Origin of the sequence: Mycolicibacterium iranicum, assembly GCF_002101705.1 — a bacterium.
Taxonomy (GTDB): Bacteria; Actinomycetota; Actinomycetes; order Mycobacteriales; family Mycobacteriaceae; genus Mycobacterium; species Mycobacterium iranicum.
Genome location: NZ_LQPC01000082.1, coordinates 1 through 41,385, shown reverse-complemented (window position 1 = coordinate 41,385; position 41,385 = coordinate 1). Strand labels below are relative to the sequence as shown.

Annotated in this window: 43 protein-coding genes, 1 pseudogene and 1 riboswitch; of the genes and pseudogenes, 19 read left to right on the top strand and 25 right to left on the bottom strand. The window is 67.1% G+C overall.

Annotated elements, in window-relative coordinates; genetic code table 11:
- The first annotated feature begins 126 nt into the window (after positions 1-126).
- A complete protein-coding gene (locus AWC12_RS30455; RefSeq protein ID WP_024445491.1) occupies positions 127-507 on the top strand; it encodes a DUF7715 family protein in 381 nt (126 codons plus the stop codon).
- Here the strand turns inward: AWC12_RS30455 and AWC12_RS30450 are convergent.
- Complete coding sequence (locus tag AWC12_RS30450) at positions 504-2,204, bottom strand: MFS transporter (protein WP_085178536.1); 1,701 nt, start codon at positions 2,202-2,204, stop codon at positions 504-506. The genes AWC12_RS30455 and AWC12_RS30450 overlap by 4 nt on opposite strands.
- A gap of 185 nt (positions 2,205-2,389) precedes the next feature.
- Here AWC12_RS30450 and thiC point away from each other — a divergent pair, with 185 nt between their 5' ends.
- From thiC to AWC12_RS30410, 8 genes are read left to right on the top strand one after another with little or no spacing between them, the layout of a single operon-like run.
- On the top strand, positions 2,390-3,919 hold the full coding sequence (gene thiC, locus AWC12_RS30445) for a phosphomethylpyrimidine synthase ThiC (protein ID WP_085178534.1): 1,530 nt from the start codon (positions 2,390-2,392) through the stop codon (positions 3,917-3,919).
- The gene (gene thiD, locus AWC12_RS30440) at positions 3,916-4,752 is read left to right on the top strand and encodes a bifunctional hydroxymethylpyrimidine kinase/phosphomethylpyrimidine kinase (protein WP_085178532.1); all 837 of its coding nucleotides are present in this window, start codon (positions 3,916-3,918) and stop codon (positions 4,750-4,752) included. Before thiC ends, thiD begins: the two co-directional genes overlap by 4 nt.
- Positions 4,749-5,363, top strand: a complete 615-nt coding sequence (locus tag AWC12_RS30435) for an alpha/beta hydrolase family protein (protein ID WP_085178531.1) — start codon at positions 4,749-4,751, stop codon at positions 5,361-5,363. The genes thiD and AWC12_RS30435 overlap by 4 nt, the downstream gene beginning before the upstream one ends.
- 14 nt (positions 5,364-5,377) lie before the next feature.
- Positions 5,378-6,103 carry a DUF4190 domain-containing protein gene (locus AWC12_RS30430; RefSeq protein ID WP_085178529.1) on the top strand — a complete coding sequence of 242 codons (726 nt, stop codon included), beginning with the start codon at positions 5,378-5,380 and terminating at the stop codon, positions 6,101-6,103.
- Between the two features lie 36 nt (positions 6,104-6,139).
- Positions 6,140-7,627, top strand: coding sequence for a flavin-containing monooxygenase (locus AWC12_RS30425; RefSeq protein WP_085178527.1), 1,488 nt, complete (start codon positions 6,140-6,142; stop codon positions 7,625-7,627).
- Positions 7,628-7,636: 9 nt separating this feature from the next.
- Complete coding sequence (locus AWC12_RS30420; protein ID WP_024445497.1) at positions 7,637-7,903, top strand: DoxX-related protein; 267 nt, start codon at positions 7,637-7,639, stop codon at positions 7,901-7,903.
- 36 nt (positions 7,904-7,939) lie between these two features.
- Positions 7,940-9,166 (top strand): APC family permease, encoded by a 1,227-nt coding sequence (locus tag AWC12_RS30415; RefSeq protein ID WP_085178538.1) that lies wholly within the window; start codon positions 7,940-7,942, stop codon positions 9,164-9,166.
- Between the two features lie 7 nt (positions 9,167-9,173).
- The gene (locus AWC12_RS30410; protein ID WP_110808790.1) at positions 9,174-10,451 is read left to right on the top strand and encodes a uracil-xanthine permease family protein; all 1,278 of its coding nucleotides are present in this window, start codon (positions 9,174-9,176) and stop codon (positions 10,449-10,451) included.
- Here AWC12_RS30410 and AWC12_RS30405 read toward each other — a convergent pair.
- The 9 genes and pseudogenes from AWC12_RS30405 to thiO form a co-directional block, all read right to left on the bottom strand.
- Positions 10,405-11,871 (bottom strand): M28 family metallopeptidase, encoded by a 1,467-nt coding sequence (locus AWC12_RS30405; RefSeq protein WP_085178524.1) that lies wholly within the window; start codon positions 11,869-11,871, stop codon positions 10,405-10,407. The two genes, AWC12_RS30410 and AWC12_RS30405, sit on opposite strands and share 47 nt — an antisense overlap.
- The gene (locus AWC12_RS30400) at positions 11,868-13,373 is read right to left on the bottom strand and encodes a M28 family metallopeptidase (protein ID WP_085178522.1); all 1,506 of its coding nucleotides are present in this window, start codon (positions 13,371-13,373) and stop codon (positions 11,868-11,870) included. Before AWC12_RS30400 ends, AWC12_RS30405 begins: the two co-directional genes overlap by 4 nt.
- 1 nt (position 13,374) lies before the next feature.
- Positions 13,375-14,286, bottom strand: a pseudogene (locus tag AWC12_RS30395) (alpha/beta fold hydrolase).
- Between the two features lie 10 nt (positions 14,287-14,296).
- Positions 14,297-15,046, bottom strand: a complete 750-nt coding sequence (locus AWC12_RS30390; RefSeq protein ID WP_085178521.1) for an ABC transporter permease — start codon at positions 15,044-15,046, stop codon at positions 14,297-14,299.
- The gene (locus AWC12_RS30385; RefSeq protein WP_085178519.1) at positions 15,043-15,960 is read right to left on the bottom strand and encodes an ABC transporter ATP-binding protein; all 918 of its coding nucleotides are present in this window, start codon (positions 15,958-15,960) and stop codon (positions 15,043-15,045) included. Before AWC12_RS30385 ends, AWC12_RS30390 begins: the two co-directional genes overlap by 4 nt.
- Positions 15,957-16,715 (bottom strand): SGNH/GDSL hydrolase family protein, encoded by a 759-nt coding sequence (locus AWC12_RS30380; RefSeq protein WP_085178517.1) that lies wholly within the window; start codon positions 16,713-16,715, stop codon positions 15,957-15,959. Before AWC12_RS30380 ends, AWC12_RS30385 begins: the two co-directional genes overlap by 4 nt.
- A gap of 4 nt (positions 16,716-16,719) precedes the next feature.
- Complete coding sequence (gene thiG, locus AWC12_RS30375) at positions 16,720-17,487, bottom strand: thiazole synthase (RefSeq protein WP_110808791.1); 768 nt, start codon at positions 17,485-17,487, stop codon at positions 16,720-16,722.
- Between the two features lie 7 nt (positions 17,488-17,494).
- Positions 17,495-17,692: a sulfur carrier protein ThiS gene (gene thiS, locus AWC12_RS30370; RefSeq protein WP_085178512.1), complete on the bottom strand. Its 198-nt coding sequence runs from the start codon at positions 17,690-17,692 to the stop codon at positions 17,495-17,497.
- Positions 17,689-18,705: a glycine oxidase ThiO gene (gene thiO, locus AWC12_RS30365; protein ID WP_081659959.1), complete on the bottom strand. Its 1,017-nt coding sequence runs from the start codon at positions 18,703-18,705 to the stop codon at positions 17,689-17,691. The genes thiS and thiO overlap by 4 nt, the downstream gene beginning before the upstream one ends.
- Positions 18,698-18,806: riboswitch (TPP riboswitch) on the bottom strand. It overlaps the preceding gene by 8 nt.
- 35 nt (positions 18,807-18,841) lie before the next feature.
- Here thiO and thiE point away from each other — a divergent pair.
- Entirely contained in the window at positions 18,842-19,489 is a 648-nt protein-coding gene (gene thiE, locus AWC12_RS30360) for a thiamine phosphate synthase (RefSeq protein ID WP_036464565.1), read from the top strand.
- On the opposite strand, the gene AWC12_RS30355 is transcribed toward thiE, so the two are convergent.
- On the bottom strand, positions 19,473-19,964 hold the full coding sequence (locus tag AWC12_RS30355; RefSeq protein WP_024445509.1) for an NUDIX hydrolase: 492 nt from the start codon (positions 19,962-19,964) through the stop codon (positions 19,473-19,475). The two genes, thiE and AWC12_RS30355, sit on opposite strands and share 17 nt — an antisense overlap.
- Positions 19,965-20,100: 136 nt before the next feature.
- Here AWC12_RS30355 and glnX point away from each other — a divergent pair, with 136 nt between their 5' ends.
- From glnX to AWC12_RS30340, 3 genes are read left to right on the top strand one after another with little or no spacing between them, the layout of a single operon-like run.
- Positions 20,101-21,420, top strand: a complete 1,320-nt coding sequence (gene glnX, locus AWC12_RS30350; RefSeq protein ID WP_024445510.1) for a protein kinase G-activating protein GlnX — start codon at positions 20,101-20,103, stop codon at positions 21,418-21,420.
- A 32-nt stretch (positions 21,421-21,452) separates the two neighbouring features.
- Complete coding sequence (locus AWC12_RS30345) at positions 21,453-22,448, top strand: glutamate ABC transporter substrate-binding protein (RefSeq protein WP_085178537.1); 996 nt, start codon at positions 21,453-21,455, stop codon at positions 22,446-22,448.
- Positions 22,448-24,766, top strand: a complete 2,319-nt coding sequence (locus AWC12_RS30340; RefSeq protein ID WP_085178510.1) for a serine/threonine-protein kinase PknG — start codon at positions 22,448-22,450, stop codon at positions 24,764-24,766. Before AWC12_RS30345 ends, AWC12_RS30340 begins: the two co-directional genes overlap by 1 nt.
- Here the strand turns inward: AWC12_RS30340 and AWC12_RS30335 are convergent.
- From AWC12_RS30335 to AWC12_RS30325, 3 genes are read right to left on the bottom strand one after another with little or no spacing between them, the layout of a single operon-like run.
- Positions 24,756-25,367: a TetR/AcrR family transcriptional regulator gene (locus AWC12_RS30335; RefSeq protein ID WP_024445513.1), complete on the bottom strand. Its 612-nt coding sequence runs from the start codon at positions 25,365-25,367 to the stop codon at positions 24,756-24,758. The two genes, AWC12_RS30340 and AWC12_RS30335, sit on opposite strands and share 11 nt — an antisense overlap.
- Before the next feature lie 9 nt (positions 25,368-25,376).
- A complete protein-coding gene (locus AWC12_RS30330) occupies positions 25,377-26,447 on the bottom strand; it encodes an NAD(P)H-dependent amine dehydrogenase family protein (RefSeq protein WP_085178508.1) in 1,071 nt (356 codons plus the stop codon).
- A 13-nt stretch (positions 26,448-26,460) separates the two neighbouring features.
- Complete coding sequence (locus AWC12_RS30325; protein WP_085178506.1) at positions 26,461-27,327, bottom strand: SDR family NAD(P)-dependent oxidoreductase; 867 nt, start codon at positions 27,325-27,327, stop codon at positions 26,461-26,463.
- Between the two features lie 334 nt (positions 27,328-27,661).
- Here AWC12_RS30325 and AWC12_RS30320 point away from each other — a divergent pair, with 334 nt between their 5' ends.
- Positions 27,662-28,120 (top strand): STAS domain-containing protein, encoded by a 459-nt coding sequence (locus AWC12_RS30320; RefSeq protein ID WP_036464568.1) that lies wholly within the window; start codon positions 27,662-27,664, stop codon positions 28,118-28,120.
- Here AWC12_RS30320 and AWC12_RS30315 read toward each other — a convergent pair.
- The 4 genes from AWC12_RS30315 to fgd are packed head-to-tail and all read right to left on the bottom strand — an operon-like array spanning position 28,058 to position 33,316.
- Positions 28,058-29,212, bottom strand: a complete 1,155-nt coding sequence (locus tag AWC12_RS30315) for an acetate kinase (protein ID WP_085178504.1) — start codon at positions 29,210-29,212, stop codon at positions 28,058-28,060. The two genes, AWC12_RS30320 and AWC12_RS30315, sit on opposite strands and share 63 nt — an antisense overlap.
- The gene (pta, locus tag AWC12_RS30310; protein ID WP_024445518.1) at positions 29,209-31,299 is read right to left on the bottom strand and encodes a phosphate acetyltransferase; all 2,091 of its coding nucleotides are present in this window, start codon (positions 31,297-31,299) and stop codon (positions 29,209-29,211) included. Before pta ends, AWC12_RS30315 begins: the two co-directional genes overlap by 4 nt.
- Before the next feature lie 22 nt (positions 31,300-31,321).
- The gene (locus AWC12_RS30305; RefSeq protein ID WP_085178502.1) at positions 31,322-32,293 is read right to left on the bottom strand and encodes an endonuclease/exonuclease/phosphatase family protein; all 972 of its coding nucleotides are present in this window, start codon (positions 32,291-32,293) and stop codon (positions 31,322-31,324) included.
- 12 nt (positions 32,294-32,305) lie between these two features.
- Positions 32,306-33,316, bottom strand: a complete 1,011-nt coding sequence (gene fgd, locus AWC12_RS30300; RefSeq protein WP_085178500.1) for a glucose-6-phosphate dehydrogenase (coenzyme-F420) — start codon at positions 33,314-33,316, stop codon at positions 32,306-32,308.
- 23 nt (positions 33,317-33,339) lie between these two features.
- On the opposite strand from fgd, the gene AWC12_RS30295 reads away from it, so the two are divergent.
- Complete coding sequence (locus AWC12_RS30295) at positions 33,340-34,074, top strand: MBL fold metallo-hydrolase (protein WP_085178499.1); 735 nt, start codon at positions 33,340-33,342, stop codon at positions 34,072-34,074.
- On the opposite strand, the gene AWC12_RS30290 is transcribed toward AWC12_RS30295, so the two are convergent.
- From AWC12_RS30290 to AWC12_RS30260, 7 genes are read right to left on the bottom strand one after another with little or no spacing between them, the layout of a single operon-like run.
- Positions 34,066-34,356 carry a hypothetical protein gene (locus tag AWC12_RS30290; protein WP_024445522.1) on the bottom strand — a complete coding sequence of 97 codons (291 nt, stop codon included), beginning with the start codon at positions 34,354-34,356 and terminating at the stop codon, positions 34,066-34,068. The genes AWC12_RS30295 and AWC12_RS30290 overlap by 9 nt on opposite strands.
- A 10-nt stretch (positions 34,357-34,366) precedes the next feature.
- Positions 34,367-34,999 (bottom strand): LLM class flavin-dependent oxidoreductase, encoded by a 633-nt coding sequence (locus AWC12_RS30285; RefSeq protein WP_081659966.1) that lies wholly within the window; start codon positions 34,997-34,999, stop codon positions 34,367-34,369.
- A complete protein-coding gene (locus tag AWC12_RS30280) occupies positions 34,996-36,117 on the bottom strand; it encodes an LLM class flavin-dependent oxidoreductase (protein ID WP_085178497.1) in 1,122 nt (373 codons plus the stop codon). Before AWC12_RS30280 ends, AWC12_RS30285 begins: the two co-directional genes overlap by 4 nt.
- Positions 36,114-37,034, bottom strand: coding sequence for an LLM class flavin-dependent oxidoreductase (locus AWC12_RS30275; RefSeq protein ID WP_085178495.1), 921 nt, complete (start codon positions 37,032-37,034; stop codon positions 36,114-36,116). The genes AWC12_RS30280 and AWC12_RS30275 overlap by 4 nt, the downstream gene beginning before the upstream one ends.
- Complete coding sequence (locus AWC12_RS30270; RefSeq protein WP_085178493.1) at positions 37,031-37,510, bottom strand: GNAT family N-acetyltransferase; 480 nt, start codon at positions 37,508-37,510, stop codon at positions 37,031-37,033. Before AWC12_RS30270 ends, AWC12_RS30275 begins: the two co-directional genes overlap by 4 nt.
- Entirely contained in the window at positions 37,507-37,944 is a 438-nt protein-coding gene (locus AWC12_RS30265) for an SRPBCC family protein (RefSeq protein WP_085178491.1), read from the bottom strand. The genes AWC12_RS30270 and AWC12_RS30265 overlap by 4 nt, the downstream gene beginning before the upstream one ends.
- Positions 37,941-38,273, bottom strand: coding sequence for an ArsR/SmtB family transcription factor (locus AWC12_RS30260; RefSeq protein WP_024445528.1), 333 nt, complete (start codon positions 38,271-38,273; stop codon positions 37,941-37,943). The genes AWC12_RS30265 and AWC12_RS30260 overlap by 4 nt, the downstream gene beginning before the upstream one ends.
- 77 nt (positions 38,274-38,350) lie before the next feature.
- Between AWC12_RS30260 and AWC12_RS30255 the strand changes: the two genes are divergently transcribed.
- The 4 genes from AWC12_RS30255 to AWC12_RS30240 are packed head-to-tail and all read left to right on the top strand — an operon-like array spanning position 38,351 to position 41,307.
- Complete coding sequence (locus AWC12_RS30255) at positions 38,351-39,058, top strand: DUF899 domain-containing protein (RefSeq protein WP_085178489.1); 708 nt, start codon at positions 38,351-38,353, stop codon at positions 39,056-39,058.
- Complete coding sequence (locus AWC12_RS30250; RefSeq protein ID WP_085178488.1) at positions 39,045-39,689, top strand: maleylpyruvate isomerase N-terminal domain-containing protein; 645 nt, start codon at positions 39,045-39,047, stop codon at positions 39,687-39,689. Before AWC12_RS30255 ends, AWC12_RS30250 begins: the two co-directional genes overlap by 14 nt.
- A complete protein-coding gene (locus AWC12_RS30245) occupies positions 39,686-40,423 on the top strand; it encodes a DUF899 family protein (RefSeq protein WP_085178487.1) in 738 nt (245 codons plus the stop codon). The genes AWC12_RS30250 and AWC12_RS30245 overlap by 4 nt, the downstream gene beginning before the upstream one ends.
- 20 nt (positions 40,424-40,443) lie before the next feature.
- Entirely contained in the window at positions 40,444-41,307 is an 864-nt protein-coding gene (locus AWC12_RS30240; protein ID WP_085178486.1) for an SDR family oxidoreductase, read from the top strand.
- Positions 41,308-41,385: the final 78 nt, after the last annotated feature.

The following is a 41,385-nucleotide window of genomic DNA, read 5'->3' as shown; positions in this document are numbered from 1 at the left end:
CCGAAGCCCCTTCGCACGCTTCATCGCCGACCCCATCGAACCCGAACCCCTCGAACCCGGCTGGCAACCACCACCACAACACCACACCGACCGCGACGAACCCCCACCCTTCTAGGAGATGACAAGATGAGAATCCTTGTGGCAACCGGCCATACGCAGGGCACACACCCAGACGACTATCACTTCTGCATCGAGCGCGAGCTCGTGTGGATCCAGGAGCCGTGCAACCGCGACCTCCGCGATCCCGACGGTCCGTGCGGATGCGGCCGTGGTTTCGCGGGCGCTGCATCGCATCGAGCCACCACCACCGCGATGGTCGTGGAATCCGAAATAACCCGCGAGGAAATGATTCTCGCGTTCGAAACCAGCCTGGCAGACGGCGGCTGGCCCCCGTCCTGGGCGGAGGACGTTGCAGACGAGAATCTGGAGATCGCCGCCCGGCTGCCAGTCGGAGCGATCGTCACAAGGAAGCTGGAGAACTTCTTCGTCCGCGGGGCGTTCTTCTAGTTCCGCTCCGGGTCCTCGGCATAGCGCCCGGGGTTGAACAGCGAGGCGATCAGCCCGATCACCATCATGGCTGCCGCGGCGACGAACACCACAACCAAGCCGGAGTGGAAGGGCTCGATGATCAAATGGGGAAAAAAGGTCTTGCCGGTCAGCACCTCGGCATTGACACCGGGTTGCTGCAGAGCATGGTAGGGCTCGAGCAGCTCGGCGATCGGGTTGTAGCCGAGGAAGGCCGCGAACAAGCTCCCCACCGGGGGAAGGTCTGCCACCTGCTGTGCAACGTCGGCCGAAACGCCCTGCTGTTGCAGCCCGCTGCTCAGCGCGGCCGGCAGGGTGTTCGCCAGTCCGACGATCATGAGCGAGAAGAAGATTCCGATCGACAGCGACGATCCCGCGTTGAAGAACGTGGCGCGCACACCCGATGCAGCTCCACGTTCCGACGGGGGAACACTGGACATGATGGCAGCGGTGTTGGGCGCGGTGAAGATGCCACCGCCGACGCCGTTGAGGAAGATCAGCAGCGCGAACACCCAGTAGTGGAAGTCCACCGGGATCATCACGAGCGCGATGAAAGACGCCGCCATGAGCGCCATTCCGCCCACGGTCAGCGGTCTCGCCCCGTACCGGTCAGACAGCCAGCCCGCGACGGGCCCGGCGAGCAGGAAGCCGATCGTAATCGGCAGCATGTAGATCGCCGCCCACAGCGGGGTCGACTCGAAGTCGTAGCCGCGCAGCGGGAGCCAGATTCCCTGCAGCCAGATGATCAGCATGAACTGCAGTCCGCCGCGGCCCATCGACGACATCAACCCGGCGACGTTGCCCATTCCGAATGCGGCCGAACGGAACAGCCGGACGTTGACCATCGGCTGCGCGACGCGCAACTCCACGACGCAGAACACCACCAGCAGAAGCAGGCCGGCGGCGATCGCCCCCAGGACGACGGGATTGCTCCAGCCTGTCGTCGAATCCCCGTACGGCTGAATGCCGTAGGTGATCCCGATCAGCAGGACGGTCAGGCCCACACCGAACGTCAGAGTGCCGGCCCAGTCGAGCTTGCGCGGCGTGCGCACACCGATCTCACGCAGCGAGCGCAGGCTCCAGACGGTGCCGGCCAGGCCGATCGGCACGCCGACCCAGAAGATCGCCTGCCAATGCCATTCGGACAGCACGCCGCCGATGAGCAGACCCAGGAAAGAACCGGCGACGGCGGCCACCATGTTGACGCCGAGCGCCATTCCGCGCTGGTTCGCCGGGAAGGCATCGGTGAGAATCGCCGACGACGAGGCCATCAGCATCGCTCCGCCGACCCCCTGGATCACCCGCCACGCGATCAGCCAGATGGCGCCCCCGTCGAGATGGAACGGGTCGAAGGACAGCGCTATCGCCGCGACGGTGAACACCGCGAAACCGATGTTGTAGATCCGCACCCGGCCGAACATGTCGCCGAGACGACCGAAAGGCACCACCAGAACCGCAGTGACCACCAGATAGCCCATCAGCATCCACAGCAGGTAGCTGATATTGGACGGAGCCAGCGGATTGAGACCGATACCGCGGAAGATCGCGGGCAAGGAGATCAGCACAATCGACGCGTTCACCGTCGCGAGCAGGGTGCCCAGCGTCGTGTTGGACAGCGCGATCCACTTGTAGCGGGGATGGTCGGCGTCGATGCGGCCGGCCTGAATCTCTATCGCCATTGCTTCTCACCTCCCACAAAGAACATATATTAGCTATGCAAATCATCCCTAGGCAATTCGGGCGTCGCCCGCTACGGTGGCAACCGTCAACACGCGGGAGCGCGTACCGAGCGCGCTGAGAGGACGGGTAGGCCCGTCGACCGTACGAACCTGACCGGGTAATGCCGGCGTAGGGAGATACGAAGATGACCGATGTTTCCATCGCACCCTCTGTCACGACGGGCCCCATTGCGGGCAGCACGAAGACCTACCGCAACGGGGTACCGTTTCGCCGCGTTCACCTGACCAACGGTGAGCACCTGGACCTCTACGACACCTCGGGGCCGTACACGGACTGCGCCGCCGCCATCGACCTCGACGCCGGCCTACCGCGACGCACTGTCACCCGCTATCGCGGGACCCAACTGCAACGTGCCCGCACCGGCGAGGTCACCGCCGAGATGTCCTTCATCGCCGAACGCGAGGGAGTGCCCCCCGAACTCGTGCGCGACGAAGTCGCCCGCGGCCGCGCCGTGATTCCCGCCAATCACAACCATCCGGAAGCCGAACCGATGGTCATCGGCAAGGCGTTCGCCGTCAAAGTCAATGCCAACATCGGCAATTCGGCCGTGAGCTCTTCCATCGCCGAGGAAGTCGACAAGATGGTGTGGGCCACCCGCTGGGGCGCCGACACCATCATGGACTTGTCCACCGGTAGCGACATCCACCAGACCCGCGAGTGGATCTTGCGCAACTCCCCGGTTCCCGTCGGCACCGTGCCGATGTACCAGGCCCTCGAGAAGGTCAGCGGCGACCCGGTGAAGCTGACCTGGGAGCTCTACCGCGACACCGTGATCGAGCAGTGTGAGCAGGGCGTCGATTACATGACCGTGCATGCAGGCGTGCTGAAGAGCCACATCCCGCTGACGGAGGGGCGGGTGACGGGGATCGTGAGCCGCGGCGGCTCCATCATGGCGGCCTGGTGCCTGGCCCACGATCGTGAATCGTTCCTATACACCAACTTCGACGAGCTCTGCACGATCCTGGCCCGCTACGACGTGACGTTCTCCCTCGGTGACGGACTGCGTCCCGGATCGATCGCCGACGCCAACGACGCCGCCCAGTTCGCCGAGCTGCGGACCCTCGGCGAGCTCACCGCGATCGCCAAATCCCATGGCGTGCAGGTCATGATCGAAGGGCCGGGGCACGTTCCGATGCACAAGATCGTCGAGAACGTCCGCCTCGAGGAAGAGCTCTGCGACGAAGCCCCGTTCTATACTCTGGGCCCTCTGGCCACCGACATCGCCCCGGCCTACGACCACATCACGTCCGCCATAGGCGCCGCAATCATCGCCCAGGCGGGCACCGCGATGCTCTGCTATGTCACCCCGAAGGAACACCTAGGCCTGCCCAACCGCAAGGACGTCAAGGACGGTGTGATCGCCTACAAGATCGCCGCCCACGCCGCCGACCTTGCCAAGGGGCATCCCGGCGCGCAGACCCGAGACGACGCACTGTCCAAGGCGCGCTTCGAATTCCGCTGGGAAGACCAGTTCAACCTGTCGCTGGATCCCGATACCGCCCGCGCGTTTCACGACGAGACGCTGCCCGCCGCACCCGCCAAGTCCGCGCACTTCTGCTCGATGTGCGGCCCGAAATTCTGCTCCATGCGCATCAGCCACGAGGTGCAGCAAGCAATGGCCGACAAATCCCAGCTACCGGTGGTGACGACATGACCTTCCTTCCGCTGACCCCGCCCGGCCAGACGCCGCTGCGCGTGCTGACCATCGCCGGTTCCGATTCCGGCGGTGGCGCCGGGATCCAGGCCGACATGCGCACCTTCGCGCTGCTCGGTCTGCACGGCCTCGTCGCCGTCACCGCTGTGACTGTGCAGAATTCATTAGGAGTCAAGGGATTTCACGAGATCCCCCTCGATGTCGTCGCCGGGCAGATCGAAGCGGTGGCCTCCGACATCGGACTGCAGGCCGCCAAGACCGGCATGCTCGCATCGTCGGCGATCATCGAGACGATTGCCCAAACCTGGGTCGGCCAGGGACTCGACGGCACCATCCCGCTCGTCGTCGACCCGGTCTGCGCCTCCATGCACGGCGACCCGCTGCTCCATCCGAGCGCCCTGAATGCACTGAAAGACAGCCTGTTTCCGCTCGCGACCCTCGTCACGCCGAACCTGGACGAGGTTCGCCTGCTGGTCGACGTGGAGGTCGTCGACGAGAAGACCCAGCGCGAAGCAGCCAGGAAACTCCAAGCGCTCGGTCCGAAATGGGCACTCGTCAAAGGCGGACATCTGCGGTCCTCGGCTCACAGTCCCGACCTGCTCTTCGACGGGAGTGACTTCCACGAGTTCGACACCACCCGCATCGACACCGGCCACGACCACGGCGCGGGCGACACACTGGCCGCCGCCACCGCATCAGCGTTGGCCCACGGCTACTCCGTGCCCGACGCCGTCGCGTTCGGGAAGCGCTGGGTGACCGAATGCCTGCGCGCCGCCTATCCGCTGGGCCACGGCCACGGGCCGGTGAATGCTCTGTTCAGATTGACTACATGACGCTCGAGGACATCGCCGGCACCGCCCACGAACCCGACGGCACGCCCGCGGGCGTCGTCGCGCTCACCCATGGCGCAGGCGGAAGCCGCGAGTCACCGATGCTCAAAGCGTTGTGCGACGAGTGGGCCCGCCGCGGCTGGCTCGCCGTTCGCTACAACCTGCCCTACCGACGCCGTCGACCGAAGGGGCCGCCGTCCGGCTCCTCGGCCACGGACATCGCGGGCATCGTCGAAGCGGTCGCGGTCGTAAGAAGGCTCGCCGACGGTCCCGTGATCGCCGGCGGGCACTCCTACGGCGGGCGGCTGACGTCGATGGCGGTTGCGGACGGTCTCGAACTCGACGTCCTGACGCTGTTCTCCTATCCGTTGCACCCGCCGGGCAAGCCGGAGCGGGCGCGCACCGAGCACCTTCCGCGGATCACGGTGCCCACCGTGTTCACCCACGGCACCGCGGACCCGTTCGGCACTCTGGAAGAAATCCGACCGGCGGCCGCGCTGATCAACGCCGCCACCACCATCGTCGAAGTGACGGGCGCGCGCCACGATCTCGGGTCCAAGAAAATGGACGTTCCCGCGCTCGCTGTCGATGCGGCGCTTCAGCAGCTCGGCTGAGTTATCGTCGCAGCGTGACCGTACCGCCACCGCCGCCCGGGCCGCCGTCTCCGCCGCCCCCACCCCCGTACGGGCAGCCGCAGTACGGCCAACCCCCGTACAGCCAACCCGCCTACGGCTCGCAGCCCTACCCTCCTCCGCCGCCGCAGCCCTACCAGGGCGGCATGGGCGAGCCGTTCCCCGCACCGGCGAAGCGGACCAACTGGTGGGCGATCGTCTCCCTGATCTTCGGCATCATCGGCGGCATTCTGATCAGCCTCGTCTGCGGCGTGGTCGGCCTGATCAAGGCCAAGGACTATCAGAGCGGCCGCGGCATGGCGATAGCCGGCATCGTGCTGTCGGCGCTGTGGATGGTCGGCGTGCTCATTTTCGTCATCGTCGCCGTGAGCAGTGACCGCGTCACCGCGACCGATGTGAAGGTCGGCGACTGCCTGGCCGAGATTCCGGACGGTGAGCGTGTGCTCACCGTCAAGACGATCAGCTGCGACGAACCCCACGCCGGCGAGGTCTTCGCCGTGCTGACCATGCCCGACGGTGATTTCCCGGGGCAGGCAGCGGTGGAGGCCTACCACGAGAAATGCAGCCCCGAGCTGGTCAGCTATTCGCCGCAGTCGATGCTCGACGACTCGGTGCAGCTCTACGTCCTCTACCCCACCGAGGAGACCTGGGCCAACGGCGACCGGCTCGTGACGTGCATCGCCACCCTGGATCCGCCACGTACCGGATCCATCAAGGGCTGACTTCGTCGATAGCGGTACCTCGGGTACCGTTCTCGCATGACTTCGGAGCAATTCGACGCGGTCATCGTGGGAGCCGGGTTCGCCGGAATCGGCGCTGCCATCCAGCTCAAGCGGATGGGCATCGAGAACTTCGTGATCCTCGACCGCGAGGACGACCTGGGCGGCACCTGGTACGTCAATCACTACCCGGGGCTCGCCGTCGACGTCCCCACGACCACGTACTCCTACTTCTTCGAGCCGAACCCCAACTGGTCGCGGCTCTTCTCCACCGGCAGCGAGATCAAGCAGTACGCCGACGACGTCGCGGACAAGTACGACGTGCGCCGCCACATCCGGTTCAGCGTGACGGTCGAGGGCGCACGCTGGGACGAGGACGCCAAGCTGTGGCGGGTGAGCCTCGCCGACGGCACGACGATCGCCGCCCGGTACCTGCTCACCGCCACCGGCTTCCTCTCGCAGCCGCACATGCCCGACATCCCGGGCATCACCGAGTTCGAGGGCCGGGTCATCCACACCACCGCATGGGATAACTCCTACGATCCGACCGGCGAGAAGGTCGGCATCATCGGCACCGGCGCCACCGCCGTGCAGTTGATCCCTGAGCTGGCCAAGAAGGCCGCTGATCTGACGGTCTACCAGCGCACACCGATCTGGGTGGTACCCAAGGTCGACATCCGGTTCTCCGAGCGCGCCAAGCGTCTCTTCGCCCGCATCCCGTTGACGCAGCGCGTCATCCGCGCCATCACCGACACGATCTACGAGCTCATGGTGTCGGTGGCGGTACTGCACAACCGGCAGACCCGCGGTCGGTTCAACATCGCGGCCGGCGATCTGGCCAAGATGTTCCGGTTCGCGACCATCCGCGACAAAGAGCTGCGGGCCAAGCTGACGCCGGATTACGACTTCGGTTGCAAGCGTCCGACGTTCTCCAACAGCTACTACCGCACCTTCACGAAACCTCATGTTCACCTGCAGGACAACGGCATCGCACGCATAGAGTCCGACGGCATCGTGAACAAGGACGGCACCAAGACCACGATCGACACTCTGGTACTGGCGACCGGATTCGACTTGTGGGAGGCCAACTTCCCGGCCATCGAGGTCATCGGACGCGAAGGCCGCAACCTCGGCAAGTGGTGGCGCGAGACCAGATTCCAGGCCTATCAGGGCGTCTCGATGCCCTACTTCCCCAACTATCTGTCTCTGGCCAGCCCCTACGCGTTCCTCGGGTTGAACTTCTTCAACACGATGGAGTACCAGATGCGGCACATGGACCGCCTCTTCGGTGAAGTGAAGCGGCGCGGCGCAACGACTTTCGAGATCACCGAGGACGCCAACACCCGCTACCTGGACCGAATGACCGAGCTTCTCGGTGACTCCCTGTTCATCAACGGCAGCTGCGCCACGGCTCGCTCCTACTACTACAACCCGGCCGGCGAACCGACGCTGCTGCGCCCGATGTCGACGAAGGACGCGATCCGCGAAGCGGAGGACTTTCCGATCTCCGACTACTCGATCGTCTAGTATCCGCCTGTGCCCAAAGAAAATTCGCGTGCCGCCACGGTCGCCGGTCTAGCGCTGGCCGGAACCGGCCTCTCCCACTTCGTCGTCCCGCAGGTGTACGAGGGACTGACGAAGTCCGCCTTCCCGACGAACACCCGGCAGCACATCTACATCGACGGCGCCATCGAGACCGCCGTCGGTCTCGGCATCGCGTCGCCGAAGACGCGCAAGCTCGCCCTCGGCGGGCTCGTGGCGTATGGGCTCTACATGGCAGTCAACGTCGCCCGTAATCGGTAGCGACCCGGCGCCGTGAGCTCGCCCGACGAGCCGGTCCTGCGTCGTCGCCTCGGCCTCTTCGACACCGTCACCCTCGGCCTGGGCTCCATGATCGGGGCCGGCATCTTCGTCGCGATGGCTCCCGCCGCGGCTGCTGCGGGTACCGGGATGCTCATCGGCTTGGCCGGCGCCGCGGTCGTCGCGGTGTGCAACGCGATGTCCTCTGCCCGGCTCGCGGCGCTGTATCCGCAATCGGGCGGGACCTACGTCTACGGCCGTGAGCGGCTCAGCCCGTTCTGGGGTCATACCGCCGGATGGAGTTTCATCGTCGGCAAGACCGCGTCGTGTGCCGCGATGGCGCTGACCGTGGGGTCCTACGTGTGGCCGGCATACGCCAACGCGGTGGCCGTCGCCAGCGTGGTCGCGTTGACGGCCGTCGGTTACGCCGGGATCCAGCGATCGGCGACGCTGACCCGCATCATCGTGGCGCTGGTACTCGCGCTGCTCGCCACCGTCGTGGTCGTGATCCTGGGTTTCGGCAGCGCCGACACGTCCCGACTGGCCCTCGGCGACGACGTCAGCGCCTACGGCGTCCTGCAGGCCGCCGGCCTGCTGTTCTTCGCGTTCGCCGGATACGCGCGCATCGCGACGCTCGGCGAAGAAGTCCGCGATCCCGCAAGGACGATCCCGCGCGCAGTCGGCCTGGCGCTGACCATCGCCCTGGTGGTATACGCCGTGGTCGCTGTCGCAGTGCTCGCACAGCTGGGCAGCGCCGGCCTGGGTTCGGCCGCCGCACCACTGTCGGAGGCCGTGCGGGCAGCCGGATTCCCTGAGTTGAGCCCGGTCGTGAGCGTCGGTGCCGCCGTCGCCGCAATGGGCGCGCTGTTGGCGCTGCTGCTCGGAGTGTCGCGCACGACGCTGGCGATGGCGCGCGACCACTACCTGCCCCACGCGCTGGCCGCCGTCCATCCCCGGCACGGCACCCCGCACCATGCCGAGCTGGCCGTCGGTGCCGTGGTGGCTGTCGTCGCCGCGCTGGTCGACGTGCGCGCCGCGATCGGGTTCTCGTCGTTCGGGGTGCTGCTCTACTACGCGATCGCCAACGCGTCTGCCTGGACGTTGACCGCGTCGCTGGGTGCGCGTGTCGTTCCCGTGATAGGTCTGATCGGCTGTCTCACAATGGCTTTCACGCTGCCACTGACCTCGGTCCTCGCCGGGGCCGCCGTCGTGCTGATCGGGATGATGGCCTACTTGACTAGCGGCCGTCACCGTCATGGTGTGTAGTCGGGCAATGGTGTTCACCTGGAAGTTGGTCGAATCGAAAGCGGAGCCGGGCTTCGTCGTCGCACCCGACGAGCGGCTGAGCTGGCCGCGCACACTGGGGCTGGGCGCCCAGCATGTCGTGGCGATGTTCGGCGCGACGTTCCTGGTGCCTGTGCTGACTGGCTTCCCGCCGGCTACCACGCTGCTGTTCTCCGGCATCGGCACCATCCTGTTCCTGCTGATCACCGGCAACCGGCTACCCAGCTATCTGGGTTCGAGCTTCTCGGTGATCGCGCCGATCACCGCGGCGATCGCGGCGCAGGGCACCGGCAGTGCCCTGGGCGGTGTCGTGGCGGTCGGCGTTCTGCTGATCATCGTCGGCGGCGTCGTGCATGTCGTCGGCACCCACTGGATCGACGTCACGCTGCCGCCGGTGGTGACGGGCGCGATCGTCGCGCTCATCGGGTTCAACCTCGCGCCGGTCGCCAAGCAGAATTTCGAGACCGGTCCGCTGCTCGGCATCGTCACGCTGGTCCTGTTGGTCGGCGTGCTCGCGTTCTTCCGCGGGATGATCGGCAGGCTCGCGATCTTCATCGCCGTGGTCGCAGGTTATGTGCTGGCGCTGTTCCTCGGGGATGTCGACACCTCGGGCATCGCTGCGGCACCGTGGATCGGACTGCCGCAGTTCCAGACCCCGACGTTCTCGCTGTCGGTGCTGCCGCTGTTCCTGCCCGCCGTGATCGCGCTGATCGCCGAGAACATCGGGCACGTCAAGTCTGTCGGCCAGATGACCCGCACCGACGTGGATCCCCTGATGGGTCGCGCGCTGGCCGCCGACGGCGTCGCGACGACGCTGGCAGGAATCGGCGGCGGTTCGGCGACGACGACGTACGCCGAGAACATCGGCGTGATGGCCGCGACGCGCGTGTACTCCACGGCGCCGTACTGGATTGCCGCCGGCGTGGCACTCGCGTTGTCGTTGTGCCCCAAGGTGGGTGCGGCCATCGCCGCGATCCCCGGCGGGGTGCTCGGCGGTGCGACCGTCGTGCTCTACGGCCTGGTCGGCATCCTCGGCGTGCGGATCTGGCTGACCAACCACGTCGATTTCTCCCTACCGATCAACCAGATGACCGCCGCGATTCCTCTGATCATCGGTATCGCCGACTTCACATGGAGTGCAGGCAGTCTCACGTTCACCGGCATCGCGTTGGGCTCGATCGCCGCGCTGGTCATCTATCACGGCATGCGGCTGCTGGGCTTCAGGACGGGCGCCGGTCGCGCTGATCCCGTGCAGGCACCCCATTGACCCCCTCGATCGACTGCGCGTAGGTGCCGACACCGTAGGCGACCGCCGACGCCATGACCGCCAGCGCGTCCCGGTCGATGTTGTCGATGTTGTCGAGCCGCGTGTGGTAGTTCGGGTCGAACGCCACCCCGTCGCGACCACCCCAGAGTCGCGCTTGCACAGGGGTTTTGATCTGTGACGAGCCGGTGGTGAGGCCGCCGACGGGAATGCCCGCGGCCAGGAAGGGCGCGTAGTCGGTAACCCGCTGCAGCGGGATGTCCGCCGGGCGCACCCCTGTCAGCAGGAGCCGTCCGGCCAGGGTGCGCTCGATGCCGGCGCTGCCTTCGGGCGTAGGCGCGAAATCGCCCGTCTGGGTGGACTGGTCGCCGTCGTCGGTGAAGTAGCCCGCGTTGGGCGAGCCAAGCATGTCGAAGTTGAGGTACAGCGCGATGTCGTCGAGCTGGTCCTTGCTCAGGGAGCTGAGGTACTTCTTGGAGCCGTCCATCGAGACTTCCTCGGCTCCCCAGAATGCGAAGCGCACTGCGTTGGCCGTCCCCGGGTCGCCGCCGAGTTGCAGTGCCGTCTCGAGCACGGCGGCCACGCCAGATCCGTTGTCGTTGATGCCGGCTCCCGACTGCACGCTGTCGAGATGTGCGCCCACCATCACGACGTTTTTCGTGTCGCCGGTCTTGGTCTGCGCGATCACGTTTCTCGATGTCGTCATGACGGGTTCGTTGTCCAGGACCAGCGTCACCTCGGAATCGGTACGACGCAGCGCAGCGTCGGCGCTCGGGTCGATGATGCCGACCGGCACCGTCAGATCGCTGTAATACCCCGGGGTGAACAGGGTGGGCGGAGCACCCACGGGCCGCGACGGCGTGGCTTGGCTGACCACCAGCATCCCCACGGCGCCCTCACGCAGGGCGACATTCTGCTTGTCGACGATCGAGCAGCCAGTGTCGTCGACCACCGCGATCGCTTCAGCCACCGAGACGTTGCCGTAGTCGGCGGCCGTGCATCCTGCAGGCCGGCGGGGGCGCAACGTGATCGCCTTCAGCCCACCGGGGGGCGTGGTGATCATCAGCGAAGCCTGCTCGACGCGGAAGTTGCGGCCGGCCACGGTCAGCACCGGCCTACCGCCCCGGGAACCGGACAACCGTTCGAACTCCGGCGTTTCGACCTCGAAACCCTTGTCGCGCAACAGCTGTGCGACGTAATCCACGCTTGCCTGATAGCCGGGTGACCCGTCGGCCCGGTTTCCGTCGTTGGCGTCAGCGATGTCCTGCAGCTTGAGGAGGTGGCCGTAGACACTGTCGATGGTCACCTTCTCGGCAAGGTCGGGACCCCACCGTGCCTCGGGCGGCGGTGCGCTCGGCGACGAGCAGGAGGCGACGAGTGCGCTCATCGCGACGAGCGCTGTAGTCAGCCGGCGAGCCATCATGGCGTGGTCAACTGGTGGCGGGTGCGGTCCTCGCGCAGCGGGATCCCGTTGCGGCCGCGCTGATCCTGTGCGTACAACGCCACCGCGTAGGCGACCCCGCTGCCGTGGATCCGCATGGCCGTCTCGTCGATGTGCTCGAGAGTGTCGGATGCCTTGTGATAGTTCGGGTCGAACGACTCGTCGGCCTGTCCGCCCCAGAGTTCGGCCTGCTCGGCCGACATCTTCTCCTCGGCTCCCGAGAACAGGCCTCCCGCAGGAATACCCGCTCTCGTGAAGCCGTCGTAGTCCGATCTGCCGTCGAACGAGGTGTCCTCACCGGGCTTTCCGGCACGGTCGAGGTAGGCGGTCAGGGTGCGTTCGATGCCGGCCGAGCCCTCAGGAACCCGCGGCACACCCCGGCGGGGGTCGGGCGTGGCCGACTGGTCGCCGTCGTAGGTGAAGTATCCCGGGTTCGGCGAACCCACCATGTCGAAGTTGAGATAGAGCGCGATGTCTCGCAGCGCCTCGATGTCCAGCGACCCCAGGTAGTCGTTCGAACCCAGCAGCCCAGTTTCTTCGGCGCCCCAGAAACCGAAGCGGACCGCATTGTTCACCTGCGGCGAGCTCCCCAGTTGCAGTGCAGTTTCCAGGACCGCGGCCACTCCGGAACCGTTGTCGTTGATGCCCGGCCCCTCCGGAACGCTGTCCAAATGCGCCCCGACCATGACCACATCGGCGGTCGATCCCGTCTTGGTCTGCGCGATGACGTTGCGGGTCCGCTCGATCCGGACACCCGCGTTGAGATTGATCTCCGCGCGTGCGCCCGGCTCTCGGCGCAGTTGCTCACCTGCGGCCTTCGTGACGCTGATGACGGGGATCTTCACATCGGTGGTTTCACCGAGGGTGCCGCCGGGGATCTCCTCACCGTCCTCGTTGTTGGCCACGATCAGCGCGACCGCGCCGCGTTGGGCGGCCACCGCCTGCTTCCCGCCGAACGGGCATGAACCGCGGTCGACGAGCACGATCGCACCGTCGACGGGTAAGCCGTCATAGTCGCTTGCGGTGCATCCGGGGGTGTCCTCGGATCGGGCGACGACGATCGGGCCGGACGTACCGCCCTCGGGGGTACCGATGGTGTACTCCATCGGTTTGGCCTCGACCTTGCTGCCCGCGACGGTCAGCGAGGGTTCGTCGGACCACGGGATCTTGACCTCGAACTCGGGTGTGTCAACGTCGAAACCCTTGTCCCGCAGAGCATTGGCCACATAGTCGACACTGGCGTCGTAGCCGGGCTGACCGAGGGCCCGGTTGCCGCCATGGGCATCGGCGATCTCTTGCAACTTCGTCAGGTGCGCCATCATCGCCTCGACGGTGACCGACTGCGACAACTCGTCGGCGAACTCGGCAGCAGTCGGGTCAGGCGCAGGTTGCGGCGCCGGGCTGGGTTCGCGCCCACAGCCGCCGACCGTCAGCGCAACGACAGCCAGCACGGTCACGAGTTTTCTGCGGGTCACGACCACCACGTTAGCGCGGCCCCTGACGGTCACCGAGGTAGTCGAGGATGGCCTCGGCGGTGACCTGCGGTCGCTCGATCTGGAGGAAATGCCCGGCCGCGGGAATCATGACCACTCGGCTGCCCGGCGGGAGGACCGACAGCATCGACTCGCAATAGCCGGCCTGCATCGCGCCGTCCTGTTCCCCTTGCAGATGCAGAATGGGTAGCTGCGGCAACTCGAAGCACCACTTCTGCAGTTCGGCATACCGATCGGCGGGTCGCGACGGCCGGACCATGGCGCGGTAGTAGCCGACGGCGGCCCGCCGGTGGGCCGGGCTCGGCAGCGCGGCCAGCGCGTCGTCGAGTTCGGTGGCGGTGTCATAGCCGGCCGGTCCCCAGTCACGCCACAGCCGCGGGATCACCCGGGACAGCAGCCGTTCGGGCAACCCGGGCAGCTGAAAGAACAGGATGTACCAGCTGTTACGCAACTGACGCGGCATCATCCGGAGCTGGCGCGCGATCGATCCGCGGCTGCGGTTTATCGCCCCCACCGGCGGCACCGCGATCGAAATATGTTCGGCGAACGGGGTATCCGGAAACGCGGCGATGGCATTCGACGTGAAAGCGCCCCAATCGTGACCGATCAGTACAGCGTCCGGGGGCGACCCGAGCTCCTCGTACACCGCCAGCGCGTCGTACATGAGTGCGCCGATGTGGTAGTCACCGTCGGCGGCGGGCCCGGTGGGCGCATATCCCCGCGCGAACGGCGCGACGACACGAAAACCCTTGTCGGCCAGCAGCGGCGCCAGTTTGCGCCATCCTCACGCACTGTCGGGGAAACCGTGCAGGCACAGCGCAAGTCGGCCGTCGGGAGGACCCCACGACAGTGCGGCGACGTCGAGGTGGGGCGCGCGCAGCGTCAGCACGTGTGGATCGGTCATCGCAGCCATGCTAAGCGTCGCGGCGGTTCACCGTGACGAGTGCCGCGACGAAGATCGCACCGACGATACCGGTGAAGTAGCCGAGCGAACCCCATGCACCCCAGTGCATCGCATATTCAGGGAACAGCCACTGGACCTCGAGAAACCGGAAGACGTTGGCGAACGGCAGGTACGGGCCGATCTCCCAGCCGCGGCCCGGGAGGTTGCCCAGCAACGGCTCGACGAGCAGCGGCCACAGCAGCAGAACCGTCACCGCACCCGCGGTGTGCCGCAGCAGCACCGCGACTCCGACGCCGAGGACGGCCGCCAGCGCCGCATACAACGCCAATCCGGCCGAAAAGCTCACCGTCGCGGCCACCGTCATGCCGTCGGCAACACCGGGCTCGGCGACCAGCCGGGCCACCATGACAGAGCCGAACACCATCACCACGGCCGAGAATGCCGAGAACAACGCGGTCACAAGCGCTTTGGCACATATCACCGACGTCCGGTGCGGGGTGGCCATGAAGGTGGTCGCAATCAGCCCGCTGCGGTACTCGCTCGTCACGGTCATCGCGGCGACGATCATCAATACCGGGACCCCGAAGACGGCGACGCCGAGGCAGGCCGAGGCGACGGTCATGCGCTCGTAGCCGTAGGCGACCGACGCCTGTAGGGCCGCCAGACCGAAGCTGAGCAGCACCGCGGCTCCCGCCGACCACAACGGGGACCGCAGCGTGGTCAGCTTGATGCGCTCGGCATTCACGACGGGGCCGATCACCGGGACCTCCCCCGATACTCCGTGGCGTCGTCGGTGGACGCCAGGTAAGCCTGCTCAAGGGACACCTGCTGCGCACTGAGCTCGTGCAGCGCGATCGAGTTCCGGGCGGCGAGTTCGCCGACCGCCTCCGTCGTGGTGTCGCTGACTGTCAGGCCCGAGTCGTCCTCATGCACGGTGAGACCGGCCGCGGTCAGCGCAACGGAAAGTTCACGTAGCTGCGGGCTGCGCACCCGCACGACGGCACCGCCGGAGCGGCTGACGAACTCCGCCACCGACGTCGCCGCGATCAGCCTGCCCTTGCCGATGACCACCAGACGGTCGGCGGTGTTGGCCATCGCCGAGAGCAGGTGGCTGGACACCAGCACGGTGCGGCCCTCCGCCGCGAGGGTGCGCATCAGCGTCCGCACCCAGTGGATGCCCTCGGGGTCGAGGCCGTTGACCGGTTCGTCGAACAGCAGCACCGGAGGATCGCCGATCAGTGCCGCCGCGATACCGAGGCGCTGGCTCATACCCAGCGACAGGGTGCCGGCGCGGGAGCCGGCGACCGCGGCAAGCCCGACCATGTCGAGGACGTCGTCGACCCTGCCCTTGTCGATGCGGTTGGTCGCGGCGATCCAGCGCAGATGGTCGCGCACGGCACGGTTCGGATGGACCTGCCTGGCGTCCAGAAGCCCACCGACCGCGCGCAGCGGATCGGTCAGCTGCCGATAGGTCTTGCCGCCGATGGTCGCGGTGCCCGAGGTGGGGCGGTCCAAGCCGAGGATCATCCGCATCGTGGTGGTCTTGCCCGCCCCGTTGGGGCCGAGGAATCCCGTCACGACACCGGGCTCGATGGTGCAGGTCAATCCGTCGACAGCGCGGTGCGGTCCGTTGGTCGCCCGGAAAACCTTTGTGAGAGATTCCAGTTCGATCATGTCGCCGCTGCCACAACGAGGTCGGCGACGGCGCGCATCCCCTCGGCGTTGGGATGCAGGGGCGCGGGACGCCGCGGAAGCGGGAATCCGAACTTGGTGGTCCAGGGTGAGGCCGACCAGGCGTGGTGATCGCTGCTGGCCGCGGCGGCTTCCACCAGGCCGCAGCCGCTGACTCGCGCCGCGTCCGCGGTCAGCTGCTGCAGCGTCGTGGCCATGTGCCTGCCGAGGGTGAGCTCAGGCTCGCGCAGCGGCGGCGCGGAACCGGTGGCCGGCAGCAGCGTCAGGTAGTCGACGAACAGCACGGTGGCCCGCGGTGCGCGGAGCCGGATCTCGCGGCCGACGTCGATCAGGGCGCTGCCCGCCTCCGCGAGTGCGACATAGCGGGCGGACGGATCGAGAAGCTCTCGAATCCTGCCGCCCAGCAAGGGGGCCGAGCGCAGCACGCGGGGCAGCCCGGCGGCAAACAACATCGGGACGTAGCCCGCGTCGTTACCGCCGATCGTCACCGTCACCAGCGTCTCGGTGCCGTCGAGTGCATCGATCTGTGGCGGCGCGCCCCGCTGAGCTTCGGACAGCACGTGCGCGGTGGTCGCACCCGAATAGGTGACGTCGACCAGATCGAGGCCGAGCGTGCGCGCTACGAGGTGCGGATAGTTACGTGCGGACCGTCCCGCCGCGCGAGGCGATCCCGGTACCCGCGGCGTGATGCCCGGCCCGGCCGCCATCGAACTGCCCAGCGCCACATACCTCGTCATCGGGTCACAGCGCCGGGCTGCTCGCCTGAGCCCAGAACCTCTTCGGGATACGGCCGGCCCGCCGCGCCAGGTAGCCGGCCCTGACCGCGGCCGACATCGCCGCGGCCATCGCGGGGGGATCCGAGGCGCGGGTGACCGCGGTGGCGAGCAGCACGGCGTCGCACCCCAGTTCCATGGCCAGTGCCGCATCGCTGGCGGTGCCGATGCCGGCGTCGAGGATCACCGGCACCCCCGCCTGATCGACGATCATCTCGATGTTGTGCGGGTTGGCGATGCCAAGACCGGTGCCGATCGGCGATCCGAGGGGCATCACGGCAGCGCAGCCCGTCGCCTCCAGGCGCCGCGCCAGCACCGGGTCGTCGTTGGTGTACGGCAGCACCACGAACCCGTCGTCGACGAGTTGTTCTGCGGCCCTGATCAATTCGACGGCGTCTGGCAGCAGGGTCCGCTCGTCGGCGATGACTTCGAGCTTCACCCAGTTCGTCTGAAGCGCCTCGCGGGCCAGCTGGGCGGTCATGACCGCCTCCGCCGCGCCACGGCATCCCGCGGTGTTGGGCAGCGGGGTGATGCCGAGGCGGGTGAGCAGATCCAGTACGCCCGTGCCGCCGTCGGCGTCGACGCGCCGCATCGCCACGGTCGTCAGCTCGGTCTCGGAGGCCACGAGTGCGGACTCCAGCACCGCGAGGTTGGCGGCGCCGCCGGTGCCGAGAATCAGCCGCGACCCGAACTCCCGTCCCGCGATGCTCAGCTTGCCCGCCGAAAAATCAGGCACCGAGAAATCAGCCACCCTGCACCGCCGTCACCACTTCGATCTTCGCTCCGTCCGTCAACACGGTGTCCCACTGTGAACGGGGTATCACCGACCAGTCCACCGCGACCGCGATTCCATTCTCGGGGATGCCGAGGTGGTCGAGAAGCCCGGACACTGTCGTCCGGTCGTCCACTTCGACTGCTTCGTCGTTCACTATGACGTTCATTCGGCGACCGTCACCTCCCTCATCGCTGCCTGCAGTTCGGCCGCGATCGTCTCCACGGTCCACGGCGCGAGCAGGAAACCCGACCGGCCGTGGCCAACGGCCACCAGTGTGCGCTCGTCGAGTCGCCCGACGAGCGGAAGGTTGTCGGGTGTCATGGGCCGCAAACCCGCCGCGGCCTCGGCGAACTCGTACTCGCCGAGGGCCGGCATCACTGTGCAGGCATCGTCGAGCAGGTCCCGCACGCCGCTGACGGTTGGTGAGGTGTCGCGGCCGTGTTCGTACTGCGTCGCCCCGACCACCACGCCATCGGCGCGCGGCACGACGTACACCTGCCGCCCGCGCACCCGGGCGCGGACCACACGCTGCGGAATCGGCAGGCATCCGCGTCGCCACCGCAACCGCAGCACCTCACCTTTCACCGGACGCACCGGTAGCCCGGGCCACAGCGACGGCGCATCGATGCCGTTGGCCAGCACGACGGTGTCGGAGTCGGCGGTGTCGGCCAGCGAGCCGACCGGCGGTGCCCACTCAACACCGAGGCTTTCGCACTGTGAAGCCAGCGCCTCGACCACGGCGCGATTGTCGACGGCAAGCTCGGTCTCAGCCCGGAATCCGTGCCGGATACCTTGGGCCAGAAGCGGTTCCACATCGCGCGCAGCGGTCGTCATCGTCACCGGGTGCCCCTGGGCCGACAGCCAGGCACCGACGGTCCTCAGATCGGCGGCGTCGGCCGCATCGACGGCGACGACGAGGGACTCGCGGGCGGTGACGACCTCGGGTGGCAAGCTCGCGAGAAACACCTCGTGCCACAGCGTCAGCGACTCGAGACCGATCTTGAGCAGCTGCTCCTCGCCCGGCCAGCCTTCGCTGTGCGGTGCCAGCATGCCGCCGGCGACCCAGGACGCGCCGGGTTCACCCGTGCGGTGCACACGCACCTGCCAGCCGTCGTGGGCGGCGCGGCGGGCCACGGCCAGCCCGATGACGCCACCGCCGATCACGGCCAGTCTGGGCATTTGTGTCGCTCCCTTCGCCGGCATGATCCGGATCAGGTGTGACGGTAAGAGCCGGCGGCTCACTCTCAGTCCCCGTGCCCGGGACTCCCGTGTGGTCGGCTACCAGCCTACGTGGCGGCAACGCTAGCGTTCGAGTGTGTTTGCACCCCGTCTGTACCTGTGCACCGACGCCCGCCGGGAACGCGGAGACCTGGCCGAGTTCGTCGACGCCGCGCTGGCAGGCGGCGTCGACATCATCCAGCTGCGCGACAAGGGGTCGCCCGGGGAGAAGCAGTTCGGCCCGCTGGAAGCCCGCCAGGAGTTGGAGGCGCTGGAGGTCCTGTCCGACGCGGCTCACCGGCACGGCGCATTGGTGGCGGTCAACGACCGTGCGGATATCGCGTTGGCGGCGGCCGCGGACGTGCTGCACCTGGGTCAGGACGACCTGCCGCTCACCGTTGCCCGTGACATCGTGGGTCGCCTCGTGATCGGGCGCTCCACGCACGACCTCGCGCAGGTCGAGGCGGCGGTCGCCGAGGACGTCGACTACTTCTGCGTCGGCCCCTGCTGGCCGACACCGACGAAACCGGGAAGGCCCGCGCCCGGCCTCGACCTGGTTCGCAAGACCGCAGCGCTGCACACCGACAAGCCATGGTTCGCGATCGGCGGCATCGACGCCGAACGGCTGACCGAGGTGATCGAGGCCGGCGCCCGCCGAGTCGTGGTGGTGCGCGCCATCACGGCGGCGGAGGATCCGAAGGCCGCAGCCGAGCAGCTGGCAGGAATGCTCAGGTCTGCGGATTGACCTTCAAGGGCAGCGAGGCGGTGACCTCGCGCAGCCGGTCCCAGCTCGCGGCGAATCCGGGGTGCAGCGGCAGGTCGGCCACCTCGTCCTCAGCGACCCAGCGCAGCTCGGCGCTTTCCCGGTTGGGCACCGTGTCGAGTTGTTCCTCGGCGTCGGCGATCACGGTCGTGTACGTCCAGCCGGAGTTCTCTGCCGTGACGACGGTGGTCCGCACGGTGAGTTGATCCGGCGGCAGGCCTGCCTCCTCGTGGGCCTCGCGCACGGCCGCCTGCTCAGCGGTCTCGTGACTGTCGCGAGCACCGCCAGGCAAACCCCACGTTCCGCCCTGATGGCTCCACGGGGCGCGGTGTTGAAGAAGTACAGCTGCAGATCCGTCGGGGCCGGGAGCCCGCAACAAAAGGCCCGCCGCACCATGCCTGCCCCAGAACGCGGCGCCGGTCGCCGATACAACCCAGCCGTCACCGTCGCCACGCACGCGTTCAGGATACGAAACCGCCGCGAATTCGTGGCACCTGAATTCACACGCGTCGCTCCGGTTGCTCTTAGAATTCTTTTATAGAGTTCGAGACGACCGTCGGAAAGATCGAGACCAGGATGAGGTCCGCGCAGACGTGACTGTGGAGTTGGCGCACCCGTCGACCGAACCGCTCGCGTCGCGATCACCGACAACCCCGTCGCATCCGCGCTGGTGGTTCCTCTGGACTACCCCCGGCCGCATCCTGAGCATCGGCATGGTGCTTGCCGCGCTCGTGATCGCCAGCGCATTCGCCACTTCGACGACGATCAACGACCGTCAGCAGGCGCTGACCACCGTCCTCAATCACACCGAGCCGCTGGCGTTCGCCGCGGGCCAGCTGTACACGACGTTGTCGGTGGCCGACGCCGCCGCGGCCACCGCGTTCATCGCCGGCGCGGAGCCGCGGGCCGTGCGGCAGCGCTACGAACAGGCCATCACCGACGCGTCGGTCGCCGTGACCAGAGCCTCCAGCGGCCTGACCGAGGAGCCCCTGGTTCAGCTGCTCGGCCGGATCAACGCGCGCCTGGCCGTCTACACCGGGCTGGTCGAGACCGCGAGGACGAACAACCGGGCAGGCAATCCGGTCGGTTCGTCGTATTTGTCGGAAGCCTCCGCGCTGATGCAGCAACAGATCCTGCCCGACGCTCAGCGGCTCTATGAGGAGACGTCGGCGCGCGTCGACGCCGAGACGACCGCCTCGACCAGGATCCCGACGCCGGTGATCCTGGTGGTCACCGCGACGCTGCTGTTCGGGGTGTTCGCCAATCGATGGCTGGCCAAGCGGACGCGGCGGCGCGTCAACATCGGCTTCGTGGCGGGCGGCCTCGCGGTACTGATCATGCTGATGTGGGTCGGTACCGCGCTGATCATCTCGACGACCGACAGCCGCAGCGCCAAGGAGACGGCCGCCGAATCACTCAAGACGGTGACGACGCTGGCCATCACCGCGCAGCAGGCCCGGGCCGACGAGACACTGTCCCTGATCCGGCGCGGCGACGAGGATGTGCGTAAGCAGTCCTACTACCAGCGCATCGACGAGATGAAGCAGCAGCTCGCCCGCTACGTCGAACGCGACGACTCCATCGACAAGACCGACCTGTCCAACGCGGCGCAGCTGCTGGACCGGTGGCGCGCCGCCGATGACCGGATCACCGCCTACATCGCGGTCGGCAACTATCAGGCCGCGACGCAGGTGGCGTTGGGCACCGGCGAGGACGACGCCACTCCCGCCTTCGACAAGCTCGACGAGGCACTGACGAAGGGCATCGAACAGAGCCGCACCCAATTGCGCAACGAGATCGTCAACGCCCGGCGGGTGCTCTCCGGGGCGACCGTGGGCGCCGCGGCGTTGTCGGTGGCGGCGGCGATCGCGGTGGCGCTGGGAATCTGGCCGAGATTGAGCGAGTACCGCTGATGAGCGCTTGCGCGAAGAAGAAACAGCCGCTGATGAGCGCTTGCGCGAAGAAGAAACAACCGCTGATGAGAAAGATTTGGGGTGCGTTGATCGCGGCGGGTGTGGTGCTCACCGGCTGCGCGGAGTCGGCACCACCTGTGCCCAATCCCACCGTCACATTGGCGCCGCCGACGCCGGCCGGGATGGAGGAGCTGCCGCCGGAGTCGGCGCGCCCGCCCACCGCGGCCGATGACGACTGCGACCCCCGCGCCAGCCTGCGGCCGTTCGACACCGAGGCCGAAGCAGAGGCCGCGGTGGCCAACATCAAGGCCCGCGGCAGGCTGATCGTGGGTCTCGACATCGGCAGCAACCTGTTCAGCTTCCGCGATCCGATCACCGGTGAGATCACGGGGTTCGATGTCGATATCGCCGGAGAGATCGCGCGCGATATCTTCGGTACGCCGTCGCAGGTGGAATACCGGATCCTGTCCTCGGCGGATCGCATCGAAGCGCTGGAGAACAACGAGGTCGACGTCGTCGTCAAGACGATGACGATCACGTGCGAGCGTAAGAAGCGGGTGAATTTCTCGACCGCGTACCTGACTGCCAATCAGCGGATCCTGGCGCCGCGCGACTCCAATATCAGGCAGTCATCGGACCTTTCAGGCAAACGGGTATGCGTCGCCAAGGGCACCACCTCTCTGGATCGCATACAGCAGATCACTCCGCCGCCCCTGATCGTCGGCGTGGTCACCTGGGCGGATTGCCTTGTCGCGCTGCAGCAGCGGCAGGTCGATGCGGTCAGCACCGACGACTCGATTCTCGCCGGGCTGGTGTCACAGGACCCGTACCTGCAGATCGTCGGCCCATCGATGAATGAGGAGCCCTACGGCATCGGCGTGAACAAGCAGAACACCGGTCTGGTGCGCTTCGTCAACGGCACCCTGCAGCGCATCAAGCAGGACGGCACCTGGAACACGCTGTATCGCAAGTGGTTGACGGTGTTGGGTCCCGCGCCCGCTCCTCCTGCGGCGAGGTATTCGGACTGATGGCCGAAGCCTTGCCAAACGAGCGGGAAAACGACCGGGACGAGGGTCCGGGAACCCAGCCCGCGGGATACGCGGAGCTTGCCGAGCTCTCCGACGACACGATGTCGACGATGCGGCCGATGGCCACCCAGGCGGTGTACCGGCCCAACTTCTTCGATGACGACGAGGACAGCGACGCGCTGCAGCACAGCGGTGACACCGAGCCGCAGGACAATACGACGGCGATTACCCGGCACATGTCCCCGACACGCAGGCTGGGGGGCGGACTGGTCGAGATTCCGCGGGTGCCCGCGCGAGATCCGTTGGCCGCGTTGATGACCGACCCTGTCGTCGCCGAATCGAAGCGTTTCTGCTGGAATTGCGGCAGACCTGTCGGACGGTCCTCCAATGAAGGCCCGGTGAGGAAGAAGGGACAGTCTGAGGGCTGGTGCCCGCACTGTGGCAGCGCGTACTCCTTTCTGCCGCAACTCAATGTCGGCGACATTGTCGCCGACCAGTACGAGATCAAGGGCTGCATCGCTCACGGTGGTCTCGGGTGGGTGTACCTGGCCTTCGACAAGAACGTCAACGATCGGCCCGTCGTCCTCAAGGGTCTGGTGCACTCCGGCGACGCCGAGGCACAGGCCATCGCGATGGCCGAACGACAGTTCCTGGCCGAGGTGACCCACCCCGGCATCGTCAAGATCTACAACTTCGTCGAGCACGAAGACAAGCACGGCAATCCTGTTGGCTACATCGTGATGGAGTACGTCGGCGGCACCTCGCTGAAACAGGCCACGCTGCTCAAGCACCACTCGCAGATCCGCCTGCCGACGGCGGAGGCCATCGGCTTCATGCTCGAGATCTTGCCCGCCATGGGCTATCTGCACTCACTGGGCCTGGCCTACAACGACCTCAAGCCTGAGAACATCATGGTCACCGAAGACCAACTCAAGATCATCGATCTCGGTGCCGTATCTCGGATCAACTCGTTCGGGTATCTGTACGGGACACCCGGTTACCAGGCCCCGGAAATCGTGCGCACCGGACCGACGGTGGCCAGCGACATCTACACTGTCGGGCGGACCTTGGCTGCCCTGACCATGCGACTGCCCACCAAGAGGGGCCGCTATGTCGACGGGCTTCCCGAAGACAATCCGGTGCTCGCCGAGCACGACTCGTTCGCCAGACTGCTGCGGCGCGCCATCGATCCCGATCCACGCAGACGGTTCCAGAGCGCTGAGGAGATGTCGAGCCAGCTGATGGGCGTGCTGCGCGAGGTGGTCGCCAAGGACACCGGCGTCCCGCGGCCGGGCCTGTCCACGACGTTCAGCCCGTCGCGGTCGACGTTCGGCGTCGACCTGCTTGTCGCGCACACCGACGTCTACCTCGACGGCCAGGTGCACTCGGAGAAGCTGACCGCCCAGGAGATCGTCAAAGCGCTGCAGGTTCCACTGGTGGACCCGACCGATGTCGGGGCGACCGTGCTGTCGGCGACGTTGCTGAGTCACCCTGTGCAGACGCTAGATTCGCTGCGCGCGGCCCGGCACGGCGCACTGGACTCCGACGGCATCGACCTGAGCGAGTCGGTCGAGCTGCCGTTGATGGAGGTGCGTGCGCTGCTGGATCTCGGTGATGTCGCCAAGGCCACCCGCAAGCTGGAGGACCTCGCCGAGCGGGTCGGCTGGCGCTGGCGGCTGGTATGGTTCCGCGCCGTGTCGGAGCTGCTGACTGCTGACTATGATTCGGCCACAAAGCATTTCACCGAGGTGCTAGACACGCTGCCCGGCGAGTTGGCGCCCAAGATCGCGCTGGCGGCCACCGCCGAACTCGCAGGAAACTCGGACCGGCACAAGTTCTACGACACGGTGTGGTCTACCGACCACGGCGTGATCTCGGCTGGATTCGGCCTTGCCAGGACACAGTCCGCTGAGGGCGACCGCGACGCCGCGGTCCGCACGCTCGACGAAGTACCGGCCACTTCACGGCATTTCACGACGGCGCGATTGACGAGCGCAGTGACACTGCTGTCGGGGCGGTCGACGAGCGAGATCACCGAGCAGCACATCCGCAACGCCGCCCGCCGGGTCGAGGCGCTGCCCGACACCGAACCCCGGGTGCTACAGATTCGCGCCCTGGTGTTGGGCACGGCGATGGACTGGCTGGCCGACAACACGGCCAGCACGAACCACATCCTGGGATTCCCGTTCACCGAGCACGGGTTGCGGCTCGGCGTTGAGGCGTCGCTGCGCAGTCTCGCGCGGGTGGCGCCCACCCAGGCGCACCGCTATGCGCTGGTGGATCTGGCCAACAGCGTGCGTCCGATATCTACGTTCTGAGTTCTATGTAGGCGCTCACCACGTCGATCAGTGTCTGCAGATCACGCGAGCTGTCCATCGGCTCGTGCCACATCATCTGCGCGGCGACGATGCCGCGCAAGGTATTCCAGATCAATGTTCCAACCCGGGTGGCGTGCGGAGCCGACAGCCCTTCTCCGAGTTGACGACCGAACGCGGTGAGTTGAGCCATCAGGTCAACCAGGTGGGCGTTCACCGCTTCCGTTCGGGCACCGCGGGTCGAGATCAGGATCTCGATGGCGGCGCGGGACGTCGGGCTCGAAAACGCTTGCCAGACAGCGTTGACGACGAACGCCACCCGTTCGCGCCGGTCGAGCCGAGCCATCTCGGATTCCAGCGCCTGCAACGTTGCCAGAAGTTCGGCGAAACCCGTGTCGACGACCGCCATGAGAAGGCCGTCTAGGTCACCGAAGTGGTACTGGACCACGCCCCAGGTCACTCCCGCGCGGTCGGTGATGCGCCGCACGCTGGGCGGGGCGAAGCCGTCGTCGAGGATGCAGCGGACCGTCTCGTCGATGACGGCCGTCCGGGTGCGCTCCGCGCGGGGCTGGGCCCCGGTGGGCGGTCGGCGCGGTGCGGTCATAGCTCCCGTCTACCACATCACGCCACGCAGTTGGTCCGAGCCGCGGAGGGCGTTCGCGGCGAGGATGCCGGGCTTCGCTGCGCAGACCGCGTGGATGGCGTTGACGGCCCGTGCGGCGGTCGCGATGACACCGCCCTGGTTGTGGTCGATGCCGGATGTGCCGACGTGGGTGTTGATCTCGATGCCTGGACTGCCGTCGACGATCACCCGGTGGACGCCGGGATGACCGTCCGGCGGGAAGGGCCAGTCCGGGGCAGCAACGGGGGTCAGTCTGTTCACGTGTTCCATCGTGAGGACGACGCGCCCACCGGACAATCCCTCCACAGCGAATTTCACCGCGGCGACATGGCCGGGGTCGACGCGCATCATCGTGCAGTCGATTTTCTGCGGGGTCACCCATTTGTCGTGCCGTTCCCTGACCTCGTCGAGTTCGATGCCGAGATCGGAGGCGAGGCTGCGAACCTGGGCGCCCCACATCGAGGCGAGCACGCCGGGGCTGAAGAGTATCGGCGTGTGATCCGGCTTCGTTCCGAAACCGAAAGTCGCGCCGGTGAATTCCGCGTCGTCGTAGGTGCCGTAGTCGAAGACTTCCTGCACCGTCACCGCGGTGGCCCTGGCGGCCAGGCTCAGTGCGGCATACACCAGCGTGTCGCCGGAGAACCCCGGGTCGATGCCGTTGATGTACAACGTCGAATTGCCCTGCGCGCACGCCTCCTGAAGGGGTCGGCGAAGCCAGTCGTCGGCCTGCTCCGGCGCCACCATCCATACGAAGGACGTGCCCACCACGTTCACCCCGGCTCGCAGGAACCGGCTGATCTCGTCAAGCGCTTCCATCGGACGGGTCTCGGCCTGCGACGTGTACACCACGCAGTCGGCGTCCAGTGCCACTAGCGCGTCAATGTCGTCGGTCGCGGTGATGCCGACCGGCTCGGTGAGCCCGCAGAGTGCGGCGGCGTCGCGGCCGATCTTGTCCGGGCTGTTCGCGTGGACGCCGACGAGCTCGAGGTCCGGGCGGTCGATGATGGTGCGCAGCGCGTGAATTCCCACGTTTCCGGTCGAGAACTGGATGACCTTGCGCATCAGTGGTTGGTCCTCACAGCAGATCGGTGATGGTCTTGAGGCCCGATTCGTAGAGCACGCCGGGCATCATGCCGCCGTCGATCTCGATCGTGGTGCCGTTGATGAAGTCCGCCTCGCCCGAGGCCAGGAAAACGCAGGTGCGGCCCACCTCGGCCGGTTCCCCGCCGCGCTTGAGCGGTATCGCGTCGAAATACGTTGCGCCGGTGGGGTCGTCTTTGGGTAGTACGAAAGATCGGAAGTTCTCGGTGATCGTGGGGCCGAGCGCAACGCAGTTGACCCGAACACGCGGGCCCCATTCTTCGGCCAGCGACCGGGTCATATGGTTCAGGCCGGCCTTGGCCGCCCCGTAGGACACCAGCGTCGGAGCGCCCGCAGGGTGGCCCGCACCGCTGGAGACATTGATGATGCAACCGATGCCGTCCTGCATCTTCATCTGCCGGTAGGCACGGATCGCGAACCACATCGGGCTGATCAGGTTCATCTGAACAGCGAAGGCGTGGAACAACATCGTCCGCTCGAGGTCGTCGTCGGATGCGGGCGCCCCCTGGATGCGGGAAACCAGGGCAGGCACCTCCTCAACGCGCGGTGTCGGGACCGTTCCACCGGCATTGTTGACCAGGATGTCCACTCGCCCATGCGTTTCCGCCACCCGCGTGACCAACGCGTCGATAGCGCGATAGTCGCCCTGGTCGCACACCAGCTGGGCGGACCTCTGCTGCCACTGCGGATGCTCCTCGGTGCCGGGCAGGGCAGGCAGCGGCGAACGCGAGCAGCCGATGACAGACGCCCCCGCGCGAAGGAGTTCGTGGGCGATGCCGACGCCCACCCCCCTGCTCGTTCCGGTGACGATCGCGATCTTTCCGTCGAGCACACCTGCCATGCCTGATCCTCTCCTTGGTCAGGCAAAACATTACAGGTTTAATTTTTCATTCGGCAGCAACAACGAATTCCGTTGCTGAGCGCCCTGCGGTGCTGCGAAGGCCCGTGGGTGGTTGAACCACCTCATGCCAGAAGGCCTTAAAACTCCAGGTGAAAGCACATGAAGGGGATTCTCGACAACGTATGGTCATACCGCGGATTCCGTAGTAATGTGACCCCACTACATACGGTGACGTCATCGGCGCAGCTTTGAGCATCTAGGGCCGATCCCCTGACCTCACCCGCGATACGCACAAAATTTCTTGGCTCATCTCTCTGTCAAGGGAGGCCCATACGTGTCCCTATCAGAACCTCTGCCGGCACCTGCCACCCAGCGGGTGTTCCGACCGGATCCCACCTCGTTCGACCTGCGCGAAGAGCATCACCGCGCGACGTTCTCCGCCAGCCAGCTCTCGCCGTCGACAGTTCTCGTGACCATCCACGGTGAAGTCGACGCAACCAACAGCACTGCGCTGGCGAACTATATCGAGAAGCGCCTCGGCGCCTCCCGCAAGCTCGTCCTGGACCTGCAAACCGTTGAGTTCTTCGCCGCCGCGGGGTTTGCCGCGCTGTCCAACATCAACGTCGTGTGCGCCCGCCGCGGCGTTCGGTGGTCGCTTCTGGCCGGCGCCCACGTGCGAAGACTGTTGAAGATCTGCGACCCGATGCGCGAACTGCCCGTCGCCGCGCCGTCAGCCAAGTACTCGCGTGCACGCCCGAGCGATCGCAAGCTCCTCATCGGTGGGTACAACTAACACCGTCGTCGCAGCCCCGTCGGGTGAGATACGCCGTGCATTCCTGTCGGGGCTCTCATTGAGGTGCTCGTCTAGTTCGATACCGAGTGCCGCAAGGCCCGACAGCGCGTCACGCCGGACCGCAGCGTCGTTCTCTCCCACTCCTGCGGTGAACGTGATGACGTCGGTCGTGCCGAGCACCGCAAGGTACGCCCCGATGTACTTGCGTAGCCGGTGGATGTATACGTCGTAGGCCAATCGTGCTGCGTCGTCGCCTGATTCGATCCTGCGGTGAAGTTCCCTGAAATCGATCTCGCCGCCGAGGCCGCGGACACCCGAGCGCCGGTTGAGCATCGACTCGATGTCCTCGACGCTCAGCCCCGCTTCCCGCCACAGATAGAAGATCAGGCCGGGATCGACGTCGCCGGAACGGGTCCCCATCACCAACCCTTCCATCGGTGTGAGACCCATCGACGTCTCCACCGGCCGGCCACCGACGATCGCCGAGGCCGACGCCCCATTGCCGAGATGTAGGACGATCTGCCTCAGCGACTCCAGCGGCGCACCGAGGAAGACAGCCGCCTGCTCGCTGACGTACTGGTGCGACGTCCCGTGGAATCCGTAGCGCCGGATGCGCCACTCGTCAGCGACGTCGGCGTCGATCGCGTAGGTCGCCGCCGCGGGGGGTAGGTCGTGGAAGAACGCGGTGTCGAACACCGCGACGTGCGGCAGGTCGGGCAGCGCTTTGCGTGCCACCTCGATGCCCTTGATCGCCGGCGGATTGTGCAGTGGTGCAAGGGGTGAGAGCTCCTCGAGGCGCTTGATCACCGCATTGTCCACGACGGTCGGCTGGTAGAGATCGGGGCCTCCGTGCACTACGCGGTGCCCGACTGCGACCAGCCCGAGATCTTCCAGCCGATGCCCGTCGGAGGCCAGCGATTCGAACACGACCTGCATCGCCGCGGCATGATCGGCGACGCCCTGCCCGTCATCGCCGGTGTCACCGATCCGCTCGACGATGCCGTCGGCAACCAGCCCGCCCGAATCCGGTTCGACCACCGCATATTTCACCGAGGACGAGCCGGAGTTGAGCACCAGCACCGAGCGGGTCATCGCGGGGTTCCCTGCGCCTGGATGGCGGTGATGGCTACCGTGTTCACAATGTCTTCCACCAGGGCGCCGCGCGACAGGTCGTTGACCGGTTTGTTCAGCCCCTGAAGTACCGGCCCGATCGCGATCGCACCTGCGCTGCGCTGCACGGCCTTGTAGGTGTTATTGCCGGTATTGAGGTCCGGGAAGATCAGCACGGTGGCATGACCCGCCACGGTGGAGTCGGGCATCTTCGTCGCAGCGACGGACGGTTCCACCGCGGCGTCGTACTGGATCGGCCCCTCGACCCTGAGATCGGGCTCGCGGGCGCGCACCAATTCCGTTGCCTTCCTGACCTTGTCGACGTCGGCGCCGGTACCAGAGGTGCCCGTGGAGTAGGACAGCATCGCGACCCGGGGGTCTATTCCGAACTGGGCTGCGGTGCGGGCCGACGAGATCGCGATGTCGGCCAGCTGCTCGGCGGTCGGATCGGGCACGATCGCACAGTCCCCGTAGGCCAGTACCTCGTGCGCAAGGCACATCAGGAAAATGCTCGACACCGTCGAAACGTCGGGCAAGGTCTTGATGATCTCGAACGCGGGCCGGACCGTGTGCGCGGTGGTGTGCCGGGCACCCGAGACCATGCCGTCCACCATGTCGTTGTGCACCAGCATCGTCCCGAAATACGACACGTCGTGGATGATTTCGCGAGCCTGCTCGACGGTGACACCCTTGTGTGCGCGCAACTTCGCGTACTGCTCGGCGAACTGGTCGCACAGCTCGCTGGTCTGTGGATCGAGCACGGCCGCAGCCGACAGATCGACGCCGAGCTCGGCAGCGCGCGCCCGGACCTGGGCCTCGTCGCCGAGGATCGTAAGGTCGGCGACCGCGCGTTGCAGCAGCCGGCCCGCCGCCTTGAGGATGCGGTCGTCGTTGCCTTCGGGAAGCACGATGCGCTTGCGGTCCGCACGCGCACGGTCGAGCAGTTGATAGGTGAACATCTGGGGGGTCACCACGGACGGGATCGGGATCGCCAACTGCGCCAACAGATCCGCGGTGTCCACGTGAGTGTCCATCAGCGTCAGCGCGGTGTCGATCTTGCGCTGCGACGTCGAGGTCACCCGGCCCCGCGTACCGGCTACTCGCCTGGCCGTCTCGAAGGTGCCGAACCTCGTCTCGAGGATCGGCAACCGCTGACCGAGTCCCCCAACCAGCGACGCGATCGCTGGATGCAACGTGAGCCCGCCGTTGAGGATCACCCCGGACAGCGACGGAAACCCTTCCGCGGCATGAGCACTGAGCACCGCGAGGACGACATCGGAGCGGTCGCCCGGCGTGACGACCGCGACACCGTCGGTGAGTCGCTCCAGGACGTGCTCTGCCGTCATCCCGGCGACCAGAACATCGAGCACCTCACGGTGCAGGAGCGCAGGGTCGCCCTGCACGACCGTGCCCTCGACCGCGGCCTGCAGCTCGGCAACCGACGGCGCCACCAACAGCGGCTCCTCCGGCAGCACATAGCTGCGCTGTCCGATCTTCTCCAGCGCCTCCCGAACCTCGGCGAGCTGGGCAGGATCACACCGGTTGGCCACCACCGCCGCGGTGTAGGCGTGCTGAGCGGCGATCTCGTCGACGCACACCTCGACGACCTGGGCAACCTGCTCCGGAGTGCGTCCCTTGCCTTTGACGGCGAGCACCACCGGCGCGCCGAGGTTGGCCGCGATGCGGGCGTTGACCGACAACTCGCTGGGCGCGGCCACGTCGGTGTAGTCGCTGCCGACCACGAGCACGGCATCGCACCGATCCGCGACCCGGTGATACCGGTCGACGATCTCGCCGAGGGCAGCTTCGGGGTCGTCGTGCAGCTGGTGATACGTGACCCCGACGCAGTCGTCGTAGGACAGGCCGGCTGTGGTGTGGTCGAGCAGAAGCTCCAGGATGTAGTCCCGGCTCTCGGCGTCGCCGCGCGTAATGGGGCGGAACACCCCGACGCGGGCGACGGTCGCCGCGAGCCGGTGCAGGATCCCCAGCGCGATCGTCGACTTTCCGGTGTCACCTTCCGGCGATGCGATGTAGATGGCGGAGATGGCCGTGTCGGCAGCATCAGGCACGGGACAAGCCTACGGGCCGGGGCTAGCTGGCGGTCAAGTCGACCGGCACCCGCACTGTCGAGAGCAGTCCGCGATGGTCGGCGCCGGGCACCACCACGGTCTGCGCTGTGACCGCTGACGAGTTCTTCGTCAGGATGTGGTCGATGCCGATCAGCGGCGGCCACTGACCGCGACCCGGGTAGGTGCGAACCAGGCCGGCGCCGGCGTCGGCGCCTGCGTCGGCGTAGCCCTCGTCCAGCAGTCGGCGGAATGGCGCCATGTCAGCAGTGGCGTTAAAATCGCCCGCCACCAGGACCGCGCCAGCACCTGCACTGCTACCGACGTCGCGCAGCGTGGCGGGCAGTCCCGCGATGTCGGAGCGCCATCCGTCGATGGGCGTTGGCCAAGGCCCGACCAGGTGCAAAGACAACACAGTGGCGTCGACGCGCACACCCGGGATTCGGACCCGGGCCCCGACTATCGGGAACGCGTAACCCTCTATGCGGCCGGAGTGCACGATCTGATACCGACTCCAGAGTCCGATCCCGAAGGCACTGTCGCCCGGCAGGAGCACCCGGTAGGGGAATGCGTTGTCCATGCCGGCCGCTGACAAACCGGCCGCCGACTGCGGTGTCAACTCTTGGACGGCAACAATGTCTGCGGTTTCACGGGCGAGGGTGACGAACGCAGCCGGATCCGCTTGTCCGAAGAAGAGATTCGCTGTCAGCACACGAACGTCGACAGCGTCAACCTGCGGAGGCGCTGTCGGTAGATATCGCGGAACGTACGTCCACAGCAGCGCGAGAGTCAGCGCGAACGCGACGAGCGTCAGCACCCATCGCCTGCCGAGACCGAACAGCAGCACCGCCGCCGGTGCCGCTGTCATCAAATACGGCGCCCCCGCCGCCAGGATCAGCGTCGGATGCCCCGAGATCGGCAGGTAGCGGGCAACCAGCCCTGCTATCGCGACGGCCAGAGCACCCAGGCCCAGCAGCGTCGCGAGAAGTCGGATCATCTCGCGGGTGTGTCAGCCGAGCTTGCGCAGCCTCGGTTCAAGATCGCGCTGGAAGAGCTCCAGGAAGCGGCGCTGATCGTGCCCAGGGGCGTGGAAGACAAGGTGGTTGAGGCCCCAGTCCACGTAGTCCTTGACTTTGGCGACGGCCTCGTCTGGATCCGAAGCGACGATCCACCGCTTGGCGACCTGCTCGATCGGCAGCTCGTCGGCGGCCTTTTCCATCTCCATCGGATCATCGATCGAATGCTTCTGCTCGGCGGTGAGCGACAGCGGCGCCCAGAACCGCGTGTTCTCCAGTGCCAGTTCGGGATCCGTGTCATACGAGATCTTGATCTCGATCATCCGGTCGACGTCGTCGGGATTCTTGCCTGCAGCCTCGGCCCCCTCCCGCATGGCGGGCATCAGCTTGTCCTCGTAGAGTTCCCGACCCTTGCCGGACGTGCAGATGAATCCGTCGCCGGCCCGGCCGGCATACTTCGCGACCTGCGGACCACCCGCAGCGATGTAGATCGGGATGCCGCCCTCGGGCACGTCGTAGATGCTGGCGCCCTTCGTCTTGTAGTACTCGCCGTCGAAGTCGACGCGGTCGCCGAGCCACAGTTCACGCATCAGGCGCACCGACTCGCGCAGCCGTGCGTAGCGCTCCTTGAACTCGGGCCATTCGCCCTCGTATCCGGTCGCGATCTCGTTGAGGGCCTCGCCGGTACCGACACCAAGGAAAATCCGGCCCGGGTACAGGCAGCCCATGGTGGCGAACGCCTGCGCGATGACGGCGGGGTTGTAGCGGAAGGTCGGGGTGAGCACCGAGGTGCCCAGCTGCAGGCGCTTGGTGCGCTCACCCACGGCGGTTATCCAGGCCAGCGAGAACGGCGCGTGACCGCCTTCGTGCCGCCAGGGCTGGAAGTGGTCGCTGACAGTGGCGCTGTCCATGCCGTGCTCTTCGGCCGAGACAGCCAGCTCGACGAGTTCGCGGGGCGCGAACTGCTCCGCCGACGCCTTGTAGCCCAATTTCAGTTCAGCCATAGTTATGTTTCTACACTCGCCTCATGGCACCGCTCATCACGGCCGTCACCGATCGCGTCCACTTCGCGCAGACCGACCTGGTGAACTGGACGCTGGTCACCGACGGTGACGGCGTCATCCTGATCGATGCGGGTTTTCCCGGCCACCGCGATGACGTGCTGGGTTCCCTTCGCGGACTGGGCTTCGGCCCCGGGGATCTGCGAGCAATCCTGTTGACGCACGCCCACATCGACCACTTCGGGACCGCCATCTGGTTCGCGTCCGAGCACGGGACGCCGGTGTACTGCCACCCCGACGAGGTGGGTCACGCCAAACGCGAGTATCTGGAGCAGGCCTCCCCGGTCGCCGTGGCCGCACATGCCTGGCAGCCCACGTGGCTCAAGTGGTCGGTGTCGATCATGCGCAAGGGCGCGCTGACGCATGCGGGCATCCCCACGACGGAGTCGCTGAGCGCGGACATCGCCGCCAGGCTGCCGGGAACACCGCAGGCGGTCCCGACCCCCGGCCACACGGGTGGGCACTGCTCGTACGTGGTGGACGGGGTGCTGGTCAGCGGCGACGCGCTCATCACCGATCACCCGGTGGCATCGCGCCGCGGTCCGCAGCTGCTGCCGTCGATGTTCAACCACGACGAGGCGGCCTGCCTACTCAGCCTCGAGGCGCTCGGGATGCTCGACGCCGACGTCATGCTGCCCGGTCACGGCCCGGTGTGGCGGGGCCCGGTGAAGGACGCGGTGACCCAGGCCGCATCACGTTAGCGTCTGATAGCCCAACAGGAAGATCGCGGTCAGCGCCAGTCCGCAGGCGACGACGATCGAGGGCATCAGGATCATCGCATCGAGTTCGTCGTCGTCGAGCACATCGCTTTCGAAGCGGCCGAACAGCACTCGGGCGAGGCCGGTACGCCGGAAAGTGTGCACGATGCCGCGCACCATTCTGGTGTCCCGCCTGCGGCCGACGACCAGGCGCGACACCCCGCCGAAGACGAATGTCAGTGCGGCAGCAGCCAGCAACAGCCAGCCCACGGTCGCCTGCGACACATCGCCAAGCCTATAGGCCCAAGTGCTCTCGCAGTGTGCGCCCGGTGTACTCGGTGCGGAACCTCCCCTGCCTCTGCAGTTCCGGCAGCACCGAGTCGACGAAGCTCGCGAGCTCGTGCGCGGAAAGCACGAACCGGTCGTCGCTCGCCGTGGACTGCGAAAAGCCCTGCACCAGAACGGGATGGCCCTGCGGCCGCGCTGGCAGAGTCGCCACACCGCGCACGGTGAATCGGGGTCCGCAATGGTCGAAAGCCCGGATGCGGTCGGGATCGACGTAGCGACCGGAGACGCGGTCGGCGACGACGGCACCGGGTGCCCAGGTGTCCCAGAACTTCATGACGACGGCGACGAACTCGTCCGATCCGTCGGCAGTCCAGCCGGCGCGCCCTTCGGATAGGTGGTCCAGGGTGGCAAGCCGGCGCGCCACCTCGAACGGGATGTCGTGGGCGGCGTCAACGGCCGCCACGAGCCCGATCCGGCCGGTGACCGATGCCAGGGCAGCCAGCGCGGTGAAGTCCTCGCAGAGCACGAAATCGAGAAGTCCGCGCTCGGCGGTGCGGGTCAGCTCGACCACCAGGCCGAAATCGGCTCCGCCCGGAATCAGCACACCAACGTGAATCTGCCTGTCCGCCTTGTCGGTCAACGTCTGATCCCCCACCGTTGCGCGAGCAGCTGATGGGACCGCAACCGGTCGGCATGGTGGTGCGTGACTGACGTGACGACGAGTTCGTCGGCGTCGGTGACCCGCCGCAGGCCCTCCAGTCGGTGTGCGACCTCGTCGGGATCGCCGACGAATTGCGTTGCGGTGCGGTCTTTCACGAGATCTTTCTGCTCTGCGGTGAGGGGCTGCACACGGTCGGGGTCGGGGTACGGGACGGCCCCGTCACCGGCGCGGATCGAATACACCCAGTGCCCGTAGCTGGACGCCAGGTCCTTGGCCGTTGCGCTGTCGGCTGCAACCACGACATCAGCGGAGACGACGACATACGGCTCCGCCAGCACGGCGGACGGCTGGAACGCGGCGCGGTACACCTCGATCGCCTCGAGCGCTGTTGCGGGGGTGAGGTGATAGCTCGCCACGAACGGCAGCCCGTTGGCCGCGGCGACCTGCGCGCTTCGCCCCTTGCTGCTGCCGAACACCCATGGTGTCAGGGGAGCGCCCTCGCCGGGGACGGCGTGCGCATCGACGCCGTCGACCTCAAAGGTGCCTGCGAGGAGCGCAAGGATGTCGCCGACCTGGTCGGCGAAATCCGGCGACACCGCGCCCGGCTGCTGCAGCACCGACATCCTGGCCCTCAATCGAGGATTGCGCATCAGCACGGACAGGTCGAACGGAGACGGCACCACGACGCCGTCCACCACTCGCCATGGCGGCACCGGTTTCGGTGTCCGGGGTTTGTCTGCCGGCCTCGGTGACTCGCGGCGGCGCCGACCCGAGCGCCCGACGCCCAGATCGATGCGGCCGGGATGGAACGCGTCGAGCATTCCGAAGCTTTCGACCACCGCGATCGCGGTGGTCTGGCCGAGCTGTACTGCGGCGGCACCGACGCGAATTGTGCTGGTGGACGCGGCGATCTGGCCGATCAGCACAGCCGGTGACGAGCTGGCCACCGACACGAAGTGGTGTTCGGCGACCCAGAACCGCTTGTATCCCCACTGCTCGGCATGCTGGGCGAGATCGACCGTGTTGCGCAGGGCGGTGGCGGCGTCGGCCCCCTCGGGGATCGGCGACAGGTCGAGAACGCAGAGGGGGACGGTCACGAGATTCGCTCCAGTCCGAGCCGCTGACACAGCGTCTCGCCTGCGCGATACCGGGTGCGAAAAGCGGAGACGCGCTGTAGGGCGGGGACCACCTCGTCGGCGATGACGGGCAGATCGGTGGCGTTCACCGCCGGCCGCAACCGCACACCGGCCACCCCCCGCTGATGCCAATGGCAGATCTTGGCTGCGAGTTCGGCCGGTGTGCCGCTGAACACCTCGGCGTCCGAGCGTTCGTCGACCACGCCGCCGAACGTGACGTAGAGGTCGGCGTAGACCTGCAGGTGGCCGCCGCCGGCGGCGGCGACCTCGGCCAGGATCGTGGCGAGAGACTCATCGCCACGAGGTGTGATGAAAACGAGATCGGCACTGCGGGAGGCGAATTCATAGACGTGGGGGTTGTGCGCCAGGGCTGTGACGACGAGCTGGTCACCGCACATCTTCCGGACGGCGCCGACGGAGTCCGCGGCCCCGCCGAAGGGGTCTTCCTCAGGCACCCGGCCGAACAGTTCGGCTTCGTGCCGGGAGCTGCTGATCCTCACCTGCCACCCCGCCCGGCCTCGCGAGATGTCATCCAGGCCCGCAAAAGCTTTCGCGAGCCGGGACGGATCTGTGTAGGTCGCCACAGCTACCGGGATCAGCCCGAGGTGACGGGTTGGCGGGGCGATGTGCGCGGCGAGCATGACCGCGTCGGGGCGCCCGGCCAGCCAGCGCGGTTCGATCTCCGGGCGGCGCCTGCGTTGAGGGCTGAGGGAGTCGTCGATGGTGACGAAGTCGAGCAGACCGCGTTCGGCGGTGGCTCCGAGCGCTGTCCAGTACTCCCCGTCGGCGACCGGGCGGGTGTCGGCGGTGTGGCGCCACGCCTCCGGGTGCCAGCCGTAGCCCTCCAGCGCCACGGCGAGGCCCGGGGCGGCGGTCACGACAGTTCCTTCAGGAACGCCATCGGATACACCTCGCCCTCGGCGGGCAGCGGCTCGTCCAGCCGGGTGTAGCCCATCGAGAGATACAGCGCCTCGGCCTCGGGCTGACGGTCACCTGTCGTGAGGTAGATCCGCCGATATCCCAGGGAGGCGATCTCGGCTTCGAGTCGCGACACCAGGGCGCGTCCATACCCGAGGCGGCGGTGGCCGCTGTCGGTCCAGATGCGCTTGAGCTCGGCGGTGGTGTCGTCGAAGCGCCGGAACGCACCGCCGGTCACGGGCCGGTCGCCGAGCAGACCGACCACGAGCGCACCGCCGGGGGCGGCGAACTCCTCGGCCGGGTATCCGCGCAGCCAGGCATGCACCCGGTCACGCATTCCGCCGTAGCGGATGGCGTATTCGACCGCCAGCTCGTCGATCAGCGGCGCGGCCAGCGGATCGTCCTGACCCACGGCGACGAACCGCAGCTCGTTCACAGCCGGGCCACCAGCTGGTCAGCGGTCAGCGCCCACCCGTGGTCGTGGTCGTCGAACGCTTCCTGCGGCAGCAGTGAGTGCTCGATCGACATCAGTGTCGCGCCGTCCCCGTGCGGTTCGAACGCGACGTCGACGATGCTCTGTGCCGTCGGGTCCGACCACCCCGAGTGGCTCCACGTGAAACGCAGCCGGTGAGGCCGCGCGATGTGGAGGAATTGACCGGTGATCAGCACCAGGGGTCCGTCGTCGCCGTCGTCGACGTCGAAACGCACCCGTCCACCGACGTGGGCCTCGATCGTGATCGCGACGCAGCGCGACGGGCGCGGGCACATCCAGTCCGCCAGCGCCTCCGGGTCCAGCCATTCGTCGAAGACCACGTCGGGGGCGGCCGGTAGCACCCGCTGCACCCGCACCACCGGAGTAGCGGCACTCATCGGCCGCGGCCCTTGTTGCGCAACCGCTCCGAGAGCGCGTCGGCGCGCGCCGACCAGAACTCGGTTTGCTCGTCCATCCACTGCCGGGCTTCCGACAGACCGTCGGGCTGCAGCGACAACCAGTGCTCGCGACCCCGGACCTCCCGACGGACGAGTCCGGCGGATTCGAGCACGCCGATGTGGCGTGACACCCCCGCGAAGGTCATCGGCAACGGGGCGGCCAGGTCGGTGATGCGCGCGTCTCCGCCGCGAAGAGTCTCGAGCAACCTGCGGCGGGTCGGATCCGCGAGCGCGGCGTACGCGCGGTCCAACACCGAATCTTCAACCATTCTGTTGACTATAGCGGTCGGAGCGTGGTCTCCTGGTTCCAGATATTCAACGCGCTTGTTTAACGATAGGACTGCTCGTGAAACCACCCCGCATCGTGACGGCGCAGGACTGGGACGCAGCCCACGCCGACATGCTGGAGAAGGAGAAAGAGTTCACCCGGGCCCGCGACGCCCTGGTCGCGCAGCGCAGGCGGATGCCGTGGACACCCGTCGACCGGGAGTACCGATTCGACGGACCTGACGGTGCGGCGACTCTGCTCGACCTGTTCGCCGGCCGCAGGCAGCTCATCGTGTACCGGGCGTTCATGGACCCGGATGTAGGCGGCTGGCCCGACCACGGTTGCGTGGGCTGCTCTTTGATGGCCGACCACATCCCGAACCTGTCGCACCTGAACGCCCGCGACACCACGCTCGTCTATACCTCGCGCGGCCCGCAGTCAGACATCGCGCGGATCCAGGCGACGATGGGCTGGAACATCCCGTGGTACACCATGATTCCCGAGCCGCACGCTTTCGATGCCGACTTCGGCGTCGACGAGTGGCACGGCACCAACGCCTTCATCCGCGACGACGACAGGATCTACCGCACGTACTTCGTCAATGGGCGGGGTGACGAAGCGTTCGTCAACACGTGGAGCTTCCTCGACATCACCGCCCTGGGCCGCCAGGAGACGTGGGAGGACTCCCCGCCCGGCTACCCGCAGAGCGCGCCGTATCAATGGTGGCGGCACAGCGACAGTTATCAAACCGCCGGGTCGTGCGGAGGCCGCCGTGCTTGCCGATGACCTTTACCAGGACACCCGGTCGCGGATCGCCGGACTTGTCACGGATGCAACGGACTTCGAACGTTCCGTCCCCGCCTGCCCCGGCTGGTCCATGCGAGATGTCTTGGCGCACATGACCGCCGTAGCGCAGGACTGGGCGGACCGATCGCTGACCGGTGCGCCCACCGACGAGCAGACCGCAGAGCACGTCACCAGGTTTGCCGACCTCGACAACGCGCAACTGCTCGGGGCGTTCGCCGCGGCAGCGGACCGGCTGCACCAGCTGGCCCAAAGTAACGAACTGGAACCGCCTTTGGGCGACATCGCCTGCCACGAGCACGACATCCGCGCAGCAATCGACCGGCCCGGCGCCCGCGATTCGGAGTCGGTGCGGTGGACAGCGCACCGACTGCTGTCGATGTTGACGTCACCGGTGCCGCTGCGGGTCGTCGTCGAGGACGGCGAGTACCGCAGCGGACCGCACATTGGTCACGAAATAGTGCTCCGTACAACGCTTTTCGAGTCGCTTCGCTGGCGGACCGGACGCCGCAGCATTGCGCAGCTCGCCCGGATGGATTGGTCGGCCGACCCGGCGCCGGTACTCAACCACCTCTGCCTGTTCGGGCCCGCGACCCAGGACGTCCTGGAATGAGTGCGCTGCCGCGACCCGTCGATCGCGCCACGTTCCAGGCCGAACTCGACGCGCTGCGACTACGGGAGAAGGCGCACGTCCGCGAGGGTGATGCCATCGCAGCGGCCCGCAGGCAGCTACCGATGGTGGAGGTCGACGGCTTCCTTGAGCTCACCGGGCCACACGGGCCGGTGACCCTGCTCGACGCCTTCGACGGGCGCACACAACTGCTCGCCTACTACTACATGTGGCATGCCGGGCACCCGGCCGCCGAGCAGTGCGAGGGCTGCACATGGGTGACGACCCAGGTGGCCGAGTTGTCGTACCTGCATTCGCGCGACATCACCTACGCGGTGTTCTGCCAAGGGCCGTATCCGGAGAGCGCACGCTACCGCGACTTCATGGGCTGGACGATGCCCTGGTACTCCGCTCTGCCGTCGCTCGACGAACTCCTCGTGGGCAGACACGTCGGGATGATGCACATCGTCGCCTACGTCCGCGACGGCGGCCGCGTCTTCGAAACGTACTGGACGACCCGGCGGGGTGTAGAGGTCATGGACTACAGCCTCGCGCTGATGGACCTGACGGTCTACGGCCGGCAGGAGCCATGGGAGGAATCGCCGCCCGGCTGGCCACAGTCCTGGCAGGTCGACGGCTCGAATACCCGGGTCGACGGTCGCCCCGCAGCACAGTGGTCGCGCTTGGCACAGGGCCGCTCGGATGACCTGAGCACGCCCCTTTCCTCCAAAACTTGACACGTGTAAAGTTTCGCCGCATGGACAACATCCGCGGCAAGACCATCGCGATCACCGGAGCGGCCCGAGGCATCGGCTTCGCAACCGCGCAAGCGCTGCTCAAGCGCGGTGCGCGTGTGGTGATCGGCGACCGCGACGTGGCGATGCAGGAGTCGTCGGTCGCCACGCTGACCAACCTCGGACCGGTGTCGGGCTACCCCCTCGACGTCACCGATCGGGTGTCTTTCGAAACGTTCCTCGACAAGGCCCGCACCGACGGCGGCGGCCACATCGACGTGCTGATCAACAACGCGGGCGTGATGCCGGTGGGCCCGTTCCTCGACGAGACCGAGCAGTCGATCCGATCGTCGCTGGAGGTCAACGTCTACGGCGTGCTGACCGGCTGCCAACTCGCGCTACCGGACATGGTGAAGCGGCGCAGCGGACACATCATCAACATCGCCTCGCTGTCCGGGGTCATCCCGCTGCCCGGCCAGGTCGTCTACGTCGGCGCCAAGTACGCGGTCGTCGGGCTGTCCACAGCGCTGGCTGATGAGATGGCGCCCCACGGTGTGGACGTGTCGGTGATCATGCCGCCGTTCACCAACACCGAGCTGATCTCGGGCACCAAGTCCGGCGGCGCCATCAAACCGGTGGAGCCCGAGGAGATCGCCGCGGCGATCATCAAGACGCTGGAGAAACCGAAGACCCACGTCTCGGTGCCGCCGCCGCTGCGATTCACCGCGCAGGCCGCACAGATGTTGCCGCCCAAGGGCCGTCGCTGGATGAACGAGAAGCTCGGGCTGGCAGACGTCTTCCTGGACTTCGACGTCGCCAAGCGCAAGGCCTACGAAGATCGTGCGCGTTCCGCGCAGGGTGTGGTCGAGGGACCCGGCCAGAGCTAGCTGTACTGACCTGAGAGGTTAGGTACGCGGCTGGCTGGTGGTTGACCGCCGAGTGCGGTGTGGCCGCGGTGGTGATTG

What these genes read in the sequence shown, in the direction of transcription:
- AWC12_RS30295 (WP_085178499.1), top strand. Translation starts at nt 33,340, where the DNA reads ATGGCACCGCTCATCACGGCCGTCACCGATCGCGTCCACTTCGCGCAG.
- thiD (WP_085178532.1), top strand. Translation starts at nt 3,916, where the DNA reads ATGACCTTCCTTCCGCTGACCCCGCCCGGCCAGACGCCGCTGCGCGTG.
- fgd (WP_085178500.1), bottom strand. Translation starts at nt 33,316, where the DNA reads ATGGCTGAACTGAAATTGGGCTACAAGGCGTCGGCGGAGCAGTTCGCG.
- AWC12_RS30315 (WP_085178504.1), bottom strand. Translation starts at nt 29,212, where the DNA reads ATGACCCGCTCGGTGCTGGTGCTCAACTCCGGCTCGTCCTCGGTGAAA.
- AWC12_RS30405 (WP_085178524.1), bottom strand. Translation starts at nt 11,871, where the DNA reads ATGATGGCTCGCCGGCTGACTACAGCGCTCGTCGCGATGAGCGCACTC.
- AWC12_RS30455 (WP_024445491.1), top strand. Translation starts at nt 127, where the DNA reads ATGAGAATCCTTGTGGCAACCGGCCATACGCAGGGCACACACCCAGAC.
- AWC12_RS30410 (WP_110808790.1), top strand. Translation starts at nt 9,174, where the DNA reads ATGGTGTTCACCTGGAAGTTGGTCGAATCGAAAGCGGAGCCGGGCTTC.
- AWC12_RS30245 (WP_085178487.1), top strand. Translation starts at nt 39,686, where the DNA reads ATGAGTGCGCTGCCGCGACCCGTCGATCGCGCCACGTTCCAGGCCGAA.
- AWC12_RS30325 (WP_085178506.1), bottom strand. Translation starts at nt 27,327, where the DNA reads ATGGCAGGTGTGCTCGACGGAAAGATCGCGATCGTCACCGGAACGAGC.
- AWC12_RS30385 (WP_085178519.1), bottom strand. Translation starts at nt 15,960, where the DNA reads ATGATCGAACTGGAATCTCTCACAAAGGTTTTCCGGGCGACCAACGGA.
- AWC12_RS30435 (WP_085178531.1), top strand. Translation starts at nt 4,749, where the DNA reads ATGACGCTCGAGGACATCGCCGGCACCGCCCACGAACCCGACGGCACG.
- AWC12_RS30330 (WP_085178508.1), bottom strand. Translation starts at nt 26,447, where the DNA reads ATGCGCAAGGTCATCCAGTTCTCGACCGGAAACGTGGGAATTCACGCG.
- AWC12_RS30425 (WP_085178527.1), top strand. Translation starts at nt 6,140, where the DNA reads ATGACTTCGGAGCAATTCGACGCGGTCATCGTGGGAGCCGGGTTCGCC.
- thiC (WP_085178534.1), top strand. Translation starts at nt 2,390, where the DNA reads ATGACCGATGTTTCCATCGCACCCTCTGTCACGACGGGCCCCATTGCG.
- AWC12_RS30340 (WP_085178510.1), top strand. Translation starts at nt 22,448, where the DNA reads ATGGCCGAAGCCTTGCCAAACGAGCGGGAAAACGACCGGGACGAGGGT.
- AWC12_RS30345 (WP_085178537.1), top strand. Translation starts at nt 21,453, where the DNA reads ATGAGCGCTTGCGCGAAGAAGAAACAACCGCTGATGAGAAAGATTTGG.
- AWC12_RS30265 (WP_085178491.1), bottom strand. Translation starts at nt 37,944, where the DNA reads ATGAGTGCCGCTACTCCGGTGGTGCGGGTGCAGCGGGTGCTACCGGCC.
- thiO (WP_081659959.1), bottom strand. Translation starts at nt 18,705, where the DNA reads ATGCCCAGACTGGCCGTGATCGGCGGTGGCGTCATCGGGCTGGCCGTG.
- AWC12_RS30380 (WP_085178517.1), bottom strand. Translation starts at nt 16,715, where the DNA reads ATGACGAGGTATGTGGCGCTGGGCAGTTCGATGGCGGCCGGGCCGGGC.
- thiS (WP_085178512.1), bottom strand. Translation starts at nt 17,692, where the DNA reads ATGAACGTCATAGTGAACGACGAAGCAGTCGAAGTGGACGACCGGACG.
- AWC12_RS30240 (WP_085178486.1), top strand. Translation starts at nt 40,444, where the DNA reads ATGGACAACATCCGCGGCAAGACCATCGCGATCACCGGAGCGGCCCGA.
- AWC12_RS30335 (WP_024445513.1), bottom strand. Translation starts at nt 25,367, where the DNA reads ATGACCGCACCGCGCCGACCGCCCACCGGGGCCCAGCCCCGCGCGGAG.
- AWC12_RS30260 (WP_024445528.1), bottom strand. Translation starts at nt 38,273, where the DNA reads ATGGTTGAAGATTCGGTGTTGGACCGCGCGTACGCCGCGCTCGCGGAT.
- AWC12_RS30450 (WP_085178536.1), bottom strand. Translation starts at nt 2,204, where the DNA reads ATGGCGATAGAGATTCAGGCCGGCCGCATCGACGCCGACCATCCCCGC.
- AWC12_RS30305 (WP_085178502.1), bottom strand. Translation starts at nt 32,293, where the DNA reads ATGATCCGACTTCTCGCGACGCTGCTGGGCCTGGGTGCTCTGGCCGTC.